The organism is Halomonas sp. MES3-P3E (genome assembly GCF_002836035.1).
In the GTDB taxonomy this organism is placed as follows: domain Bacteria; phylum Pseudomonadota; class Gammaproteobacteria; order Pseudomonadales; family Halomonadaceae; genus Vreelandella; species Vreelandella arctica.
Genome location: NZ_PJBT01000003.1, coordinates 1 through 57,671, shown reverse-complemented (window position 1 = coordinate 57,671; position 57,671 = coordinate 1). Strand labels below are relative to the sequence as shown.

45 protein-coding genes (1 of these 45 running past the window's edge) are annotated in these 57,671 nt (G+C 54.5%); 34 read left to right on the top strand and 11 right to left on the bottom strand.

Annotation, left to right across the window (positions count from 1 at the left end):
* From CXF87_RS01260 to CXF87_RS01230, 7 genes are all read left to right on the top strand, one after another.
* Positions 1–3,726, top strand: partial view of a beta strand repeat-containing protein gene (locus CXF87_RS01260; protein WP_101145163.1) — the 3' portion only. The gene continues 153 nt to the left of window position 1, outside the view; only the last 3,726 of its 3,879 coding nucleotides appear in the window; its start codon lies beyond the left edge, outside the window; its stop codon occupies positions 3,724–3,726.
* Positions 3,727–4,104: 378 nt separating this feature from the next.
* A complete protein-coding gene (locus CXF87_RS01255) occupies positions 4,105–8,703 on the top strand; it encodes a beta strand repeat-containing protein (RefSeq protein ID WP_101145162.1) in 4,599 nt (1,532 codons plus the stop codon).
* Between the two features lie 159 nt (positions 8,704–8,862).
* Positions 8,863–11,172 carry a hypothetical protein gene (locus CXF87_RS01250; protein ID WP_157826450.1) on the top strand — a complete coding sequence of 770 codons (2,310 nt, stop codon included), beginning with the start codon at positions 8,863–8,865 and terminating at the stop codon, positions 11,170–11,172.
* A gap of 164 nt (positions 11,173–11,336) precedes the next feature.
* Entirely contained in the window at positions 11,337–15,335 is a 3,999-nt protein-coding gene (locus CXF87_RS01245) for a beta strand repeat-containing protein (protein ID WP_101145160.1), read from the top strand.
* A 73-nt stretch (positions 15,336–15,408) separates the two neighbouring features.
* Positions 15,409–16,233, top strand: a complete 825-nt coding sequence (locus CXF87_RS01240; protein ID WP_101145159.1) for a SapC family protein — start codon at positions 15,409–15,411, stop codon at positions 16,231–16,233.
* 87 nt (positions 16,234–16,320) lie between these two features.
* Positions 16,321–17,202: a hypothetical protein gene (locus CXF87_RS01235; protein ID WP_157826449.1), complete on the top strand. Its 882-nt coding sequence runs from the start codon at positions 16,321–16,323 to the stop codon at positions 17,200–17,202.
* Positions 17,203–17,268: 66 nt separating this feature from the next.
* Complete coding sequence (locus CXF87_RS01230; protein ID WP_101145157.1) at positions 17,269–17,475, top strand: DUF6447 family protein; 207 nt, start codon at positions 17,269–17,271, stop codon at positions 17,473–17,475.
* Positions 17,476–17,667: 192 nt separating this feature from the next.
* Here CXF87_RS01230 and CXF87_RS21855 read toward each other — a convergent pair whose 3' ends face one another.
* Both CXF87_RS21855 and CXF87_RS21850 read right to left on the bottom strand, forming a co-directional pair.
* Positions 17,668–18,105 carry a hypothetical protein gene (locus CXF87_RS21855; protein WP_232774493.1) on the bottom strand — a complete coding sequence of 146 codons (438 nt, stop codon included), beginning with the start codon at positions 18,103–18,105 and terminating at the stop codon, positions 17,668–17,670.
* 30 nt (positions 18,106–18,135) lie between these two features.
* On the bottom strand, positions 18,136–18,345 hold the full coding sequence (locus CXF87_RS21850; RefSeq protein WP_232774491.1) for a hypothetical protein: 210 nt from the start codon (positions 18,343–18,345) through the stop codon (positions 18,136–18,138).
* A 492-nt stretch (positions 18,346–18,837) separates the two neighbouring features.
* On the opposite strand from CXF87_RS21850, the gene rfbB reads away from it, so the two are divergent.
* From rfbB to CXF87_RS01195, 6 genes are all read left to right on the top strand, one after another.
* On the top strand, positions 18,838–19,896 hold the full coding sequence (gene rfbB, locus CXF87_RS01220) for a dTDP-glucose 4,6-dehydratase (protein WP_101145187.1): 1,059 nt from the start codon (positions 18,838–18,840) through the stop codon (positions 19,894–19,896).
* Positions 19,897–19,917: 21 nt separating this feature from the next.
* On the top strand, positions 19,918–20,820 hold the full coding sequence (gene rfbD / locus CXF87_RS01215) for a dTDP-4-dehydrorhamnose reductase (protein WP_101145156.1): 903 nt from the start codon (positions 19,918–19,920) through the stop codon (positions 20,818–20,820).
* A 28-nt stretch (positions 20,821–20,848) separates the two neighbouring features.
* Positions 20,849–21,733 (top strand): glucose-1-phosphate thymidylyltransferase RfbA, encoded by an 885-nt coding sequence (rfbA, locus tag CXF87_RS01210; RefSeq protein ID WP_101145155.1) that lies wholly within the window; start codon positions 20,849–20,851, stop codon positions 21,731–21,733.
* Positions 21,733–22,284, top strand: coding sequence for a dTDP-4-dehydrorhamnose 3,5-epimerase (gene rfbC / locus CXF87_RS01205; RefSeq protein WP_101145154.1), 552 nt, complete (start codon positions 21,733–21,735; stop codon positions 22,282–22,284). Before rfbA ends, rfbC begins: the two co-directional genes overlap by 1 nt.
* A 207-nt stretch (positions 22,285–22,491) precedes the next feature.
* Positions 22,492–23,742: an O-antigen ligase family protein gene (locus tag CXF87_RS01200; protein WP_232774489.1), complete on the top strand. Its 1,251-nt coding sequence runs from the start codon at positions 22,492–22,494 to the stop codon at positions 23,740–23,742.
* 210 nt (positions 23,743–23,952) lie between these two features.
* Positions 23,953–25,386, top strand: a complete 1,434-nt coding sequence (locus tag CXF87_RS01195; protein ID WP_101145185.1) for an MBL fold metallo-hydrolase — start codon at positions 23,953–23,955, stop codon at positions 25,384–25,386.
* A gap of 516 nt (positions 25,387–25,902) precedes the next feature.
* On the opposite strand, the gene CXF87_RS01190 is transcribed toward CXF87_RS01195, so the two are convergent.
* Positions 25,903–26,484 (bottom strand): FlgO family outer membrane protein, encoded by a 582-nt coding sequence (locus tag CXF87_RS01190; protein ID WP_101145153.1) that lies wholly within the window; start codon positions 26,482–26,484, stop codon positions 25,903–25,905.
* A 4-nt stretch (positions 26,485–26,488) separates the two neighbouring features.
* Positions 26,489–27,154, bottom strand: a complete 666-nt coding sequence (locus tag CXF87_RS01185) for a hypothetical protein (protein WP_442906334.1) — start codon at positions 27,152–27,154, stop codon at positions 26,489–26,491.
* Between the two features lie 553 nt (positions 27,155–27,707).
* Here CXF87_RS01185 and iscB point away from each other — a divergent pair.
* Positions 27,708–29,078 carry an RNA-guided endonuclease IscB gene (iscB, locus tag CXF87_RS01180; RefSeq protein WP_101145152.1) on the top strand — a complete coding sequence of 457 codons (1,371 nt, stop codon included), beginning with the start codon at positions 27,708–27,710 and terminating at the stop codon, positions 29,076–29,078.
* Between the two features lie 88 nt (positions 29,079–29,166).
* Positions 29,167–30,171 (top strand): OmpA family protein, encoded by a 1,005-nt coding sequence (locus CXF87_RS01175; protein WP_101145151.1) that lies wholly within the window; start codon positions 29,167–29,169, stop codon positions 30,169–30,171.
* 18 nt (positions 30,172–30,189) lie between these two features.
* On the opposite strand, the gene CXF87_RS01170 is transcribed toward CXF87_RS01175, so the two are convergent.
* On the bottom strand, positions 30,190–30,579 hold the full coding sequence (locus CXF87_RS01170) for a type II toxin-antitoxin system VapC family toxin (RefSeq protein ID WP_101145150.1): 390 nt from the start codon (positions 30,577–30,579) through the stop codon (positions 30,190–30,192).
* Positions 30,579–30,803 (bottom strand): hypothetical protein, encoded by a 225-nt coding sequence (locus tag CXF87_RS01165; RefSeq protein ID WP_101145149.1) that lies wholly within the window; start codon positions 30,801–30,803, stop codon positions 30,579–30,581. Before CXF87_RS01165 ends, CXF87_RS01170 begins: the two co-directional genes overlap by 1 nt.
* Positions 30,804–31,351: 548 nt before the next feature.
* On the opposite strand from CXF87_RS01165, the gene CXF87_RS01160 reads away from it, so the two are divergent.
* Positions 31,352–32,290 carry an HAD-IIB family hydrolase gene (locus CXF87_RS01160; RefSeq protein WP_101145148.1) on the top strand — a complete coding sequence of 313 codons (939 nt, stop codon included), beginning with the start codon at positions 31,352–31,354 and terminating at the stop codon, positions 32,288–32,290.
* A 67-nt stretch (positions 32,291–32,357) separates the two neighbouring features.
* A complete protein-coding gene (locus tag CXF87_RS01155) occupies positions 32,358–33,578 on the top strand; it encodes a glycosyl transferase (protein WP_101145147.1) in 1,221 nt (406 codons plus the stop codon).
* A gap of 67 nt (positions 33,579–33,645) precedes the next feature.
* On the opposite strand, the gene CXF87_RS01150 is transcribed toward CXF87_RS01155, so the two are convergent.
* Complete coding sequence (locus CXF87_RS01150) at positions 33,646–35,262, bottom strand: methyl-accepting chemotaxis protein (protein ID WP_101145146.1); 1,617 nt, start codon at positions 35,260–35,262, stop codon at positions 33,646–33,648.
* 295 nt (positions 35,263–35,557) lie between these two features.
* Positions 35,558–37,174, bottom strand: a complete 1,617-nt coding sequence (locus CXF87_RS01145) for a methyl-accepting chemotaxis protein (protein WP_101145145.1) — start codon at positions 37,172–37,174, stop codon at positions 35,558–35,560.
* A 224-nt stretch (positions 37,175–37,398) separates the two neighbouring features.
* On the opposite strand from CXF87_RS01145, the gene CXF87_RS01140 reads away from it, so the two are divergent.
* The 8 genes from CXF87_RS01140 to CXF87_RS01105 all read left to right on the top strand — a co-directional run bounded on the left by CXF87_RS01140 (position 37,399) and on the right by CXF87_RS01105 (position 44,084).
* On the top strand, positions 37,399–38,265 hold the full coding sequence (locus CXF87_RS01140; RefSeq protein WP_101145144.1) for an MBL fold metallo-hydrolase: 867 nt from the start codon (positions 37,399–37,401) through the stop codon (positions 38,263–38,265).
* Positions 38,266–38,314: 49 nt separating this feature from the next.
* Positions 38,315–38,782 (top strand): YeeE/YedE family protein, encoded by a 468-nt coding sequence (locus CXF87_RS01135; RefSeq protein WP_101145143.1) that lies wholly within the window; start codon positions 38,315–38,317, stop codon positions 38,780–38,782.
* Positions 38,779–39,198, top strand: a complete 420-nt coding sequence (locus tag CXF87_RS01130; RefSeq protein ID WP_101145142.1) for a DUF6691 family protein — start codon at positions 38,779–38,781, stop codon at positions 39,196–39,198. Before CXF87_RS01135 ends, CXF87_RS01130 begins: the two co-directional genes overlap by 4 nt.
* Before the next feature lie 123 nt (positions 39,199–39,321).
* Positions 39,322–40,038 (top strand): response regulator, encoded by a 717-nt coding sequence (locus CXF87_RS01125; protein WP_101145141.1) that lies wholly within the window; start codon positions 39,322–39,324, stop codon positions 40,036–40,038.
* Entirely contained in the window at positions 40,035–41,354 is a 1,320-nt protein-coding gene (locus CXF87_RS01120; RefSeq protein WP_101145140.1) for an ATP-binding protein, read from the top strand. Before CXF87_RS01125 ends, CXF87_RS01120 begins: the two co-directional genes overlap by 4 nt.
* Positions 41,355–41,382: 28 nt before the next feature.
* Positions 41,383–42,048, top strand: coding sequence for a c-type cytochrome (locus tag CXF87_RS01115; protein WP_101145139.1), 666 nt, complete (start codon positions 41,383–41,385; stop codon positions 42,046–42,048).
* On the top strand, positions 42,045–43,055 hold the full coding sequence (locus CXF87_RS01110; protein WP_101145138.1) for a c-type cytochrome: 1,011 nt from the start codon (positions 42,045–42,047) through the stop codon (positions 43,053–43,055). Before CXF87_RS01115 ends, CXF87_RS01110 begins: the two co-directional genes overlap by 4 nt.
* A gap of 159 nt (positions 43,056–43,214) precedes the next feature.
* Positions 43,215–44,084, top strand: a complete 870-nt coding sequence (locus CXF87_RS01105) for an Rpn family recombination-promoting nuclease/putative transposase (protein WP_101145137.1) — start codon at positions 43,215–43,217, stop codon at positions 44,082–44,084.
* Between the two features lie 123 nt (positions 44,085–44,207).
* Here the strand turns inward: CXF87_RS01105 and dsbG are convergent, their stop codons facing one another.
* The 3 genes from dsbG to CXF87_RS01090 form a co-directional block, all read right to left on the bottom strand.
* Positions 44,208–44,990, bottom strand: coding sequence for a thiol:disulfide interchange protein DsbG (gene dsbG / locus CXF87_RS01100; RefSeq protein WP_101145136.1), 783 nt, complete (start codon positions 44,988–44,990; stop codon positions 44,208–44,210).
* 65 nt (positions 44,991–45,055) lie between these two features.
* Complete coding sequence (locus tag CXF87_RS01095) at positions 45,056–45,871, bottom strand: TlpA family protein disulfide reductase (protein ID WP_101145135.1); 816 nt, start codon at positions 45,869–45,871, stop codon at positions 45,056–45,058.
* A 119-nt stretch (positions 45,872–45,990) separates the two neighbouring features.
* Positions 45,991–47,757: a sugar phosphorylase gene (locus CXF87_RS01090; protein WP_101145134.1), complete on the bottom strand. Its 1,767-nt coding sequence runs from the start codon at positions 47,755–47,757 to the stop codon at positions 45,991–45,993.
* A 211-nt stretch (positions 47,758–47,968) separates the two neighbouring features.
* Here CXF87_RS01090 and nrdR point away from each other — a divergent pair, with 211 nt between their 5' ends.
* The 9 genes from nrdR (at position 47,969) to lon (ending at position 57,413) form a co-directional block, all read left to right on the top strand.
* Positions 47,969–48,430, top strand: coding sequence for a transcriptional regulator NrdR (gene nrdR / locus CXF87_RS01085; RefSeq protein WP_101145133.1), 462 nt, complete (start codon positions 47,969–47,971; stop codon positions 48,428–48,430).
* On the top strand, positions 48,427–49,593 hold the full coding sequence (ribD, locus tag CXF87_RS01080) for a bifunctional diaminohydroxyphosphoribosylaminopyrimidine deaminase/5-amino-6-(5-phosphoribosylamino)uracil reductase RibD (RefSeq protein ID WP_101145132.1): 1,167 nt from the start codon (positions 48,427–48,429) through the stop codon (positions 49,591–49,593). The genes nrdR and ribD overlap by 4 nt, the downstream gene beginning before the upstream one ends.
* A 55-nt stretch (positions 49,594–49,648) precedes the next feature.
* Positions 49,649–50,815 carry a bifunctional 3,4-dihydroxy-2-butanone-4-phosphate synthase/GTP cyclohydrolase II gene (ribBA, locus tag CXF87_RS01075; protein WP_101145131.1) on the top strand — a complete coding sequence of 389 codons (1,167 nt, stop codon included), beginning with the start codon at positions 49,649–49,651 and terminating at the stop codon, positions 50,813–50,815.
* A 73-nt stretch (positions 50,816–50,888) separates the two neighbouring features.
* Positions 50,889–51,377, top strand: coding sequence for a 6,7-dimethyl-8-ribityllumazine synthase (gene ribH, locus CXF87_RS01070; RefSeq protein ID WP_101145130.1), 489 nt, complete (start codon positions 50,889–50,891; stop codon positions 51,375–51,377).
* Positions 51,374–51,868, top strand: coding sequence for a transcription antitermination factor NusB (gene nusB / locus CXF87_RS01065; protein ID WP_101145129.1), 495 nt, complete (start codon positions 51,374–51,376; stop codon positions 51,866–51,868). The genes ribH and nusB overlap by 4 nt, the downstream gene beginning before the upstream one ends.
* Positions 51,869–51,904: 36 nt before the next feature.
* A complete protein-coding gene (gene thiL, locus CXF87_RS01060; protein WP_101145128.1) occupies positions 51,905–52,906 on the top strand; it encodes a thiamine-phosphate kinase in 1,002 nt (333 codons plus the stop codon).
* Positions 52,903–53,376, top strand: coding sequence for a phosphatidylglycerophosphatase A family protein (locus CXF87_RS01055; protein ID WP_008959669.1), 474 nt, complete (start codon positions 52,903–52,905; stop codon positions 53,374–53,376). The genes thiL and CXF87_RS01055 overlap by 4 nt, the downstream gene beginning before the upstream one ends.
* A 99-nt stretch (positions 53,377–53,475) precedes the next feature.
* On the top strand, positions 53,476–54,729 hold the full coding sequence (locus CXF87_RS01050) for a DUF945 family protein (RefSeq protein WP_101145127.1): 1,254 nt from the start codon (positions 53,476–53,478) through the stop codon (positions 54,727–54,729).
* A 176-nt stretch (positions 54,730–54,905) separates the two neighbouring features.
* Positions 54,906–57,413, top strand: a complete 2,508-nt coding sequence (gene lon, locus CXF87_RS01045; protein ID WP_101145126.1) for an endopeptidase La — start codon at positions 54,906–54,908, stop codon at positions 57,411–57,413.
* Positions 57,414–57,671 lie beyond the last annotated feature (258 nt).

The window sequence follows — 57,671 nt, the reverse complement described above, 5'->3', positions numbered from 1 at the left end:
AGCTTTGGCATGGCCGAAGGCATCAACCCCTCGCCTGAATTCGATACCAACGCCTACTTAGAAGCCAAATTGGCCCAGCTGCAAGGCGAGCAGTTCGAAGGCCAATACGCTGACCTGACCATCGAAGGTCTGATCGAAATCTTCCAAGATCGCGGCCTAACGCCTCTGGACCACTACAACCAGTACGGCATTAACGAAAACATCACAGCCGAAGTGCCAGCAGAAGCAGTAGAAGGCGCGGCCTTCGCACTGACCACCGGCACCGATACCCTGGTAGCGGCCGATGCCGAGCTGGAAGAAGGCGAAGAAGCCGTTCGCACCACTGAGCTGAACGACACCATCACCGGCACCGTTTCTGCGCTTTCAAGCGAGCGTACCCTAAGCGCCACCGACAGCATTGACGGCGGTGCAGGTGAAGACACCCTGGCGCTGGCGATGAACACTGGCTTTACCGGCTTCAGCGAAGCAGGCGGCGTACAGAACGTTGAAACCATCGCACTCACCAACACCGGCACCATTGCCCGCACCTTTAGCGCCACCGGCGTAGAAGGCGTAGAAACGTATCAGCTAAACGGTGCTGTCAACCTGACAAGCGTTGTCGCTGCCGATGCACTGATTAGCGTGGCCGACCGTACCACTAACCTCAGCGTAACCTTTACCGATGAAGCGGTAGAGGGCACGGATGACACCCTTTCCCTGGCGGTTGAAAACACCGGCAGCTTTGAAGAGGACGGCAGCGTAGATACCGCCATGGGCGTGACGGCTAACGGCATTGAAAACGCCACCGTAGCGGCCACCGGCGAAAACGCCCTTAACCTAAGCGGCACCAACGCCAAGACCCTGACCTTCACCGGTACCGGCAGCATCGCACTTACCGATGTAGCGAACAGCGGCCTCACCAGCGTAGACGCCTCCGCGCTGGAAGGCAGTGCCGACCTCAACCTGACCAGCATTGGCGGTTTAACGGTGAAAAGCGTACTCACCGGTGCAAGCGACGATGTGATCCGCATCCAAGCCGGTAACGACGTAGCGGCCAACGCCACCATCAACGGCGGTGAAGGTAACGACCGCGTAGTCCTCAGCGGCGGCACCGCTACCACCCAGTACCTGATGAGCGGCATCGAAACCCTAGCGCTAGAAACAGCTAACACTGGCAACCTAACTTTCTCGGCCTTGAATACCACCGGCCTGGAAACCATTGAAGCCACCGCTGACTTCTTAGGCTCCGCGACGTTTGCCCGCCTGGGCAGTGCGGATCTCGCCTTCGCGCTGGTGGGGGACAATACAGATGCCGACTCTAAAATCACCACCGACCACAGCGGTGTGGCTACGGTGAACGTCACCAGTGAAGAAGACGGCGACAGTCACAACACCGACCTGACCTTCACCAACGCCAACACGCTGCTGCTGAACGTGGCCGAAGACAGCATCTATAACGGCACCATCATCGCCAACAAAGCGCAGTCCATTGAAGCCGACATTGCTGGCCAGCTGAACAGTGCCACCCTAACCGCAACAGGCGCGACCTCGGCGGTATTTAGCACGGGTGAAGAAACCACCACGCTGGCGCAGCTAAACGCCGCCAAGCTGGTTGACCTGAACGTGACAGCGGCAGGCAGCTTCACCGTCAACGGTGGCGACCTAAGCGGCCTGGAAGCGTTGACTATTGCGACAGAAGGCACCTTCGATAGCCACGGTGTCAGCATGGCGGCCATCGCCCAGCTAGCCCTTTCCGGCAGCGGCAGCGTTAACCTGGGTAACCTGGGCGACACCCGCGATACCTACGGCATCACCCTGAACGCCGAAGGCCTGAACAATGGCCTGCAAGTTGGCTCCATCACCACTGATGGCACCAATATCAACATCAACGCAGCGGATGTGCTGGGCACGGTCAACCTGGGCGCTATTGATGCGGGTGCGGGCAACGTGACGGTAGATGTCAGCGAAGTCAACGGTGCGGTTACTTTAACCACGATGGCAGGCCGCAACGTAACAGTGGACGCCAGCGATGCGCTGAACGGCGTTACCTACGGTGAAATCACCGTGACCAACACCGCCACCATTAACGGTGCCACCCTAAGCAACAACACCGCCACCGTAAACACCGCTGGCACCAGCTTTACCGGTGTACTGAACGGCGGTATTGGGGAAGACGCCTACACCGTAAACGTGGCAGAAACCACCACCACGCTGAACCTAAGCGGCGACCTGGATATTCAAGGTAATAGCGAAGCCGATAGCCTGGTTGTGGAGCTGGCCAATATTACTGGTGATGCCGTTACGGCCACGTACAACGTGCAAGGCGTGGAAGAACTCACTTTCAACTTTGCTGACGCTAATGATGTGGTGACGTTAACGGCCGGAAGCTCCTTGGCTGGCGTGAATACCCTAACCGTTGATGAAGGCACCGTAGATGTGACCGCGGCTGGGGGCTTTGAAGGCCAAAACCTGATCGTCGGTTCCGGCATCCGCATGACCACCGCTCAGTTTGCCTCCATTACCAGCATTGACGCCCAAGACGCCGACGCCGAAATCAGCATCGAAATTAATAGCGTGGAAGAAGCGCAGCGCGTGGCTGAAGTGTTTGAGTCGCTAGCAACAGGTACCATCAAACCGAGCTTCCGTCTGTTTATTGCAGAAGCAATTATTAATGAAGCCGAGGTGACAACCGCTATTTCGTCTATTGCCACCTCGGGTGATGCTAACGCCGTGTTCCAGGAAGAAGTAGCCACTGATGGATCTTCCACACCTACTGGTAAAACGGGCCCGGTTAATCTTGCAGATGCACGTCTAGGTAACCTTGCTGATGGTCAATACGACATCGTAGATACCCTGGTTGAAATTCTTAAAGAAAACGTAAGCGGCAGCCCCATTCTGGCCAATGCCAGAACGATTACTGCTGAAGACCTTAATGGGAATAATGGCTACGCATTTAGCCTGACCGACGTATCTGCAAATGCGCCGGGCGCGGCCATCGATTTTACGGCTAACACTGTTTCGCTGACACAGTCGGAAGTATTGACCATCGCAGGTATTGATACAGCACAATACAGCTTAAACTTTACCGCTGATGATGTGATTACCGTGACGGGCGTCACTGTTGCTCAAGGTGACTTTGTGACAGGCAGGGTCATGAATGAACTAAGTGATAATGACACCATTTCCTTTAGTGAAAATGCCGCGACACTAGACGCTATTAACTTCACTAGCGTATTCACTACCACTAACGTTAAAGCCACAAGCAGCGACACTATTACAATCAAGTCGCTGAATAGCGCAACGGTTGAAGGCTCTGAGGCTAAAGACATCTTCACGTTTGCAAATGGCGATACCGGCGTAACGATTGCCGAGTTTGGCACTGCAGGTGCAGATCAGCTTAATATGAGTAGCATCGTAAACCTCATTGGCATTGGCATTAATTTTGACGGCACCGCCACGGCTATGAATGGCTCGATTATAAGCCAGAAAAGCGCTACCCAACTGACGGCATCAAACGTTCAATCGTCGAAGTTTGAGGCCACCGGTGGAATGGATTTGGGCAAAATGGTACTGGCAGAGGGTGAGCAGGTGCTGTTTGTAAATCAAGATGACGATGGCGTTGATTTTGGCGCGCAAGTTTTCTTGGTCAAAGGGGTAGCGGGTACAGTCACAGCGGAACTCGTCACCACCCTAGCCGGTATTAACGACTTAGCCTATGAAGACTTCGTTACCACATTCCCGGTATGACGGTTTATAGACAAAACGTTACAATTATTTAAGTAACGCCACAAACCCTTGGCCTTGGCCGAGGGTTTTTTATGGCTAGTCGTAAAAAGTTCACAACATGGGTATACAGTGGCGTATGATCTGGCCTAATCTTATTTCGTTAGGCAGGCATTAGAAAAACATCGCTTGCACTAAGTAGTGAGTAGCAATCTGCGAGTAGCTAAATAGCAGCAAAAAACGGTAATAAAAGCTAGGCGGGCAATTGGCCCATTGCTCGTAGTGTCGCCTTGGGCGCCATCCCCAGGTTGGCACGCATTGCACTACATAAGCATCAAATAAGCTTTAAAAGCGTATCCATTGGGTACAGTTATAATTGGGAATATGAAGGAGATGCCTACCATGGCAATTGAGTTTAATAGCGAATTCTACATCCAAAGCAAATTCAACCAACTGGAAGCAACAGGGCAGTTGGAAGCGTTTGGCTTGACCGACGTGGCAAGCCTTGCGACTTACTTTGACGAAAACGGTGTAGACGCCCAAGCCCATTATCTATCAAACGGCATGGCGGAAGGTATTAACCCATCGCCTGAGTTCGATACCAATGCTTACCTAGAAGCGAAGCTAGAGCAACTCCAAGATGAGCAGTACGAAGGCCAATACGCCGACTGGACCGTCGCACAGCTGGCTGAGTACTTTGAAAGCCTAGGCATTACCGCGCTAGACCACTACAACCAGTACGGCATCAACGAAGGTATTGAGCCGCAAGCGCCCGCCGAAGCCACCGAAGGTGAAACGGTAGATCTCACGACCGGCACGGACGAACTCACCGGCAACGAATTAGACGACACCTTCAATGCCGTTGCCTCTGCGCTCTCTTCCGAGCGTACGCTTAACCCAGACGACAGCATCGACGGTGGCGAAGGTAACGACACCTTAAACGTCACCCTGAACAGCAGCTTCGCAGGCTTTAATGACGATGCTGGTGTGCAGAATGTTGAAACCCTGAACCTGATCAACAATGGCACCATTGCCCGCAATTTCAACGCGGCGAACATTTCAGGTGTCGAAACAATCAACCTGGAAGGCGGCATTAACCTGCAAAACCTGGAAGCGCTGGGCGCGACCATTGGTATTGCTGACACCGCTGACAACGTTAGCATCGGCATTGCCGAAAGCGCCGCCGAAGGCAGCGACGACACACTCAACCTGGCCTTAAGCAACGTTGGCAGCATTGATGAAGACGGCGACATTGAAGCCGCTACTATCACTGCCGACGCAGGCACCGAAGCGGTTGAAAACCTCAACCTTCAAGTATCAGGCCCCAGCGCAGTCAACCTGGACGGCATTGCCGCCAGCAACCTGACCGTGACCGGCGACGGCACCCTGGTCATTACCGACGTAGCTGACGGCCTGGAAGCGCTGGACGCCTCGACCGCCGAAGGCGATATCAATGCCACCATCACCGGCGCCGATGCGGCCTCCGTTACTCTGGGCAGCGGCAACGACACGCTGACTGCGGCAGCGGGCGACCTGACCACCAACGCCGTAATCGACGGTGGCGAAGGCCAAAACCGCCTCAACCTGAGCAGCGATACCACCACCCAGTACCAGATGAGCAACATCCAAACGCTGGGCCTGACTGCGACAACCGGTACTGCCACGTTCTCCGCCCGTGATGTGCAAGGGCTGGAAACGCTGGAGCTGGGCGATGCCTACGGCGCTGACACCACCGTTGCCCGCCTGGGCGCTCAGGATATCAACCTGAACGTATTTGGCACGGCAGGTAATGCACTCACGCTGGATCACAGCGGTGTATCCGTTGTTGATGTAACGCCGGAAGCCGACGCTGAAAATACCCAAATCGCTACCACGGCGCTAACGCTGACCAACTCTACCGCGCTAGATCTCAGCGTCGCAGAAGGTAGCGACTACCAAGGTGATATCACCGCCAATAAAGCTCAGTCGCTGGAAATAGCGGTGGCTGGCGAATTAAACAACACCGTTACCGCCACCAACGCCACCAGCGCGGTGTTCAACCTGCAAAACGCTGACGACGCGTCTGCTGTTGACCTGCTGGCCAACAAACTGGTTAACCTGGAAGTCACCGCCGCAGGCGATGCCGACTTCAACGGTTCTACCCTAAACGGCTTGGAAGCGCTGGTGGTCAACACCGCAGGCAACTTCCAAACTAATGCTGCTTTGGGCGCGATTAACCAAATCGAACTTTCCGGCAGTGGTGCAGCCACTATCAATGGCTCGCTAGGCGCGGCAGGCCAGGACGAGTACGGCATTACCGTTAACTCTACCGGCCTGAACGATGGCCTAACGCTTGGCACCATCGACACCAACGGCACCAACATCACCGTGAACGCGGCGGATGTGCTGGGCACGGTAACGTTGGATGCCATTAACGCCCGCAGCGGCGACGTTAACGTCGACCTCAGCAATGTCGGCGGCACTATTAATGTAGGCACACTAGCAGGTGCTAACGTAACCGTTGATGCTACTGGCGCGCTGGGCACGGTGACTTACGGCGCTATTACCGCCAGCGAAAGCGTTACTCTGAACGGCGCAGAGCTGACCGGCAACACCGCGGTCATTAACGCCACGGGCGATAGCTTCGCTGCTGAGCTAAACGGCGGCATTCAGCAAGACGCGTTTACAGTTAACCTAACGGATAACACCACCAAGCTAAAGCTTACTGGTGATCTGGATATTCAGGGCAGCGCCGAAAACGATTCGTTAACTATTAACGTTGACCAAGACAACAGCGCCACTCAAACCGTAAATGTGGCTTACAACATCGCTGGTGTTGAAACACTCAACTTTGATATGGGTGATGGCGACAACGATACTGTTGTATTAACGGCTGGCAGCTCGTTAGCGGGTGTCGAAACGATTAACGTCAGTGACGGTACCGTTGATATCACCGCTGTGGAGGACTTCACTGGTGAAGAGGTTTCTATAGCTTCCGGTATCAAGATGACCGCTGCTCAGTTTGCTGGCCTTACTTCGCTGGATGCGGCTACCGATTCCAACATCGAAATCTCGGTCAACAGCGACGAAGAAGCCCAGGCAGTTGCTCAAGCGTTTAACGATTTGACTTTGGTTGACGGTACAGAACCTCGCGTTCGCCTCAACGTTTCTGAATCAGTCGGCACCGATGCGCTCGACACGCTGGAAACAGCTGCGGATGGCAAGTCCTCTTCTGTCACCACCACGACTATCGATGACAGTGGTAACGCAGGCGAGACCGTTGCCAGCGGCGTACTTACTGTGAAAGAAGCCACCGATGCGACCAAGCTAGGTGATGTCTACAGTATTGTTGATGAAGCGGCAACTATCCAAGGCCTGATCGATGACGGCGACACGGATGGTATTCTAGCTGGCGCAACTGCAATCACTACGAACGATGATCCGAATCCGCTAGCGCTAAATTTAACTGTTCAGCAACAGTCTGACTTTAATGTCGCCACTGATTACAACATTGTTGATGCGGCAACGGCCATCCAGGCGGTTATTGATGACGGTGATACTGATGGTGTTCTAGCGGGCGCTGTCGAAGTAACTACAAACGATGACCCGACGCCTTTAGCCCTTGACTTAACCGTTCAGCAGCAGAGTGATTTTAACGTCACGACTGGCTACAACATTGTTGACGCGGCAACGGCCATCCAGGCGGTTATTGATGCCGGTGATACTGATGGTGTTCTAGCGGGCGCTGTCGAAGTAACTACAAACGATGATCCGACGCCTTTAGCTCTTGACTTAACCGTTCAGCAGCAGAGTGATTTTAACGTCACGACTGGCTACAACATTGTTGATGCGGCAACGGCCATCCAGGCGGTTATTGATGCCGGTGATACTGATGGTGTTCTAGCGGGCGCTGTCGAAGTAACTACAAACGATGACCCGACGCCTTTAGCCCTTGACTTAACCGTTCAGCAGCAGAGTGATTTTAACGTCACGACTGGCTACAACATTGTTGACGCGGCAACGGCCATCCAGGCGGTTATTGATGCCGGTGATACTGATGGTGTTCTAGCGGGCGCTGTCGAAGTAACTACAAACGATGATCCGACGCCTTTAGCTCTTGACTTAACCGTTCAGCAGCACAGTGATTTTAATGTCACAACGGCTTACAATATTGATGATGTACTCTCAAGTATTTTGAGTGAAAACGTCGGTGGTAGTGAAGTACTGAATGGAGTTGATCAAACCTTAACAGCATCAGACCTGGGAGTTGATGGCCTTCAGTTCATGCTAACTGGTTTAAGTGACACTGAGGCTGGCACCGCTGTAGATTTCACAGATGCCGAAGTGGAGCTAACGGAAGCTCAAGTGATGACTATTACTGGTTCTGGTGCGGATCAATATAGCCTGGGTCTGAACGAGGCCGATGCTATCACCGTTACCGGTGTGACTAGTGCTAGCTTCGAAACTGTCACCGATGTCCTGTCCGACAATGACACTGTGGATCTTGGCGAAGCAGTTACTCTGGCTGCTGCCGACTATAACGATGCATTCAACACGAAGGGCATCAGTGCAACAGCAAGTAACGAAATTACAGTGACTATGGAAAACGTAGCTGTTGCTGGTACTGTTGCTAACGACACCTTCGCGTTCACGGGTGCTGAAACAGGTGCCAATATTACCGGTTTCGGGCAAGAAAGCAGTGATGACCAAATTAGCTTTACAGTGAGCTCTCTGGGTAGAGTTATGACAGGCGATACCTTTGAGATCACTGCTGACTCAGTGTATTTCATTGATAATGCGACTGATGCGGCTGATGCGAGTGGTTCTATTCAAACTGCTGTTGGCGGAGGCACGATTACTGATACAGCTAATGAAGCATTTGTTGTTATTGCTGATGCTGACTCCTCTGCTATATATCGTTGGACCGGTGATGCTCAGGGCGACGGCGTTACGGGTGATACGCTTGAACTTATCGGCACCATTGATGCAGCCTTGGCTTTTAGTGATGTAGGAATGGCTTAATAACCTACTAATCCTTACTCAGCTGATAGGTGCTTAACGAACCCCCGACCAAAAGGTCGGGGGTTTTTTGTATAAAACACATCATGTAGCCAGGAGCGGCTGCCCTGCGCTAGGCTTACGCCATTTTAATGACGCCTAGTAGTGTGCCCCGGGGAAACCATGATGCCGTTTGACCATACCTTTTATTTGCTTAGTAAATATCGCCAGCTACAGCACACCAAACAGCTAGAGCAGTACGCCCTAATCGACACCGCTAGCCTTGTCCGGTATTTTGCTACCCACGCCATAGACCCGCAGGCCCACTACCTGAGTAGCGGGATGGCAGAAGGCATTAACCCCTCGCCAGCGTTCAATACCCACGCCTACCTGGATGCCAAACTGGCCGAGCTGCAAAACCCCGAAAAGTATGGCGACGGCACTGCCAGCCCTTATGCCCATTTCACCCGTGAGGACGTTATTAACGCTTTTCAGCAAAGGGGCTTAACCGCGCTGGCGCACTACCAACAGTACGGAGTTTATGAAGGCATTAAGCCCCAGGCGCCGCTGGAAGCTACTCAGGGGGAGGTGTTTCAGCTCACCCCGGCTACCGATACGTTAACCGGCAGCCCATTAAACGACACCTTCAAGGCTGTGGCGGCTGCGCATGCTTCCGAGCGTACGCTTAACCCAAACGACAGTATCGAGGGTGGCGAAGGGCACGATACCTTGAGTGTCACTCTAAATAGCCACTTTGCAGGGTTTAGCGAGGCAGGGGGGCTAAGTAATATCGAGCATATTGTGCTGAATAACCCCGCTAGCTTGCCCCGTACGGTTAACACCCAAGGGGTAGAAGATGCGCCGCGCTATACCCTTAACGGCGCAGTGCACTTGCAGGTGGCAGCCGAGGCGCTGCATTTGGTACAGCAAGAGAAAAACACCCTGGAACTCTCCCAGGCCGCGGTTCAGCAACTCACCCTCAGTGGGGAAGGGGCAACGGCGATATCCGCAGTGGCGGATACCCTAACCCAGCTGGATGCCAGTGCCCACCGTGGTGGGCTTACCTTAAACCTACAGGGGGCAACCGCAGGTGAAGTAACGGCGGTACGCACCGGCAAGGGGGATGATGTGATAACCACCCACCATGCGTTAGCCATGAATGCGCTGATCGAGGGTGGTAAAGGCAACGACCAGCTGGTGCTGAATACAGGTGGCACCCAACGCTATACCCTGCGCAGTGTCGAAACCCTGCACCTGGAAAACAGCACAGGGCTGACGTTCTCCGCCCAGAAGGTTGAAGGGCTGCAGCGGGTGGTTTCCACCGAACAGCACAGCGCGAATACGCTATTGGCTAACTTGGGGGAGCAACCGCTAGAGATAATGCTGCGCGGGGAAAGCGCTGCGGGGGCTGCCTTAACGGCCCTGCACCACGGGGCCAGTTTGCTGGAGGTAAATGGCCAGCGCGCAGGAGAGAGCAACACAACACCGCTGACGTTAACCGCCAGCCCTACCGTGCAAATGGCGGTAGTGAATAACAGTATTTATGCCGGTGTGCTGACCGCCCCCCGTGCCACCATGCTGGAAGTGCTCGCCAACGGTGAGGTGGACCTAAGCACCGCTAACCTAAACGCCGTGGAACAGGTGGCGCTGAACGGCAGTGGGGCCGTGACCTTGGGGGCGCTGGGTAGCGCGACGCGCGCGCTGTGGGTGCAGGCCGCTGAGCTTAGCCAGGGGCTAACGCTAGGAGCGTTAACCGGCACGGTGATTGAGGTAGATGCCAAGAGCGCATTGGGTAGCGTTACCTACGGTACGCTGTCAGCCAGTGAACGGGTAGTGCTGAACGGTACGGAGTTTGCCGAAAACACGGCCACGGTTAATGGCTTGGGCCAGCAGTTCACCACCACGCTGAACGGTGGGTTGGCGGCAGATACTTATACGGTGAACCTTGCGGAAAACACCACGGAAGTCACCGTCAGTGGTGACTTGGACCTGGGGGAGGATACCTTGACCCTTTCTCTGGCAGATAGTGCGCAGGATGAGATCTCAGCCGTGTATCGCATTGCGCATGCTGAACACCTGGTATTCACCTTTGCGGATACTAACGATACGGTGGTGCTCTCGGCTAACAGCACGCTGGGAGACGCTGAAACGCTGACCGTAACCAACGGCACGCTGGATGTTTCAGCTATGGCCAATGCCGATGAGTGGGCGGGTATTGCTCATGTGAGCGTTAACTCTGGGCTGTGGCTTAGCGTTGCTCAATACGAAGCACTGGTGGCCTCTGGGGCAATGGTGCGCACTTCCAGCGGTAAAGGGCGGTTAACCGTTAGCGCAACTACCGAGGAGCAGCAAGCCCGAGTAGTAGAAGCGGTCGAGAACCTAAACGTTCAGGGGGTAATAAGCGTGACGCTGCAAACTACGTTGGAAAATGCCACCGACCAATGGAACATGAATGTGACTGGTATTACCGTCCATGTAGGCGATTTTTTATAGCCTGGTGCCGTTGGATGCAAGGGGGCGTGATAATAAAAATATCGTGCTCCTATACACATGACTTTAATCTTATCTTAGGCTATTTGGCTGAGGCTTAACTAGATGGTATTGCCTCATTACGGCTACTTTGGTACTACAACTCATATTAAAAAAGGGGGCCAGTAATGGCAGTCGAGTTTAATAGCGAATTCTATATCAAAAGCAAGTTCAACCAGTTAGAAGCAACGGGGCAGTTGGATGAATTTGGTTTAACTAATGTAACTAGCCTGGCGGCCTACTTCGATAAAAACGGTGGAGAGGCACAACAACACTACATCAAATACGGCATGGCGGAAGGCATTAACCCCTCGCCGGAATTCGACACCTACGCCTACTTGGTTGCCAAGCTGGCCGAGCTGAAAAACGTCGATAAGTATGGCGACAGCTACGCTGACTTCACCCGTGATGATGTTATTAACGCCTTTCATAGTAATGGTTTAAACGCACTAGAACACTACAATCAGTACGGTGTTAACGAAGGGATCGAGCCACAAGCACCCGCCGAGGCCACCGAAGGCGACAGGATGGCTTTGACCACCGGCATGGATGCACTCACCGGTACCGAATTAGACGACACCATCAATGCTGTTGCCTCTGCGCTCTCTTCCGAGCGTACGCTTAACCCAGACGACAGCATCGACGGTGGCGAAGGTAACGACACCTTAAACGTTACCCTGAACAGCAGCTTTGCAGGCTTTAACGACGATGCGGGTATACAAAACGTTGAAACCCTGAACCTTTCTAACAGCGGCACCATTGCCCGCCACTTCAACGCGGCCAATATGACCGGCGTAGAAGCGATCAACCTGGAAGGCGGCGTTAACCTGCAAAACCTGGAAGCGCTGGGCGCGGCCATTAGCCTTGCAGACACCGCTGACAACGTCAGCATCGGTATTGCCGAAAGCGCCGCCGAAGGCAGTGATGACACGCTAACCCTGGCCTTAAGCAACGTTGGCAGCATTGATGAAGACGGCACCATCGACGCCGCTGCTATCTCTGCTGAGGCAGGCGCCGAAGTAGTTGAAAACCTCAACCTTCAAGCGGCAGGCGCCAGCGTAGTCGACCTGGACGGCATTGCCGCCAGCAACCTGACCGTGACCGGCGACGGTGCCCTGGTCATTACCGACGTGGGCGATGGCCTGGAAGCGCTGGATGCCTCTACCGCCGAAGGCGATATCAATGCCACTATCGCTGGCGCTGAGGCCGCTTCCATTGCAATGGGCAGCGGCAACGATACGCTGACCGCTACTGCAGATGATCTGACGGTCAATGCGGTGATCAATGGTGGTGAAGGCCAGAACCGCTTGGTGCTCGATAGTAACAGTACCACTCAGTACCAAATGAGTAATGTTCAAACGCTGCTGCTTAACGGTGAGGGTGGGCATGCTGCTACCTTCTCTGCTCGCGATGTGCAGGGGCTGGAAACCATCGTATTGGCTAATGGTTATAACGTAGACACCACTGCGGCACTGCTGGGGGCTCAGAATCTTAACCTAAACGTATTAGGGGCGGCAGGTGGCGCACTCACGGCAGACCACCGCGGTGTAGCCGTCGTCGATGTAATGCCGGAAGCCGACGCCGAAAACACCCAAAACGCAACTACAACACTGACGCTGACCAATGCTGCCGCACTTGACCTCAGCGTTGCGGAAGGCAGTAATTACACTGGCAACATCTCTGCTCACGCGGCGTACAGCGCGGTATTTAATCTGCACAATTCCGATGATGCGCCTGCCATTAACCTGCAGGCTAACAAGCTGGTTAACCTAGAGGTCATCGCTGCAGGCGATGCCGACCTTGGTGGCTCTAGCCTTAATGGTTTGGAAGCGCTTACGGTTAATGCAGACGGCAACTTCCAGACGGATGCCGCACTCGGCGCGATTAATCAAATCGAATTTTCTGGTTTGGGCGCGGCAACACTGAATGGCAGCTTAGGTGCGGCAGACCAGGACGAGTACGGCATTACCGTTAACGCCACCGGCCTGAACGATGGCTTAACGCTCGGCACCATCAACACCAACGGCACCAACATCACCGTAAACGCAGCGGATGTGCTGGGCAGAGTAACGCTAGACGATATAGATGCCGGTAGCGGCGATGTCAACATTGACCTAAGCAGTGTTGGCGGAGATATAAGCCTGGGCAATATTAGCGGTCAGAATGTAACGCTAGACGCGTCGGATGCGTTGGGTGAGTTACTCGTGCCTATGATAAGAGCTGTAGCCCCGACAGGGGAGATCACCGCCGCCGATAGTGTGTCGTTTTCAGGTACTGAACTTGCGACGAACCGTATGACGGTTAATGCCACCGGCGACCACTTTGCGGGTAACTTAAACGGTGGTCTGAAAGCAGATGTTTACAGTGTAAAGCTGGAAAGTAATACGACTGAGAGCATTACTCTAAACGGCGATATGGGCTTGGAGGATGATGAGTTAACTATCGAGCTTATTGAGCAAGCCGGTGAGGGTGAAGTATCCGCGACCTACAATGTGGCCGATGTCGAAACGCTGAATGTTGAAATGGGGGCTACCGATAACGATACCCTCACCCTAACTGCCGCCAGCTCGTTAGCGGATGTGCAGAAGCTCACGGTGACTAATGGCACGCTGGATATTTCAGCGTTGAGCGGTGCATCCGATTTTGCTGGCCCAAACATTGAAGTGGGGTCAGGCATTAAAATGACTGCTGCGCAGTTTGCGAATGTCACGAATCTGGACACGACGTCGTCAGATGCGTCTATTGAAATAACCATCAATAATGATGAAGAAGCGGCAGCAGTACAAAGCACCTTTGATAGTTTGGCAACCTCTGGAAGTGCCCCACAGGTTCACTTGAATATCGCTGGGTCGGTTAATGATGACGCAATCACTGGCCTGCAAAATGCAGCAGAAAGTAAAGCGGCTTCGGTTACAGTCACCACGGTGTCAAGCAGTGAGCCAGCCCCTACGGTGTTCGTGGTGACCGATAATGATCTGGAGGGGGCAGGCGCTACCGCGAGGTTGATTGATGACTACCGCTTTGCCAATGGCGATATCATTGATCTGTCGGCAGTGAGCAATATTCAAATCAACCCGTTGACTCTCTTGGGTTACGATGACGGTTTCAATTTCCGCGAGGGTGGGGAGGCGTTCACTGGTAGCGTTTCACCTAACGGCGAAGAAGATTTGGTGTTCCAACTCAGTGGCGATAGTGACCGCTACGTGACGGTATTGAACGGTAATGACAGCCCAGTACGCCTGCGTTTGAATGAATCAGTGCTGGGTATCGAAGACGGTGACGTTCCATTTGAGTGGGAAACGTTTGAAATGCTGGTGGCTAACTCGCCAGCGACCTTGGAAAGCAAGAGTAGCGAAGATGAGCCACGCTTTTTACTGGGCGGCGAAGGCGAGCAGCAGTTGGTGGCTGGTGAAGGAATAGACATCATGGCAGGGGGTGCAGGGGCGGATACGTTTGTTATACCGGAGCAATTTAACCTAATAAGCGTTATGGACTTCAGAACGGATAGCAGTGTGCTAACCGAAATTACTGATGTTGCCTCTTTCTTTGATGAGCAAGTGGATGATATTACATCCCTCAATGGGGCCATGGTGACGCTGGAGATAACGTATTTACCTAGCTCAGGTTCTCAGCTTATACAGACTATTTCCGACAATCTTGCAAGCAGTGTTTTCGATGCAAACTCTGATGGCGATGATGTTAATTCAGCCATTGCCGCATCGCTGAAAGATATGCTTGCTGGTACCGATGCTTTTTCTGTACGCACCGCCGGTGATCACCTCCAGGTGGAGCATGACACGTTGGATATGTCCATTGAACTGACGATAAACAATGGGGCTGGAGGCGTTTTCCGTGGTGAAGGCGTTACCGTTTACCCTGATACGCTGGATTTTAGCGCGATTGAAGGAGTTGAATCTTTTGGCACCGTCAATCCGGGAACTGCAGATGCTTTTCAAGCACTGTTGGATGCCAATGGTGAGCCCGTGGCGTCTTTCTATACAGAAGCATACAGTGAAGATGAAGTGACGGACGTCACGCACGTTTACTTCAATGACAGCGCAATTCCTGATATCCAATTATTGGGGGTCACTGCGGAAGAATTAAGCGAACATCATTTCGTCCTCTGATCATCAACCCCCACAGACGTGGGGGTTTTTTGTACACTGTGGGTCAGCACGTTATTTCCTTAAAGGATGTTGTATGTCTGAACACGTTGTTATTTCCCGCGAGCAGCACGCTCATTCTGCATGGTTACCGGTTTCCGGCTATCAGCATGCTGCGGCGCAAATGGCGGTGCCCGTGGCCTTTGCCGAGCTTTCTCACCTGCTGGGCAATTTTGTACTCGGCTTTATTAAACAGGGTGATACCTTTCAACTGGTCGCGCTGCTAGGCATTGAGCAGGGCAAGAACCTTTACGTGCACCCGGAAAACGGCCGCTGGATTGGCGATTATGTACCTGCCGCACTGCGTGGCCGCCCGTTTACCCTGGGTAAGCCCCAGGCGAGCGGTGATGGCGCCACCACCCAAGACCCAGTGCTGTGTATTGAAAAGCAAGCACTTACTGACCTGGAAACCCCTGCCGCTGAACCGCTTTTTGACACGCAAGGCGAGCGTCCTGAACTTACCGGTAAAGCCGCTGAAAGCCTTAGCTTTTTGCATCAGCGCCACCAGGGGCTGATAGCGACCCAGCAAGTGACTAATGCACTGGCTAACGTTGGGTTAATTACTCAGTGGCCTGCTGTAGTGAATACCACTGAAGGGCCACGGCGTTTGGCGGGGTTTTATGCAATTAGCGAGAGTGCGCTTAAAAACCTCGACGCGGATGCGTTAAGCCATTTGCACCATCAGCAGGCGCTGCCGGTGGCTTATGCACAGCTGCTTTCTACCGCGCGATTAAAAGGCCTGGGCCAGCGAGTGGATATGTTCGCCCGGTTAACCGCCCATCAAGAAGTGCCGGAAGACTTGGATAGCGTGCTGGGTAGCTATGGTGATGACGAAGAGCTCAGCTTTGATTTTGACCGCTAGCGATGTTTTACGCGTGGGAACTCTCTGGCTTCGAACTCTCTGCCGTTGGACTCTTTGTCTTTGAATAGGTTATCCACGGTGGGCCTATTGCCCAACGAGCCCCGTCTGCTGCACCCAGAACAGGAGGCGGCGCTTACCGAGCACTTTTTGTTGCCCTACCGTAGGGAAATTGAGCAGCTGTTTCTAACCTCGCGGCGGCAGTGTGACCCGTCGTTAAGCGCCCACAAACCGTTGAAGCTGGGTAAGCTTTATCCGTTAGGGCAGTGCCTGGAAATTTCCCAGGCCGTGGTGACGTACCTGGCCCGGCTTGATCCCTCTACGCTTAATGGAGGGGCGGCGAAGGCCTACAAGGCATTGCAGGCGTTTCTTGCCCAGGGCGGTAGTTTTCGCCAAGTGTGGGGGGATCTGCGCGGTGAATATTTCCAAAACGCGCTGTTGCTGGGCACTCTGTATGTGGATGTCGCCAATGACACGGTCAATCCGGCCAAACCGCCGATTGAAATACTGCCGTTCACGGAGGCCCAGTTTTATCCGATTGCCGATTACGCCCATTTTACCCGGGTAGCCAGCCGCTATTGGCAGGCCGCGCTATACCCGAATCACCTCTTCCCTGGGCTGGCACCGTTTTTTCCGCTGTTAGGTTACACGGCGACAGGGGGCCTTCAATTGCATTCGCTGTCAGACTACATGATGGCGCTGACGTGCCGTCAGGGGTTTGCGCCCAGTCAAGCCGTGCTGGAAGCATCACCTATTGAACCTGCGTTGTTTGATACCTTTAATGCGCACTGCCAGGTTATTACGGCTGGGGCGGCGATGAATACCGCGGAACAAGGGCGGCAGCAAGCCATCGCTGCCTGTGAGGCAAGGCGTGGGGCGGCAGACCATACTAACCCCGCAATGCGAGAAAGGGCCATTCGCGTGGCGCTTATCATTAACCAGCAACTCGCCGTTCTTGGTCCTGTTGAATAAATGCGAGTGTCAGCCTTTTGCGTTACCATGCGTGGTTCAATTTATGCGATATAAGGAATCTTTTCGATGGCCGATAATGAACAGACCATTACCATTGATGGACAAAGCTACAACACGACTGAGCTTTCTGAAAATGCCCAGAATCAAGTGCTCAACCTGCGTGTCACCGACCAGGAAATTGCTCGTCTTAAGCAGCAGTTAGCTATTTACCAGACTGCTCGCGTGGCTTACGCCCGCGCTTTATCGGAAGAATTACCGAAAGAGAAGCACTGAACATGGGCAAGTGTCTAACGCTACTTATACTGATGGCCTCGTTAACAGGATGCGGCGGCGTACCGCTGGTACCTTTTATTTAGAAGAGGGTATCGTCCACCGCTTTGGGGCGTTGGTGCGTAACTTAGGGCGTTTAAGCAAACAAGGCAGCCAAACGGCTGCCTTTAATCTTTCAGACGCTAGTAAGCGCGTTTAGAATGTATAGCTAATACCAATCAGCGCGACTGGGAATACCGGTAATTTGTCGATATCATCCTTCAAACTCGCCTCTTCGGCGCGAATATCTTCCTGCAATTCTGAGTTACCGTTTACAAAGTCGTTCGTGGTGCTAAGCGAAACATCAACGTTCGTGGCCACAACGCCAAACTCAGAGAAGAAGCCAAAGCCACTTTCGTGGGAACTACGCCAACCCATGCCTACGTATGGCTGGATGCTATCTGCCACCGTTGCGGTGCCCACTACTGAGCCGATTTGCGCTGCTGAATAGTTGTTGCCGTTCAATTCATAGCTTGTGCCGTCTTGCGGGGTTCCCGTTACGTTTGCTTCGATTTCCGGCATCATCGCGCCCGCCGAGATGAAGAAACGGCCGCCAAAAGGAAAGTAATCCACCTTGAGGCTAGCGGCTTTCATACCAAACTCAGCATCGTAATCAACGCCGTCTTATTCAAAGTCGGTATCTAAATCCAACCCATCTGTATATCGACCAGTTAGCGCTAGGTTTTTGTGAAAGCGCCAGGAAACGTCACCACCAAAGCCTGTTGTACCCGCAATCGCGCCGACAGAAACACGTTTTTCAAAGGTGTCAGCATTCACGCCAGTTGCTGATGCCAGTACCAGCGCCCCTGCTAATAGGCCCACTATTGTTTTCATACTCCTAGCTAATCCCTTGGTTCGCCCGATGCTGGGCTTATTTATGTTTTCTCACCATTGAGGCGTTGGCTTTCTACGCCAGCGCGAATTATACAGAGGCAAATTTTTTTTAATGTAGGAGATTGTCTACACTATGTAAGTAATAGCTTACGTTAGCGTCTGGGGATCGACCTCTTGTGGTTTGTTCGGCAACAGACGCTGAGCCGTACTGGGCGTATAGCGCTATCTCGCGCTGTTCTCAGCATTAGAGTAGAGTTGCAGCCCATTATTCACCAAACCGTGCGCCACGTGTGCACGGTTGGTTGAGTCTCTGCTTTTGTCAGCTTCGAGTGGTAACGATAGGCTGTTGCAGAGGTTTTCAGGTTAACCAAACATGGCTGCCTTTTAATATATCACTGCATTAAACTCTTGGTGCTTGGACGTGATCAGCGCCGCATGGGCAATGCTTGTGTTTTGGCTAATAAACTTTTGATGGTAAGCGGTGGTGTTGAAATGAACATTTTGGTGACTGGTGGTGCTGGGTTTATCGGTTCGGCGGTAATACGTTACTTAATTGAGCATACCGAGCACTCAGTAGTGAATGTGGATGCGCTCACCTATGCCGGTAATTTAGAGTCGCTTGCAACGGTAGAAGGCAGCGAGCGCTATGCGTTTGAGCAGGCGGACATTGGCGATACTTCCCGCATGGCGGCTATTTTTCATCGCTACCAGCCGGATGCGGTGATGCACCTGGCGGCGGAATCTCACGTGGATCGCTCGATTGATGGCCCAGCGGCGTTTATTCACACCAATATTGTGGGAACTTATTCACTGCTGGAAGTTGCTCGCCACCATTGGAAGGATTTACAAACGAATGCGCCAGAAAAAGCCGCTGCTTTCCGCTTTCACCATATCTCAACGGATGAGGTCTATGGCGATTTGGATGGGCCAGAAGACCTGTTTACCGAAGAAACCCCCTATGCCCCTAGCTCGCCTTACTCGGCCAGTAAGGCGAGTTCTGATCACTTGGTGCGGGCGTGGCTGCGAACCTTTGGCCTGCCGGTGTTGGTCACTAACTGCTCCAATAACTATGGGCCTTACCACTTCCCTGAAAAACTGATCCCGCTGATGATATTAAACGCCCTGGCGGGTAAGCCGTTGCCGGTGTATGGCAATGGCCAGCAGGTGCGCGATTGGTTGTATGTGGAAGACCATGCCCGTGCATTGGTGAAAGTGGTTACCGAAGGTGTGGTAGGGGAGACCTATAACATTGGCGGCCATAACGAAAAAGCTAACCTTGAAGTGGTCGAAACGCTGTGTGACCTGCTTCAAGAGCTGGTGCCCGCCGAGCGCTCTTACCGTGATTTGATTACCTTCGTGCAAGACCGCCCAGGCCATGACCTGCGCTACGCCATTGACGCCAGCAAGATCGAGCGGGAGCTGGGTTGGGCGCCGGAAGAGACCTTTGAAACCGGGTTGCGGAAAACCGTGCAGTGGTATCTTGATAACCGGCAGTGGTGGCAGCGTGTGCAGGATGGCAGCTACCAGGGTGAACGTTTGGGCAGTTTGTAGAAACAGCAAAAGGATTTGATTATGAAAGTATTAATTACCGGTGGCAGTGGTCAGGTAGGGTTTGAGCTTCGCCGACAGCTTGCCACGGTTGGTAACATTCTGGCGCCCAATAGAGAAGCGCTGGATCTCTCTGATGCGAGCGCGGTAAGTGCTTACTTAGCCCAACACCAGCCGGACATGGTAGTGAACGCGGCGGCATATACAGCGGTGGACAATGCTGAAACCGATCTAGCATTAGCCACGCGGTTAAATGCGGAACTCCCTGCGCTGTTGGCGGAATACTGCCAACAGCGCTCCTGCTGGCTGGTGCATTACTCTTCGGATTATGTTTACAACGGCGAAGGCAGCGCTCCTTGGCAGGAAGATGACGCTACGGGGCCATGTAATGCCTATGGCGCCACGAAGCTGGCTGGCGATGAAGCGGTGGCTAACAGTGGCTGCCAGTATCTGATTTTTCGTACCAGTTGGGTGTATAGCGCTTTTGGTAAGAGCTTTTTATCCACCATGCTGCGGTTAGGCGCTGAGCGCAACGCATTAAGCATTGTCAGTGACCAAATTGGTGCGCCAACCCCTGCGCGCCTGATTGCGCTAATTACCCAGCAGGCGTTAACTACCTTAAACAATGCGCAAGCTGTCCACCGTATTGAAAGTGGCGTGTATCATTTGGCCCCCAGGGGGGAAGTTAGTTGGCAAGGGTTTGCCTGTGAGATTTTTCAGCTGGCCAGTAATAGTGGGTTGCCGTTATCGATTACCCCAGAAAATGTAGCCGCCATCCCTACCCGTGATTACCCAACGCCCGCTGCCCGCCCACTGAATTCCCGGTTGGCAGTTGCTAAAATTGAGCGTGCGTTGGGAATCGATATGCCCAGTTGGCAGAGCCAGTTGGCGCTAACCGTGGAAGAAATAGCAAGCTCGCGTAAGTAATACGGGCAATGAGCAAGGAGCAACAACGATGCAACGTAAAGGCATTATTTTAGCGGGAGGAAGTGGCACACGCCTGCACCCGATTACGCGCGGTGTTTCAAAACAGCTGCTGCCTATTTACGACAAGCCGATGATCTATTATCCGATTTCGGTGTTAATGCTGGCGGGTATTCGGGAAATTTTGATTATCTCCACCCCGGAAGACTTACCTCAATATGAAAATTTATTGGGCAATGGCGATTCGTTCGGCGTGCGTTTTGAATATGCTGTTCAGCCCAGCCCTGATGGCTTAGCCCAGGCGTTTATCATTGGTGAAGAGTTCATTGGTGATGCACCGGTGTGCTTGGTGCTTGGTGATAATATTTTCCATGGCCAGCACTTTTCCGAGCAGTTAAAGCGTGCTTCCGCTCAGGAAGATGGTGCTTCGGTGTTTGGCTATTTGGTCAAAGACCCTGAGCGTTTTGGTGTGGTGGAGTTTGATGCGAACGGCAAGGCCGTTTCCATTGAAGAAAAACCTGCTAAGCCGAAATCACCTTATGCGGTCACCGGTCTCTATTTTTACGATAACGATGTAGTTGAAATTGCCCGCCAGGTGAAGCCTTCTGAGCGTGGTGAGCTTGAAATTACCAGCATCAATAACGCTTATCTAGAACGCGGTGACTTGCATGTTGAGCGCCTGGGCCGTGGCTTTGCCTGGTTGGATACGGGTACGCATGACAGCTTGCTGGAAGCCAGCCAGTACGTGCAAACCATAGAGCACCGCCAAGGGTTGAAGGTAGCTTGTCTGGAAGAGATCGCTTGGCAGCAAGGGTGGCTAAGCGATGAAGAACTGCGCGAGAGCGCCACGGCCCTCGCTAAAACCGGCTACGGCCAATACCTGTTACACCGTTTGGATGCCAAAGGAGGCCACTAATGCTGGTTGAAAAAACCTCCCTGCCTGAGGTGGTGATTTTAACGCCTAAGGTGTTTGGTGATGAACGGGGCTTCTTCATGGAAAGCTTTAACCAACAGGCGTTTGAAGAGGCTACCGGCTGCAAGTGTGATTTCGTGCAGGATAACCACTCCCGTTCGCGCCAGGGTGTTTTGCGTGGCATTCACTACCAGCTAGAACAGCCTCAGGGCAAACTGGTTCGGGTTGTACAGGGTAGCGTGTGGGATGTGGCGGTAGATTTACGCCGCGAATCACCACACTTCGGCCAGTGGGTGGGAGTAGAGCTCTCAGCCGAAAACAGCCGTCAACTTTGGGTGCCGGAAGGGTTTGGTCATGCCTTTGTGGTGCTCTCTGAAACGGCTGACTTTTTGTACAAAACCACCGATTATTACCACCCTGCCTCAGAGCGTTGCATTCGTTTTGATGACCCTGATCTAGCTATTGAATGGCCTGAATTGCCGGTAGAGTTTGCGCTTTCCGAGAAAGACCAAGCAGGCAGTACTTTGTCTTCTGCGGATGTATTTAAACGCTAATATTGCTGTGATTCTCATGTTCCTACTTAAGCGAGCCGTGGTGAGGACGCGGCTCCATGCCTTAGCGAACAGTGAGCAGAGTAATTTCGAGGAACTAAGCCGCTCTAACCGCCACCTAAACCACCGAAGTCACATCTGCATGCTAGTACGCTCGGCCGTTTCGCTGAGCTTTTTTCTGGTGCCTGAGTTGCTGTTGAAGAATCAACGATGACCACTATGTTTTATCACCTTCGCACTACCCTGGGAATGTCTATGCGTTTGTATACCAGTTTAGCGGTGTTCCTACTGAGTGCTATTGCCTTGATTGTGCCTAGCGGTTACTCGCTGGGGGCAGTCATGCTGTTGCTTGGCAGTATTGTGCTGCTGATTAAGCAACCAACACTTGGGTTGAAACGTCAGGACTGGCTGGTGATTGCTGCTTTAGTTGCCTATGCCAGTATAGGTATGCTGGAAGCGTGGTGGGATGGTCAAGGCTCGCGGGGCATCGACAAACCGATACGCTTCCTTTTAGCCGTGCCAACTCTGCTGCTGATAATGGCTTACCCGCCACGATTAGGTTGGATATGGAGTGGTCTAGTCGTTGGGGCTATCGGCGCTGGAGGTTGGGCTGGGTGGCAGAAATTAGCAGAGGGGGAGTGGCGTGCAACCGGCTATACCCATGTCATCCAGTTCGGCAACCTGAGCATGCTGATGGGTATTCTCTGCTTGGCGGGACTGGGCTGGGCATGGGTTCAGCCCCGCCGGATACTTTGGTTGACTTTGCTGTTGGTCGGAGCGCTGATGGGTGTTCTAGGGTCGCTTTTCTCAGGCAGCCGTGGTGGCTGGGTCGGTATCCCCTTCGTGCTGCTAGTGCTCTACCGTGGCTATGCATGTCATCTCCCAGGTTTGATCAAAGGGGGGTTGCTGGTTAGCTTAGTAGCAGGGTTTTCGCTAGTGTATGCGCTGCCGCAAACCGGTGTAGAGTCGCGATTTCATGAGGCGCTGAATGATGTATCGCTTTATCTCTCTGGTGAAAATCAGGCTACTTCGTTAGGGGCGAGATTTGAAATGTGGAAGGGCGCCTTTTATCTTATCCAAGAAAAGCCATTCATTGGCTGGGGGGATAATGGCTACCAGGAAGGCATGCAGATATTGGCCGATAAGGGTGCCGTTCATCCTGTAGTAACTGAATATGGCCATCCTCATAATGAATTTCTTAATGCTTTTGCTAAGCGCGGCTTGGTCGGGTTGGGTGTTCTATTAACACTTTACTTGATCCCCATGAAATTCTTTGCCCGCCAACTTGGCAGCCCTAACCTGGAATTGCGATCGCTATCGGTGGCAGGTGTATTATTAACTGTGGCCTACATTGATTTCGGGTTGTCGCAGGCCTTTCTGATCCATAACAGCGGTGTAATGATGTACGCCTTTTTGCTTGCCGTGCTGTGGGGAAGCTTCGCAGTGCGTAATAGGGGATGACTGCCAATCGGCGTCAAAGCAACCAATATTGAATTGATGGGGCACTGCGCAGCAGCGCCCATAAGCCCGCCATCATCTCACCGGTAGTGGCGGTTTTTTTTTGCTAATTAAACATTGTCTTTCGTGCTTTTTTATTGCATCGTCGATATATCATTAGTTTTTCTTTAATGAAGCTAGTGTTTTCTAATGACGCTGCTTGGAGAGCTGACGATGGCGATATCCCCTAAGACGACTCCTCTATCAACTATCATTCATCATGGCGGCGCTAGCGGTGTTACGGGTAGTTGTCATCAACTTATCGCTAATAGTGAGTCTTCACTATTAATCGATTGTGGCTTGTTTCAAGGCGAAGATGCGCAGCAGGATAGCTTCGATCAGCTCTCTATTGATTTTGATATTTCGACGGTAAAAGCGCTCATCGTTACTCATGTTCATATCGACCATATTGGGCGGTTGCCTTACTTGCTGGCCGCTGGTTTTTCAGGCCCTATTTTGTGCTCAAAGCCTTCGGCGAAGTTATTGCCGTTGGTGATTGAAGATGCTCTGAAAATTGGTTTTACCCGTGATACGCGTTTAATTTCCCAGTTTTTAGAGCGGGTAGAGCAACAGTTGGTGCCGTTGGATTATGCTAAATGGCACACCGTGGAGGCATCGCCTTCTATTAACATGAAGGTAAAGCTGCAGCGTGCGGGGCATATTCTGGGTTCTAGCTATGTAGAGGTCGCGTTACGGGAACCGCATTCAAAACGCCGCGAGCGTGTAGTGTTTTCCGGCGACCTGGGGGCGGCAAACGCGCCTTTACTGCCAGCGCCTAAATCGCCGCCTAGAGCCGATGTATTGGTACTGGAATCTACCTATGGTGACCGGCTGCATGAGGGGCGCAGTGAACGGGCGGCATTACTAAAGCGGGCGATAGAAAAGGCGCTGGATAATAAAGGCACGGTGATTATTCCTGCCTTTAGCATTGGACGAACCCAAGAACTGCTTTACGAGCTGGAGGGTATTATCCACCGGGCGGGCAATGATGCGCTTTGGCAGTCGCTGGAGATTATCGTCGATTCGCCGCTAGCTTCGCGTTTTACTCGAGTGTATCGGGAGCTTAAGCCGTTTTGGGATGACGAAGCGCAGAAACGTGTGAAAGCGGGACGGCATCCGTTAAATTTTGATGCGCTGTATACCGTGGACAGCCATGAAACCCATGAGCAAACGGTACGCTATTTAGCCGAAAGCGGCAGGCCTGCCGTGGTGATTGCTGCCAGCGGTATGTGCACCGGTGGCCGGGTCGTTAATTATTTAAAAGCCATGCTGGGTGATCCGCGCCACCAGGTGCTGTTTGTGGGTTACCAAGGGGCGGGAACGCCGGGGCGCGATATACAACGCTTCGGGGCCCAGGGTGGCTGGGCAATGTTGGATGGTGAGCGTTACGGTATCCGCGCGGGGGTGACCACCATTAGCGGTTACTCCGCCCACGCCGATCAACGGGATTTACTTAACTTTATCAAGCGAATGCGCCATTGGCCCCGGGAAGTGAAGCTGGTGCATGGGGATGCAGGTGCCAAGCGAGTACTGAAAGCGGAGATAGAAGCTTTGGCCCACAAAGCCGGACGCTTCATCAGCGTTGTTTTGCCTTCAGGGCATGAGTGATTTTCGGCGCCTTGATCCTTGCTGATCGCCCAATGAATTGGGCTCCTACAGCACCTGGTGCCTGCACCCAGCTCTTGTAGGAGCCCGACTTGTCGGGCGATCAGGCTGTCTATCAGCATTTACCTTCGTTGCGTTGATCCTTGCTGATCGCCCAATGAATTGGGCTCCTACAGCACCCGGTGGCGGCATCAGCCCTTGTAGGAGCCCGACTTGTCGGGCGATCAGGCTGTCTAGAAGCATTTACCCTCGGCGCCTCGATCATCGCTTATCGCCCAATGAATTGGGCTCCTACAACACCTGATGCCTGCACCTAGCCTTTGTAGGAGCCCGACTTGTCGGGCGATCAGGTTATCTAGAAGCATTTACTCTTGGCGTCTCGATCATTGCTGATCGCGCAATGAATTGCGCTCCTACAATACCTGGTGCCTGCACCCAGCCTTATAGGAGCCCGACTTGTTGGGCGATGTGTATTTAAGGTAGTCCTCAAAATGGAAGCATGGTTAGGCGTCTAAGTCCTCACCAGCCCCCTTGGCCTTCTAACAAACTGCGGGTGTTGTTGTTTAACGGTAGGCGAAAATCGGCGCTGCCGAGCACCATAGCGTCGCCTGCTCTCACTACACGCGCACTTACGTAGACATAGTCTTGGCCTTGCGCATAGGTGCCCATCAGGATAGAGCGGGCGTTGTGCTGGGCACTTAGGCGCTGTACTTGCCGGGAAAGAATCAATTCTCCCACGCTCTCTTCAATAAACATGCTGTCGCGCATTTTGACTTCGCGGACTTCCATGCCCTGGCGCGAGAGTGCTGATGCCATGATTTCGGAGCTAATCCGCCCAAGCGTGGATGATTGGCTCAAATTGTCGATGCTGACAAAGGTGGCGGCAATCATGGGGCTGTAGCGCGTCAGTTCTGGGTTGCTGGCGATCATTTGTTCGGCAGCGGCGTGCACTAATTCAGAAAGGTCGGGTTCCGGTTCCGCAGGGGGGTTGTTAGCATTACCCAGCGTGCCGCAGCCTGCCAGCAATAGTAGCGCAATGCTCATGAGCGCAATACGGGTGATAGAGGGCGCGCGCCGTTTAGAAAAGAGTGTGTTCAGCATGAAATTACCACGTATCAGTAAGAGGAACGAAGGGAGTGGTAGGCGCCTGGGGCACACGATGTGGGGCATATTGACGACGATCGCCCGCATTAATGTAGTAAATGTTGGATGACGAGTAGACAATTCGTTCGCCATCGACAATCTGGGTCGTCACAATGATCTCTTCGTTACCGGTATGGGTCCAACTGCCGCTGGTGGTATCGGCAAGCATACCTGCAGGGATTAACGCCAGCGCTGGCTCGCTCCACTGATTAAAGGGAATGGTGGCCACGGCGATGCCAGCGGTTAGCGCGGTGAAAGCGCCTACCGGCGGGCGTACAAAATCGCGATCCCGATGTTCGACCACTTCGACATCGATCGTGACGTTGGCACTGTTAGTGGTAGGCACTGTGGTGAGGTTGGCGCCGCGTGAAACCAGTTCACTGGTGAGCAGGGTGCGGAAGCCACGCCCAAATTCACCGCCGCTGTAGGCGTGTAAGTCACCCGTGTCGGCTTCTGTGATATATAAGTCGCGATTGCGAACGCGCTCACGTTGCAAAATGCTGGTAGCTTCGTGACGGGCGAGCACATCCCAGTGATGGGCGGCCTGCATGCGTTGCTGCTCGGTATAGGGGTAAGTCGTAGCAATGGGCGCTTGTGATGTATTGGCATAGAAGCAGCCGCTGAGCATTAGGCTTGCCAGCCCCACGCTAACAGGACGTATGAATGAGGGTAAACGAAATAATAGGGGACGGGTGCGCACCTGCGGGTTCCTTTTTGCTACAAAACGGCTTTTGATAGACTGTTCGCTATGCTCAGTTTGCCATGCCTAATTCGACGTACCTAGCGCTAAGTGCCTAGTTCTAAGTGCTAGGTTCACAGTACTGGGTTCAAAATACATGATTAGATCTAAATAGCTAAATCGGCCAAGAGGTTCAAAACTTGAGTCAACTACCCCCGCCTGAAGGCGGGAGCTTGTGACAACACGCTGGGTTGACCAGGGAGAGCGGTAGCCAACCCGCTACGTTGATAACAGGTCGCCAAAACTCACCGGCAAGTGCTTTCTCAGCTTGCCGCTCTGAAAGGTCAGGATCATGCGGGCGCAAGGTAAAACGCCGAAGGTCTTGATCGCTGTTGGCAGCGCTATCGTCAGCAGGAGCCGGTTATCGACATTCCCGAGGGGAGACGGGGCGCACGCCTCGCGACACAAGACCCGTAAGGGTATTTACACAGGAGAAAATCGCATGGCGGTTTTCGTAATAGACAAACAGAAGCAACCGTTGATGCCGTGCAGCGAAAAGCGCGCCCGCTTGCTGCTAGGGCGCGGTCGTGCCGTGGTGCATAAGCGTTACCCGTTTACCATTCGACTGAAAGATCGGGTGGGCGGAGACATGCAGCCGCTACGCCTGGGCATTGACCCTGGCAGCAAGACCACTGGGTTGGCGCTGATGCGCGAAACCGACACTGAACAGCGTCATGTGCTGTGCCTGTTTGGGCTGGTGCATCGTGGGTACCAGATAAAGAAATCGCTGGAGCAGCGCGCTGCCTTTCGGCGTCGTCGCCGGTCGAAGAATCTGCGCTACCGCGCCCCGCGCTTTAACAATCGCACCAAGCCCAAAGGTTGGCTGGCACCGTCGCTGCAGCATCGCGTTGACACCGTGATGGCCTGGGTAAATCGGCTCAGTCGCTTGGCACCGATCACCGGCATCTGCCAAGAGTTAGTGCGCTTTGACACGCAACAGTTGGAAAACCCAGAGATTAGCGGCGTCGAGTATCAGCAAGGCACGCTGTTGGGCTACGAGGTGCGCGAATATTTACTGGAAAAGTGGGGGCGCGAATGTGCGTATTGTGGCGACACAGACACACCACTTGAAGTCGAGCATGTGGTGCCGCGTTCACGCAGCGGTTCGAATCGTGTCAGCAACTTAACGCTGAGCTGCCACCCCTGTAATCAGGCCAAGAACAGCCAGGCATTGGCTGACTTCTTTGCCCACGACAAGGGACTGCATCGCCGCTTGAAAGCCAATGGCCACACCGCTGCCATTCGACTAGAGCGGGTACAGCGCCAGCTCAAGCAGTCATTAAGAGATGCCAGCGCCGTCAACGCGACCCGTTGGGCGCTGTTCTCCGCGCTCAAGACCACTGATTTGCCGGTCGCCGTCAGCAGCGGCGGCCGCACCAAATACAACCGCCAGCGACTGGGCATCCCTAAAACCCACGGCCTGGATGCTGCCTGTGTCGGTGCATTTGACACGCTTCACGCTTGGCAGGTGCCTACCTTAACCATCAAGGCGATGGGGCGTGGCAGCTATCAACGCACGCGCCTGAACAAGTACGGCTTCCCACGCGGCTTTTTGATGCGACAGAAGCAAGTAAGAGGCTTTCAGACCGGCGACATGGTGCGTGCGCTGGTGCCCACCGGCAAGAAAGCCGGAATGCATACGGGGCGTGTCGCGGTGCGTAAAACCGGCAGCTTCAATATCCAAACAGAACACGGTGCGGTGCAAGGGGTTTCGCACAACTACTGCACCGTGATCCAGCGCGGTGATGGCTACGGCTATCACCACACCCCCTCTATCAACCTAACAGGAGGAGCGGGACAGGCGGTGGCGTGATCCAAGTCGCCCTGCGGGCGACGCGCTCTCCCTCCTCGCACTAAAAGTACGAGGTATCCCGCGTAAAATCTGATGAGCGATAATACCAATGCTTGAAGATCACCGCGGCGGACCGCGCCATGATTCGCTGATGTCGGCTTATCATGAAAGTGATAGCAATAGCGGTTGGATGATTAGCTATCTGGATATCATGACGTTGTTGGTGGCTCTCTTCGTCGTCATTATCGCCGCGACAGGGGCGAACCATTCAGAGTGGTTGGCAGGCGATACAGCAATTGACGCTAGTCAATCGTCATCGCCTTCGCTGGAAATCCCTTTGCCTGAGTCGTTAGCAAACGCCATGCCTGAGCGCGTTGGTAGTGCCGCCTGGAGTGGCGCAGGGCTGAGCCCGATGGCGGTGAGTGCGTCGCTGGGGGTGGCTGGCTTGCCTAAGCTGTCTCGGTTACCCCGGCGGCGCGTTAGCGTTGGTGTACCGCCGCTGTTGGCCGCGCCGAAACCTGTTGAACCGGCCATTACCCTCCCTAAACTGCTAATGCCTGCGGGCAGTGATGATTTTTCATCGCCTCTGGCGGATTACATGGTGGTGTTAACTGACCGGCCCCCGGTAAATGTGCAGGTTGTCAGCGACGAGTCAGTGGCGGGTGCGCTTGCCCTGAACCAAGCGCTTTCCCAACGCGTTGAGGAGTCTACCTATCTGCCCGACCTGGAAGGTGTTGAAGTATCACGAGTGGCGGAAGGCATTAGCCTGCGTGTACAGGATCAATTGCTGTTTCCTTCGGCGACGGCTGAGTTAACCAACGACGGGTCATCATTAGTCGGCAGTTTGCTGGAAACGATTCAGCGCTATGATGGCGAAGTATGGGTGGAAGGCCATTCGGATAGTCAGACGATTAGCACCGATGAGTTCTCTTCCAACTGGGCGCTTTCAAGTGCGCGCGCCATCGCCATTGTTGAGGCGCTGGAAGCGGCGGGGGTCGACGCTGAGCGTCTACGCGCCGTCGGCTTGGCAGCCACAAGGCCGCTGGAAAGCAACGCTAGCGCAGAAGGGCGGGCTCGCAACCGGCGGGTTGAGGTGGTTATTCATGTGGAGTAAGGGTCGGTTTGGGTGTGTTCAGCGAACGAGAAAATCGCCTAACTCTTCGTAAAATTTGAATTTAGAATCTGCCGACAGTAGCTGTGCCTGATGATCTAAAGCTGTCGCGATGATAATACGATCCTGTGGATCACTGTGATGCCTTGGCAGCGAGACAGCACGTTCAGCGATGGCGGGTGTAATGGGTAAAAGAGCGATGCTTGATGCGTCAAGCGCCTGCTCGAACCACCATTCCAGAGCGCAACCTAGCTCAATGCGCTTGTGCTCAACTAGCCAGGCCACCTCAAACAAACTGATTGCACTTACCCCGACACTGACATCGGTTTCAATCGCATCACGCCAGTGGTGCTTTAGCCGCTCGTCGCCAGACATCCACCATAGCCAAACATGGGTATCTAGCACTTGCATTAGGTTAAATCCCAGCTTGAGTCTGGCACTGTGTCTAAAATATCTGCTTTAAAAGCAATGGGCGGCACTTTGGCTGGATAACGCTGAATGGTTGTCTCATGATCAGGTTCAGCACTATCTTCAGCTAAAACAATAATTTTCACATGACGATTTTTCAATTTTTCAAACTGTGGAAGACGGATGTATTCGTTTTTGATATCTGCTTCAAACTCGATGGCGTACATGACAAACCCTCAGAAAAACCTTTGAAATTCAGAATAGCACATTTGAAATTCAGGCCCTAGATTGCTTCACTGCATTCGTAAAGCCATGGGAAGGTGTAAAGAATAAAGAGAGAAATTGATAAAAAAACCCGCCGGGGGAGGCGGGCATGAAAGGGCTTGGCTCACTGCAGCCCACTGGCATCAGGTGAGGGGTGTACAGGATTACCAGTGGGTACAGGTTTGGTGTAGCTATTTATAAGGCCTTGCCAAGTGCTGTCTCAGTTTTTTTATGTTCTGCCTCATTCTTTTAATAGGTAGCGCCGCGACAAGTGCACTAATGTGTTTCATGCGTTTTTTTGGTGCATTCATGCTGCTTCTTTTTGGTGCTTGGGATTGTGGCGTGACATTAAATTTTAAAAAATCCCGGTAACCCTCTGCTAAAGCTACACTTCTCTGATTTGGCTTATAACTTGCTATCCTTTTCAAAGCCAATTACTCGTTGGTCATCGCCATAGGGCATCGCAAGCTACTATCTTGACGATGTGCTAAGACCGAATAGAGGTAGTGCCATGCCGGAATCCAATCAGTTTTCAGCGCCGCTTTCTCCGTCGCCTTCTCCGTCACCATCGCCGGTAGACCCTGCGTTTCAGCCGCGTCTAGTCGTGACCGATTTAGATGGTTCGCTGCTGGATCACCATAGTTATGATTTCAGCCCCGCCGCGCCTTGGCTTGCTCGTTTAAAACAAATGGGCGTGCCGGTCATTCCGGTTACCAGTAAAACCCGTGCGGAGTTGATTCCGCTGCGCGAAGCGTTGGGCCTGACGGGTACGCCTTTTATCGCTGAAAATGGAGCGGTGATTGGCTTGCCGCCAGGTTGGTGCCATGCGCGGTTAGACCGCCCTGGTGGCGGTCGCGATGGGGTTGTGATTAAACACCCTGGGGTGGATATTGGCTTTATTCGTGCGCGCTTAAAGGTGTGGCGCGAGCGTTTGGATATTCAATTTACCCGGATGGGTGAGCTGAGTGTGCAGGAGGTCATGGAGCTGACTGGATTAGACGAGCCCCGCGCCCGTGATGCGCGGCAGCGGGAAGGCAGCGAGCCGCTGTTGTGGAAAGACAGTGACTCAGCATTAGAAGCGTTTCGCGCTGCACTGGAAGGGGATGGCCTGCAGCTAACACAAGGCGGACGTTTCTTTCATGTCATGGGGCGCTCGGCGGATAAAGGCAGCGCAGTCGAGTGGTTGGTGAAACGCTTTACGGCGTTAAGAGGTCGCACGCCTCTTTCATTAGGGCTGGGGGATGGGCCGAACGATATCTCTATGCTTGAAGCGGTTGATCAAGCCGTCGTCATCCGCGGTTGCCACGACTTAGTCGTAGAGCTGCGTAACACTTCGCTATATCGCACGGAAGCAACAGGGCCGGCCGGCTGGGCAGAGGGGGTTGCCCACTGGTGGGGGCGAGATGACCGCCGTTTAGCGACGGCGGAGAAAGGTGATGCTGTGGTTTGAGAACAGACGTTATTTGAGAACGGTTCAGTAGTTGAGAACCGTTCCATGAATCCAGGGAGGCAAGCGCATGAGTGACTTTCATCAAAATGGGATTATTACCGACTTCCATAACCTGACTAAGCGTTCAGTAGAAGCACTTGAAGAGGAGCTATGCCAATTTTCCCGACGGCGGCCGATGGGGTTGATTCTACCGTCGCTTTTTTCCGAATTGGAAGGACCTGCGCTTTCAGCGATTGTTGATGAACTGGTTAAGGTGCCTTACCTCAGTGAGATAGTCATTGGCTTGGATCGCGCCGACCGAGAACAGTTTTTATTCGCCCGTGAATTTTTCTCCCGGCTGCCGCAACATACGCGCATTTTATGGAACGATGGCCCGCGCCTGAAAGCGCTCGATGCAGAATTGGAAGAGCATGGGCTAGGGGCGTTGGAGCCAGGTAAAGGGCGCAATGTGTGGTACTGCGCAGGTTATATGTTGTCGTCTGGGCGCTCGACGGTGGTCGGGCTGCATGATTGCGATATCCTCACCTACGACCGCGGGCTGCTGGCGCGCTTGATGTATCCCGTCGCTCATCCTAATTTTAATTATAGTTTCTGCAAAGGCTATTACCCGCGTATTGCGGAAGGCAAGCTCAATGGCCGTGTCTCTCGACTATTAGTCACACCGCTGCTGCGGGCGCTTAAAACCGTTTGCGGGCCGCTACCGTACCTCGACTACTTGGATAGTTTCCGTTACCCGCTTTCGGGCGAGTTTGCGATGCGTAGCGAAGTGCTGGAAGGCATCCGTATCCCCGCTGATTGGGGGCTGGAAATCGGTGTGCTATCGGAACTGCAGCGCAATTACTCACTGCGCCAGCTCTGCCAAGTCGATATTGCCGATGCCTACGACCACAAGCACCAGCCGGTTAGCGAAGATGATCCCAATGGCGGCTTAAACCGCATGAGCTTGGATATCTCAAAAGCGCTCTATCGCAAATTAGCCACTCAGGGCATTACCTTTAGCAGCGAAGATTTCCGCACGCTCAAAGCGACTTATTACCGCTTTGCATTGGATTTGATTGAGGCCTACGACCACGACGCCACCATGAACGGCCTGAGCCTTGACCGTCATAGTGAGGAGCAAGCGGTCGAGCTATTCGCCAGTAATCTACTCGAAGCGGGCAACCTATTTTTGGATAACCCTAGAGAACGGCCCTTTATTCCCAGCTGGAACCGCGTACAGGCAGCCGTGCCCGACCTCCTCACGCGTATGCACGAGGCGGTCGAACTGGATAATCAAGGTAAGGTTTAACGCCACAAACGGCGGAATGAAAACAGGCCAGCTGCCCATCGGTAGCTGGCCTTGTTTTTAGCGTGTATTAAAAATCACTGTCCTGATAGGCAGCCCGTGGCGCCGTTGATGACGCTGGTAAGCTTGCCTTCAAATGCTCCGTGTTCTGATTAATACGGAAGTTGGATACCAGCTCACGCAGTTGAGTGCTGAGTTGCGCAAGCGTTTGGGTCGCATGATTGCTCTCTTGCACTAGGCTGGCATTTTGCTGGGTCATTTGATCCATTTGCGTGACGGCTTGGTTGACCTGTTCGATACCACTGCTCTGCTCAATAGTGGCTGCTGAAATTTCCTGCACCAGTGTGCTGAGCTGTTTGATGTCATCGACCATGCCATTGATAACGTCGCCGGTCGCCTGAACCTGGCGGCTGCCTTCGACCACTTTGCTGTCCGACGCTTCGATCAGGGTTTTAATCTCTTGTGCGGCAGAGGCGGAGCGGCTGGCAAGTTGACGAACTTCATTGGCCACCACGGCAAAACCGCGCCCTTGCTCTCCAGCGCGTGCGGCTTCAACGGACGCGTTCAGCGCCAAAATATTGGTTTGGAAGGCTATGCCATCAATCGTGTTGACGATGCTGCTCATTTGCGTGGCGCTTTCATTAATCGTCGCCATGGTGGTGATCACCGTGGACATCGAGTCACTGCCACGCTGAGCACTGTCGGCGGTGCGGGTAGCAAGCGTACGCGCATGGTCTGCGTGTTCTGCATTCTGCTTAACGGTAGCCGTGAGCTGTTCCATGCTGGAAGCGGTTTCGGCTAGTGAGGCTGCCTGCTCTTCGGTGCGTGTCGAAAGCTCTTCGTTGACGCCCACAATTTGCTCGACACCACTATTGACCTGATTGGCTCCGTGATGAATATCACCGATGGTGACAGCGAGGTTTTCCCGCATACGGTTAATATCAAACAGTAAACTCTGCTGATCTTTCGCTGAAAGCTGGGTTACCTGTGTGAGATCACCGTCGGCGATATGACGCACAACGCTGGCGGCGTAGCGTGGGTCGCCGCCTAAACGACGGGAAACATCACGGATCACCCAGCCCATCAGCAGCGTTACCGGTAAGCCGATGATTAAAAGAATGACCACTGAGCGAATCAGGCCAGCAATAAAGGCTTCATTGATATCATCGACATAAACGCCTGCCGCCATTGACCACTGCCATTCAGGGAGATAAGCCACGTAGCTGATTTTGGGCACCTGCTTATCGCCGGTAATACGGCGGGAGTGGTAGTCAACATGACCGCCGCCGGATTGAGCGGCCTCACGAAACGCGGCATAAAGATCCATGCCGCTAGCATCTTGATAAGCGCTCATGTCTTCACCGCGGGGGCGATTGGGGTGAGAAATAATACGTAGGTCGTCGTCGAAGGAAAATAGGTATTCACCGCCGCCAAAGCTGACGCTGGACATATTGTCGATGGCGCGCTGCTGCGCCTCTTCTTCACTTAGCTCGCCAGTGGTCACCCGTTCTTGCAGGGCTTCAATTTGGCTATGCACGCTCTCGATCACATATTGAATGCTGTCGCGTCGTTCACTCTCAATCGTTTGTCTGTTTTCCAACGCTAGCCAGCCAACTAACAGCAGCATGGCAATCCAAATGATACCCAGCGTTCCCCAGAGTTTTTGCGTCGTCGTTAAGCGAGTCATGTTTTTCCTAGCCGATGTATGTAAGCAACGTTTTTGTCTATCGGCTTAAAGCGTCAATACCTTAGCTAAATTTAATATAAATTCCGCCTCGGCATTTTTATTGGCCGCAGCAGCATAAAACCCAGATTGCTTCACTGCGTTCGCAATGACATGGGGGAGGGAATCACAATGACATGGGGGAGGGAATCACAATGACATGGGGGAAGGAATCACAATGACATGAGGGAAGGGAGTCACAATGACAGGGGGGATATCGCTCGCGATGGCAAACATAAAATCGCGAGCGATATTAATGCTAAAAATCGCTGTGCTGATAAGCAGCCTGTGGAGTAGGTGAGGAGGCGGGTAAGCTTGCCTGCGTATGCTCTGTGGACTGATTAATGCGGAAGTTGGCGACCAACTGACGAAGCTGGTTGCTTAGCTGGGCCAGGGTTTGGGTGGCCTGAGTGCTCTGTTGTACTAGGCTGGCATTCTGCTGGGTCATTTGATCCATTTGCGTGACGGCTTGGTTGACCTGTTCGATACCGCTGCTCTGTTCAATGGTGGCGGCTGAAATTTCCTGCACCAGTGTGCTGAGCTCCTTGATGTCATCGACCATGCTGTTAATCACATCACCGGTGTCGCGTACCTGGCGGCTACCTTCCACCACTTTGCTGTCCGACGCTTCGATCAGCGCCTTGATCTCTTGTGCAGCAGCTGCCGAGCGGCTGGCAAGTTGGCGAACCTCATTGGCCACCACCGCAAAACCGCGCCCTTGTTCGCCAGCGCGTGCGGCTTCAACGGACGCGTTCAGGGCCAAGATATTGGTTTGGAAGGCAATGCCGTCAATGGTGTTGACGATGCTGCTCATTTGCGTGGCGCTTTCGTTAATGGTGGCCATCGTGGTCGTAACGGATGACATCGAATCGCTGCCGCGCTGAGCACTGTCGGCTGCCCTGGTGGCAAGTTTGCGCGCATGGTCTGCGTGTTCCGCGTTTTGCTTAACGGTGGCCGTGAGCTGTTCCATGCTGGTGGCTGTTTCGGCCAGCGACGCTGCCTGTTCTTCGGTGCGTGTCGAAAGCTCTTCGTTCACCCCTACAATTTGCTCGACACCGCTGTTGACCTGATTGGCTCCTTGATGAATATCACCGATGGTAGCGGCTAGGGTTTCCCGCATACGGTTAATATCAAACAGTAAACTCTGCTGATCTTTCGCTGAAAGCTGCGTTACCTGTGTGAGATCACCGTCGGCGATATGGCGCACCACGCTGGCGGCGTAGCGGGGGTCGCCGCCTAATCGACGGGAAACATCGCGGATCACCCAGCCCATCAGCAGCGTTACCGGCAGGCCAATGATCAGCAGTATCCCGATTGAGTGAATCAAGCCGGCGATAAACGCTTCATTGATATCATCAACATAAACGCCCGTTGCCAGCGACCACTCCCATTCGGGTAGGTGTGCTACGTAACTGGTTTTTGGCAACTGTTCTTCGCCACCGGCGCGAGTAGAGTAGTAATTGACGTGGCCACCGCCTGCCTGGGCAACACGCAGTAACTCTGGGTATAGCGCCATACCGCTGGCGTCCAGATAGTCGGTCATATCAGTGCCGGATTCGCGGCTGGGGTGGGAAATAACCAGTAAGTCGTCATTGAAGGAGAAAATGTATTCGCCTGCCCCAAAGCTCACACTAGACATATTGTCGATGGCGCGCTGCTGCGCTTCTTCAAGACTGAGCTCCCCAGCGTTTACCCGTTCCTGCAGAGCTTCAATTTGGTTTTGTACACTTTCGACCACGTACTGAATACTGTCGCGGCGTTCGCTGACAATTGTTTGACGGTTCTCAAGGGCTAACCAACCTACCAAGAGCAGCATAGCTATCCAGATGATGCCCAACGTTCCCCAGAGTTTTTGTGTTGTTGTTAAACGAGTCATGTTTTTCCTTTTTTGTAATTGAGTAGTTCTGCCCCTATTTATTCCTATCGGCCTAAACAAGGCAAAGATTAATGAAATGTTTCATATCTGCTGCTGGGTGTATCACTTCTCTTTTGTGAATAGTAGCTGCTGCAATATTCAAAAATAGTCTAACGATAGAACCTGGAATGCACTATGCTGTCTTTAAAGCATGAGAATGCGATTACCACTAATGGGAGGCAGCAATGCAACGCCCAATCGTTAAGCACTTTTTTGATGAACCCACGAACACCTTTAGCTATGTCGTTCAAGACCCCGATAGCAGTGCCTGCGCGATCATAGATTCGGTGCTCGATTTTGATTATGCCGCAGGGCGAACGGATGTGCGTTCAGCTGACAACATCATCGCCTTTGTTCGCGAACACCAGCTCGACGTCGCCTGGATTTTGGAGACCCATGTGCACGCCGACCACCTTTCGGCAGCCCCCTATCTGCATGAGCAGTTAGGAGGCAAAACCGGCATCGGTGCCAAAATAGTCAAGGTGCAAGAGATCTTCGGCAAGGCGTTCAATGCGGGTACCGAATTTGCTCGGGATGGCAGCCAATTTGATGCGCTGTTTGAAGAAGGGGATACGTTCAACATTGGGCAATTACAGGGCCGTGTACTGCATACCCCTGGTCATACGCCCGCCTGCTTAACCTACGTAGTGGGGGATGCTGCCTTTGTAGGGGATACGCTTTTTATGCCGGATTATGGCACCGCGCGGTGCGACTTTCCCGGCGGCGATGCACGTACCCTGTATCACTCTATTCAAAAAGTGTTGGCGCTGCCCGAGCAGACGCGGCTGTTTTTATGCCACGACTATAAAGCCCCCGGCCGCGATACCTTTCAGCATGAAACCAGCGTAGCAGAACAGCGCAGTGAGAATGTGCATGTTCACGAAGGTGTCAGCGAAGAGGCGTTTGTGAAGATGCGCACCGAGCGTGATGCCACCTTAGGCATGCCACGGCTCATTATTCCTTCGGTTCAAGTCAATATGCGTGCTGGAGCGCTGCCTCCGGCGGAAGAGAATGGCACGGTCTATTTAAAAGTGCCGATTAATTTTTTCTAACCGTTTCTATTTTTTTAACCTGTGAAAGCGGAATGCTTGGGAGACACCAGTGGATTGGACAGCAGGTTTACAAGGCTTAGCTGGGGGCTTGCTGATTGGGCTTTCCGCCACCTGGCTAATGGCAACGTTAGGGCGTATCGCGGGGATTAGTGGGATCGTTGGTAACTTAATAACCCAGCGTCCCAAAGGCGATAGCGCTTGGCGGGTGGCATTTGTTTTAGGGCTGATTAGCGGGCCGCTGTTGATCATGGCATTAGGTGGCGGCTTGGGAAACGTGGTGGGGAGCCCAGGTGAGGTGATTGGCGCGCCAGCCGGTGGCGTCGGATTGATGTTGGTGGCCGGCTTGTTGGTGGGTGTGGGCACAGGGCTTGGCAGCGGTTGCACCAGTGGGCATGGCGTATGTGGCTTGGCACGCTTGGCGCCACGCTCCATGGCTGCCACCGGTATGTTTTTGCTGACGGCGCTAGTGACCGTTTATATCTCGCGCCATCTGTTAGGCCTAGGCGGTGTGCAATGAACGGGAACGCGATGAAAACAGCGGCTGGTTATGCGGCGGGGCTGATTTTTGGTTTGGGTTTGGCAATTTCCGGTATGACCGACCCCGCACGAGTGCTGGGGTTTTTAGATGTAGCGGGCGCCTGGGACCCGACGCTGATGTTTGTGCTTGGCGGGGCCGTGGTAACCACCTTTATCGGCTATCGGCTGGTATTCAAGCGTTCGGCACCCCTGTTGGGCGGCGTCTTTCAGTTACCCACCAAGAAGGAGCTGGATGGCAAGTTACTGGGCGGCGCAGCGCTGTTTGGCATTGGCTGGGGGCTTTCCGGCTACTGCCCTGGGCCTGCGATCGCCTCTATTGGCGGCGTATCACTACCGCTAGCGGCCATGCTGGTGACGATGGTGCTGGGGTGGTTTGCCGCCAAAAGGCTCGGCTAATAAGTCAGACTTATATGGTCGCTGCTGCTAACGCCCTTGCCTTTACTGCAAGGGCGTTTTGTTTTCTTAACGCTGGGTTAATGCGTGGCAGTCATGCTGTCAGGTAATAAAAAGGAAACCGTTATGCACGTCTTGCTGATTGAAGATGACCCGCTGGTGGCATCGGGTATCCGCTCTGGATTAATGACCTTCGATTTTGTCGTCGATCACGTCTCCACGCTCAACGCCGCTCGCCAATCGATGCGAACAGTCACTAGTGATGTGGTCATTCTTGACCGTGGCTTGCCGGATGGCGATGGCCTGCAGTTGTTGGCCGAGTGGCGTGAGCAGGGCGTCGATGTGCCGGTGCTGGTGTTAACCGCAAGAGATACCGTGCGAGACCGGGTGGATGGCCTGCAGGGCGGTGCCGATGACTATCTGGTCAAGCCCTTCGATCTGGATGAATTAGTCGCGCGCCTGCACGCTCTGCTGCGCCGTGTGGCAGGGCGTAGCAGCGGCATGATTTCCCATGGGGCCCTCGCGTTAGATCCCACCGCCCGCGAAGTGTATGTCGAAGGGCAACTGATCGCACTGTCTCGCCGTGAGCTGGTGCTGCTGGAAACCTTCCTGCAATCGCCGCGCAGCGTACTGTCGGCCGATCAGCTCAAAGACAGCCTTTATGGCATGAATGATGATGTCGAGAGCAATGCCCTGAATGTGCATATTCACCACCTGCGCCGCAAGCTCGGGAGCGGGGTGATCGAAACGGTGCGCGGGCTTGGCTATCGGCTGGGCAAGCCTGAGGCGGTGCACTTGGCGGGCACGCCCTATGAGTGTGAGATAGATAAAGGCCAGCTATGAGTTTACGTGCCCGCTTACTAATCACCCTGGGGCTAACCCTGGCGTTGCTATGGGGTATCGCCGCCGCGTGGCTGATGCGCGACCTGGAAGACAAATTTGTAGAAACCCTGGACCAACGTCTGGCGCAGTCGGCGCGAATGGTGGCTGGGCTGGTTTTGCAGCTTCCCCTTGACGTATGGGAGGACACCGAGCATCCGGTGCTCTCCATTCCCTCTATTGAAGGGCTGGCCTGCCAGGTGCATTCCCCCCAAGGCGAGGTCATGGCGCGCACCCATGCTGATATGGACGATGTGCTGGCGCCGGGAGAGGGCGGGCACACTTATCGTCAGGCTGGCGATGTGACCTGGCGGGTCTTCACCTACGAGCGCAATGGCATCGTGATTACCACCGCCGACCGGATGGATGAAAGGAACATACTGCTTAGCGGCGTTATTCGGGTGGCGGTGGTGCCGTTTGTGGTGGCACTGGTGGGCAGCATGGTGGCGCTGTGGCTAGGTATCTGGCGTGGGCTGGCACCGCTGACACGGCTGCGAGAGTCGCTTGCCAACCGCCATCCGGATGCGCTGGCGCCGGTGGCTACCTACGGCTTGCCAAAAGAGATCCGACCTCTCATTACAACGCTTAACGCGCTGTTGGCGCGGGTGCAGCAAACCATTATCCGCGAACAGCGCTTTACCAATGACGCCGCGCACGAGCTGCGCACGCCGCTGACGGCCATCAAGACCCACCTGCAAGTTGCCCGCCGCGTTGAAGGGGAGGCGGCGAAGGCATCGCTCAATCAGGCGGAAGAGGGCGTGGTGCGGCTGAGTTCGACCCTTGATCAACTGCTGACTCTGGCACGGGTAGAAGGGCGTGCGCGGTTTGATGATGGCGAGGTAAGCCGTGTTGCCGATGTTGCCGAGTGCGCCCTGGCGGATTGCCACCACAGTCACTCCGGCCGCTTTGTGGTGCCCGCTGACTGGCCAGAGACCACCCTGGCCATGCCCCGTGAGCTAGCGATTACCGCGCTACGCAATTTGCTCGATAACGCGCTGCACCATGGACCGCCGGAAACACCCGTAACGCTGGAGGCGGAGTGGGAGCACGGGCAGCGCTTTCTTACCTTCAGCGTCAGCGACCAGGGCCCAGGCGTCGATGACGCGACGCTCAAGCAACTGACGCAACGCTTCTGGCGCGCCAGCAAACAGCAGGGAAGCGGGCTGGGGCTGGCGATTGTCGCGGCAATCGCTGAACGATTCGATGGCGAAGTGGCATTCGCCAGCCCGGCGGGGGGCGGGTTTACCGCTCGCCTGATGGTGCCAGTGGCGGACAGTTAAAAAAAGATAACGCAAGGGAGAAACCGATATGAATAACAAATACGTTAGCAGGGTTGGTCTCTGTGTAGGTATCACCCTGTTCGCCGCAGGGGCGTTGGCCCAGGAGGGGAACGCGGAGCGCGGCAAAGCCGCCGCGGCCAGCTGTAGCGCCTGCCACCAGGCCGATGGCAGTGGCATGAATGTGCCTGATGGGGAGTCCTGGCCGCGCTTAGCTGGCCTGGATGCCGACTATATCGCCAAGCAGTTGCATGATTTTAAAGCAGGGCGGCGTGAAAATGCGACGATGGCAACATTTGCCAATATGCTCAACGACCAACAAATCGCCGATGTGGCCGCCTACTACAGCCAACTGCCCCCTACCCAGGGGCAAGGCGGCGATGAAGCCGACGAGACGCTATTGGCCCGCGGGCAGCAGCTCGCCGAACGTGGCGATTGGAACGCCTACATTGTTTCCTGCCAAAGTTGCCATGGGCCTGGGGGCAGGGGCGTAGGTGATGCCTTCCCAGGCATTGCAGGCCAGCATGCCGGCTACATCCGCACCCAATTGTCGGCGTGGAAAAACGAAACTCGCAGCAACGATCCGCAAAACCTGATGGGCGCCATTGCCAAGCGCATGAGTGATGACGACATCCAGGCTGTATCCGCCTGGTACGCCAAGCAACCCGCCTCCGCCGACCAGGAGTCAGCACAATGATAACCTGTCCACGCCCTCTCGTTTTAGCGCTTACTGGCTGTTCATTGACGGTCGGCATCGGTATTAGCGTATACGCCACCAGTGTCTTTGCTCAGGAAGAGCGGGCGGATGCAGCGCTGAACCAATTGGTGCACGAACCGCCCACCATGGAAGATATGGAAAGTGCCGATATTCATCCGGAACTGAAAAAAGTCATCCGCTACGGTCACGATCTATTCACTAATACGCAGCAATTGCGTGGTGAGAATGTCTTCAATGACATGAACTGCTCCAGTTGCCACCTGGGGGAAGGGCGGGTGCCGTTCAGCGCGCCGGTGTGGACAGCGGCCATTACACTGCCGGACTTCCGTGGCAAGAACCAGCATGTGAATAACCTGGAAGAGCGTATCGCCGGCTGCTTTGCCTACTCCATGAACGGCGTGCCACCGGAGTATGGTAGTGATGAAATGTTGGCACTCAGTGCCTATCACCAGTGGCTGGCCACCGGCGCACCGATGTATCCCGACAAGCCGATTTATGGTCGTGGCTTCCCGGCGCCAGAAGAGCCGACCGAAGAGCCCAGCTACGCTAGAGGGGAAACTGCCTACCAGGAAAACTGCTCGATATGCCACCAGGAAAATGGTGCCGGGCACTATGAAAATGATGAGTACGTGTTTCCCCCGCCATGGGGCGACGGCTCCAATAACTGGGGAGCAGGCATCGCGCGGCTGGAAACCATGGCGGGCTTCATTTATCAGAACATGCCGCTTGGCCAGCCCCGCTCGCTCAGTGATCAACAGGCCTGGGATATTGCCTACTACATCACCAGTCAGGAGCGTCCTCAGGATCCTCGCTATACCGGGGATGTCGCCGAGACCGCGGAACGGTTCCATGGCCGTTCACTCTATGGTCAAACCCGCGAGCATGATGGTCATGTGCTGGGAGACCATGACAACTTCGGAGAGAAAGGCGATATCAAACCCTGGAATGTAGGCATGCCGAGGTTTGAGAATCTGTCGGAGGAGTAGAAAATTCACTGTAGGTCAGTGTTAGGAGAGCAGCGACATGGCAATCTCAATTGGCGGGGGAGGCTAACTAAGATCAAGGTTCTTAGATTTCCGTGTCATGGGTAAACCGCGCTGTGGTCCCGCTATGGTAAAGTGCCTGTATTACATAAGGAGGGGCTCATGAGCGAATTACTCGACCCCACCAACGACTACGTTTTCAAGCGGCTGTTTGCCGAAGCCCCGGATCTGCTGGTGGATCTGATCAATGATCTGCGCCCGGATTTGCCCAACATTGCCTCGGTGGAGATACTGAATCCGAATATCGAGGCGACAGAGCTTACCGGCAAGTACATCATTCTCGATGTGCTGGCACGCGATGGGGATGGCAACTGCTACAATATCGAGGTGCAGGTGCGCCGTTACGGGGCCTGGCACAAGCGGGGGGTGTTTTATCTGGCCCGCACGCTGGGAAGCCAGCTGAGCGCCGGGGAAGATTACCAAGAGCTGCGGGCCTCGGTGGGCCTGCACCTGCTTGACTTCGACCTGTTTACGGAAACAGCCGCCGAGCGCGAGCAAGCGATCTGGCGATTCGAGATGCGCGATGGACGCCAGCCCAAGGTTTCGCTGGGGAACGTTTTGCAAATGAACCTAATCGAATTGAACAAGGCGGATCGCCTGGGCTTGCCAGAGGGCCCGCTACGCGCCTGGATCACCTTCTTCAAGCACTGGCAGGAGGAACTCACGATGGCGAATGTTGCCCACGAACCGGTTAAACGTGCGATGAGCCGCATCCGCGAGCTCAGTGCCGACGAGGAAACTCGCCGCTTGGCTTTTGTGCGTGAACGGGCGCTGCGTGATGAAGTATCGCTGCTAAACGATGCGCGGCGGGAAGAAGCGCAACGTATACTTCAACGCCTACTTACTAAGCGGTTTGGAGATCTGCCTGAGTGGGTTATTCAGAAACTGGAGACTGCTAATGCCCAGCAGCTAGAAGGCTGGACAGATGAAATCTTGGTAGCGAACAATCTTGATGAGCTGTTCAAACATTAAATAGTGACCGATTTTGCGTCCTGAAAAAGTCGAGTTTGCTTCGCTACGCTCGTGGTGAACTTTCATATGTCATTTTGATGAGCGTAGCGACGCGGCATTCTCAATTGGCGGTGGCAGCTAAGCCTATGGCGCTTCACTGCCCATCATGTCGATCAGCCGCTCGTCACTGGGCATACCCTGAATGCGGTCAAGACGCACGCTACCATTTTCTGTTTCACGCTGATAAACCGAGGTGGGCGTGGCATACAGCCCTAGCTCTTCGAAAAGCTGGTTATTGGCATAAACCTGTTCTTCGATCTCTCGTGGTTGGGCACTGGCGTCGATTTCTTCCTGGCCACTTTCATGAGCATGCAGTGTAGCCGCCGGGTCGTCGGCTCCGAGTATGGCGGCGGCCTTGCCAGGGCTGTCGGGCGCTAAAATACCCACCATGATATGGCGCAACTGCACTTCACCGGCCTCTACCCAGGGGCGAACGTCTTGCCATAGCTGACGGCAATAGGGGCAGTTGGCGTCCGTGAAGGTGTAAATCACACGAGGGGCATCCACGTCACCATCCTGAATCCAATGGCTTTCGCTCAGAAGCTGCCAGGTCTGTGCTTCTAAAGGCGCACGTACGTGCTCGTCCAGTTGCGCCTCAGTGAGGTCGTTACCCTCGCTATCCATCAGTGTCCCCACCACCGCGTGCTCGCCATCTGGGGTCAGGTAGATGGCCATGTCTTGGCCCTGAACGCTGGCGCCGTAACCACGCAAACCGGCAGGGGCGTCAAACTGGCCATGAATTTCCAGGCCCTGGTCGGCCAGTGCCTGCACTGGGGCAGGGAGTTCATCGGCGTAACCTGTGGATACTCCTCCCAGCCCTGCCAGGAGAAGAAAACTGCTGAGAGTGGTGTAGTGGTTCAAGCGCATTGCAACATCCTGTTTGTGTGAGATGACGTTAGCCAGGCGAAAAAGGTGGTCGGTTCATGCAGCAATCAGCGTAAACGCTCCAATCCTTGCTGCAGGGTGGCGCTGGAAAGCTCGCCAAAATGGGAGCTAACGAGTTGGCCGTCGGCATCATAGTAAAGTGTGGTAGGCATCGCGTTGGCGCCGGTAGCCTGGCCAACGGCATTGCGTGGATCTTGCCACACGTTATCGAGAGAAAAACCGTACTCATCCATGAAAGCGTCAATCTGGCCGAGCGACTCCCCTTGGTTAACGAACACAAAGGTGATGCCGGGTTCATTATTCTGTGCTTGCTCAAACACCGGCATTTCACGGATACAGGGCGGACACCAGCTGGCCCACAAATTGACCACCATGGGTTGCTGGGTCGAGCGTGACAGTTGGGGAAGGTCGATTGGCTCGCCTGAACGGGTAGTCAGCGCCACCTCCGGCAACGGCCGGGATTGATGCTCTATCATGGTGGCGCTAGCGGCGGTCAACCCCCAGACAAGGCCGCCCGCCAGTAGGGCGCCGGAAAGTGGCACTCGCTGGCGGGGGGAGCGCCACAGTGTCCAGCCGGCGTACGCCAGTGCCGCGACAAGGCCACCGACGATATCAAACCCGCCATCTCGAATATCCAGACGGCCAAGTAGCCCCTCGTATTCTCCCCAGTAACGCAGGACGAAAACCAGGCGCGCGCCGACAAGGGCAACCAGCAGCAGGGTAAACAGCGTATCGCTGACGGCTACCCGATGGCGCCTTCCCAACAGTGCGCCAGCCAGCAGTGCCAATAAAAAGGCCAGGCCGATCAATAGCTGGTGAATACTAAAGCCCATCGGGCCAAGGGCGATGCTTTGCTGCAACATAACCAATAACGATCCTTCATGTAATCTTGGACTGGCATCATCGCAGCACTAGATTATTTAAGGATTATGTTAGTTGCCCCTGGGGCGTTATGTCGCAACAGGCGAGCGAGGCGCCGCGGCTAACGGGTGGCCACCAACCAGCGCACCGCATAAGGCGGAAGGGCACCTTCAGCCACCCAGGGATTAGCAGGGTCAAGCGCTTGCCATGCGTGTTGATCCAGCGCTTGGTTTACCGCCTCACCCACGTTCTCTAAAGGAAGCGGCAGATCAGTGACGTTATACAGCGCTAGCAAGCGACGCCCGTCATGCAGTGGGCCGCGTTCCACCGCCAGCAATTCGGGTGGCGATTCCAACACCCGCTGGGCAGCCGTCGGGTGGAAGCAGGGCTCTTGACGGCGCTGATCCAGTAGCCGGTTTAAGGCGTTAAAAACATCGTGGGTAGGCGTTGAAGGGCTATCCAGTAGCAGGTCCAGCTCGCTACGCTGCCAGCGCCGCCGATTGATCGAGCGCAAGCGACCACTGCGCTCAACGCCTTCTACATCGTTGAGTGTGCCGGTCAGCGTATGAATATAGAGCGCTGGAATTCCCTGAAGGCTAAGCATGATTGCTTGGCTGCACAGGAAGCGGGCTATTTGCCATGGATCCGGGCCACGGCGGGTGCCACGCATGGCTTCAAACCAGGTGATGTTGATCTCGTAGGGCGTGTCGCTGCCGTCTGGGTTGCTGCGCATGCTGACAAAGCCGCCAAATTTGTGCATTAGTTCCAGCAGTGCATCGCGCTCGTGATCAGGCAGTAATCCTTCCAGCGGGCGCACCCCAATGCCGTCGTGGCTGGCAGTAAAGTTCAGGTAAGTGCAGTGGTCGGGTAGCACAGGCAAACTAGCCAGCCAGGTTTGCATAGTGCTGGCTTCGCCACGGGTTAGGGTATGTAACAGCAGGGGCGGTAGGGCAAATTGATACACCATATGCGCTTCATCAGGCGGGCCTTGGGGGATTCGCTCAAGCCCGAAATAGCTGATGTTCTCTTGGTGCGGCACATTGGTTTCGGTAATCAGCAGAGTGCCGGGGGCGACATGATCAACAATCGCGCGAAGCAAACGCACCACGGTGTGGGTTTCCGGCAGGTGAATAGAGGAGGTGCCCAACCGCTTCCATAAGAAAGCCACTGCATCTAAGCGCACAATTCGCGTACCCTGCTCCAGGTAGAAAAGCAGAATGCCTACAAATTCTAGCAGTACATCCGGGTTTTCAAAGTTTAGGTCGAGCTGGTCTTCGGAGAACGTTGCCCATAGGTAACGAGTGCCGCGCCGGGTTGAAATAGGAACCAGCAACGGGTTGCTGCGGGGGCGAACTACCTGGGAGACATCGGTGTCAGGATCTACTTCGATAAAGTAGTCGCGGCCTGGCAGGCTGCCGCTCAGGTAATCCACAAACCAGAGCGACTCTCTGGAAACATGATTGAGCACCAAATCGGCCATAAGATCGTAATGACCGGCGAGCTCGCGGATATGCGACCAGTCGCCAAGCTCACTATTCACTTCCCGGTAATGGATCACCGAGAAGCCGTCGTCGCTACTCCACGGGAAGAAGGGCAGCACGTGTACACCACTTATGCGATCACCCAGCCGTGCTTGAAGAAATTCGCTAAGCACAGCCAGTGGTGGCACCCCCTCTTCTATAATGGAGTCACCATAGCTAATCACCCACTGATCTTTTTCGCTCCATGAAGGTGCGTTTTTGGAAGGAGCATCACCGGGGGCGGACGAAAAAGGGGCAAGCGACAAAAAATGCTCAATGTGTTGATTTAAGCGGCGCTGCACTTCGCCAGCACGCGGCCCGTATAGGTGGCTGAGGTAGCCGTGCACAGTCTGCTCAAAGGGGGACATGGTTGGCTCCTGATAAACAATCTGCCACAAACGCTGCAGCTTGTGTGCCAAATCGTTACAATGCGTGGTTGATAGCGCGTTTAAACGCTCACATCCATTAGTTTAAGACGTTGATGCTGGTTTAAACGCCATTAATAGCATATTCATTGCCAGGTTATAACACGCTAACTCGTGCGGCATGCCAACACGAGCTGACAACAGGTTGACCGCTATGCATTGCCCTTTTTGTGGTGCAAACGATACTCGAGTGACCGATTCGCGATTGGTAGCCGATGGCGATCAAGTGCGCCGTCGTCGCCAGTGTGCGAGCTGTCAGGAGCGCTTTACCACTTACGAAACCGCTGAACTAGTGATGCCTCGCGTGGTGAAGTCAGACGGTTCACGGGAAAGTTTTAATGAAGCTAAGCTCCGGGCGGGCATGCTGCGTGCGCTTGAAAAACGCCCGGTCAGCGCGGAAGCCATTGAAGCGGCGGTAGAGCGCATACGCCAAACCCTTCGTGCGCGAGGGGATCGTGAGATCAATGCCCGAGATATTGGTGAGTCGGTGATGCAGGCGCTTAAAACCCTCGATCATGTGGCTTACATCCGCTTTGCCTCGGTGTACCGCAAGTTTCAGGATTTGGACGAATTTCGCGCTGAGATTGATCGGCTTTCTCAAGAGCCTTCAAAATGAGTGCTGCATTTAGCCAAGCGGATCACCGGTATATGGCTCGCGCCCTGCAGCTGGCTCGCAAAGGCCTTTACACTACCGACCCTAACCCGCGGGTAGGCTGCGTCATTGTCCGCGATGAGCAGATCGTCGGAGAGGGCTTTCACTTGCGTGCTGGCGAACCCCATGCGGAAGTTCACGCTTTGAACGCCGCGGGTGAGCTGGCCCAGGGGGCGACCGCTTATGTCACTCTGGAGCCATGCTCCCACACCGGGCGCACCGGGCCCTGCGCGGTAGCATTGAAGGCAGCTAGCGTGGCGCGAGTCGTGATCGCGATGGTGGACCCTAACCCCCAGGTCAGCGGTCGCGGTATTCAATTGCTGGAAGAGGCGGGTATTGAGGTGGCGGTCGGGTTGCTTGAGAGCGACGCTCGTGCACTGAATCCTGGTTTTATCGCCCGGATGTCGACTCATAAGCCCTTTGTACGGTTGAAAATGGCGATGAGTCTGGACGGCCGTACCGCCATGGGGTCAGGCGAGTCCCAGTGGATTACCGGGCCCGAGGCGCGTACTCAGGTACAGCGGTTGAGGGCGCGCTCCAGTGCCATCTTAAGCGGCGTAGAATCGATTATCATGGACGATTCGCGGCTTACCCTTCGTGCTGAGCAGCTTCAGCTTGCCAATGCCGATGAGGTGGTACAGCGCCAACCGCTACGAGTGATAGTAGATACCCATTTACGCTTGCCCTTGGCGGCCGCCTGTTTAAGCGAACCGGGGCGCACCTTGGTAATTACCACGCCTGATCACATGGCTGAAAAGCGCGAACGAGTAACCAAAGCAGGTGCCGAGGTGCATGTATTACCTGCCGGTAGTGATGGACGCATTGATTTAGCCTTGATGCTGAATTGGTTAGCCGAGAGCGAACAGGTTAATGAGCTGCTGGTAGAAACTGGTGCGACCTTAGCGGGCGCCATGCTGGATGCAGAACTGGTCGATGAGCTGCAGCTGTTTGTCGCCCCCACGCTGTTAGGTGGCGAGGCACGACCGCTGTTTGCGCTGCCAGGGCTCTCGCGCATGGCGGATCAGCGGCGTTTAACGATTCATGATATGCGGGCGGTGGGGCGCGATTGGCGCATTATCGCCTCCCCTCAGGCGACTAGCGCAACTGGTGATACCAAGGTACCCTGACGCGCAAAATCGCAGCTTACGCGACAACCTTTCGCGACAACTTTTTGGAGATTCCATGGTGCACTCCTCCTCTAGAGGCTTAGCCCCTATCGCCGAGCTGGTGGACGATATCCGCCAGGGCAAAATGGTGATTCTCATGGACGATGAGGATCGCGAAAACGAAGGTGATATCATCATGGCCGCCGAAAAAGTGCAGGCCGAGCATATCAACTTCATGGCCCGTTTCGCCCGTGGTCTTATCTGTATGCCGATGACCCGTGCCCGTTGTGAGCAGCTTAATTTGCCGCTCATGGTGCGTGACAATGGCTCCGGCTTTGGCACCAAATTTACGCTCTCGATTGAAGCGACTGAAGGCGTTACCACCGGTATTTCAGCCGCGGATCGCGCGCGCACGGTTCAAGCGGCAGTGGCGCCCCATGCCAAGCCCTCTGATATCGTTCAGCCGGGGCATATTTTCCCGTTGATGGCAGAGCCCGGCGGCGTGCTTCGCCGTGCGGGGCATACCGAAGCAGCGTGTGATCTGGCCGCACTGGCGGGCTGTGATCCCAGTGGTGTGATCTGCGAGATCATGAACGACGATGGTAGTATGGCGCGCCGCCCAGAACTTGAAGCGTTTGCCCAAGAACACGGCATTAAAATGGGCACCATTGCGGATTTGATTCACTACCGCATCGTCAACGAGCAGACTATTGATCACCTGGAAGCCTCAACGGTGATGACGGCGCATGGCGAGCTGACGCTGCACGTTTTCCGTGATCGCATTCAGGGCGCTCACCATTTGGCGTTGGTGAACGGTCAGCCCACCCCAGAGGAGTCCACCACGGTTCGCGTGCATCTTACCGATACGCTGCGCGATGTGATGGGCCTGATGAAAGGCGACCAGTGCCGCTGGGATGCCCACCGGGCGCTGGAGGAGATTGCCAGTTCAAACGCGGGGGTATTTGTGTTGATTGATGACGGTCGCCCCCATCAGGATTTAAAAGATCAACTGGATATCTTTTTAGATCGCATTCGCCAGCCGCGTACCAGTGATTCTGACGGCGCTGGCAACTATTTAACCATTGGCACCGGCTCGCAGATTCTGCGCTATTTAGGCGTGGGTAAAATGCGATTATTGAGTTCACCGTGGAAGTTCTCCGCGCTATCCGGCTTTGATCTCGAAGTCGTTGAGCGTCTGGGGCCTAATGACACGGCGGATGAGCCAACCTTTCAGCAGGACTGACCCAGCAGGATCACTCCAGCAGGACTAATCTCGCAGTACTAATCTAGCAGTACTAAGCAGCAGGAATAAATTGATGAACTCCCTTTCTCAAGTTGAAGGTACTTTTGTTGACGTCGATGGACATTATGTCATCGTGGTCGGACGTTTTAACCATCACGTGGTGGATAGCCTGGTGGAAGGGGCGGTCGACAGTTTGACGCGTCATGGCGTCGATGCTGAGCATATCCATATTGTTCACGTGCCGGGTGCCTGGGAACTGCCGTTAGCGGTCAAGCGCGTGCTGAAGGTGATGAAGCCTGACGCCGTCATCGCGCTGGGCGCGGTGATTCGCGGTGGTACGCCGCACTTTGAATACGTAGCGGGCGGCTGCAACACGGCGATTAATCACTTGCAGCTTGAGTTTGATACCCCGGTCGCTAACGGCGTATTAACCGTTGAAAACATTGAACAAGCGATTGAGCGTGCGGGCACCAAAGCCGGTAATAAAGGCACCGAAGCGGCCATGGCGGCCATGGAAATGGTCTCACTGCTACGCGCGCTGCCGTTAGGAGATAACCAATGAGCGAGCGTAAACCCTCTGCCGCTCAGCAGGGCCGCCATGCGGCGCGTGAGTTAACCGTGCAGGGGCTTTATCAGTGGCAAATGACGGGTAAATCCATCACTACCATTGAAGCCGAGTTTCGTAGCCAGGTAGCCGATGACGACCTGGAAGACCACGAAAACTGGGTCAAGGTGATGGAGATCGCCGACAAAGCGCTGTTTCACGAATTGCTACATAACACCGTTCGTTTTAAAGCGGAACTGGATCGTGAAATCTCCCCGTTGTTAGATCGCCGCCTGGAAGATCTCGATGCCGTCGAACTGGCGATTCTTCGCTTAGGCGCTTATGAGCTATCCCGGCGAATGGAAGTACCCTATCGTGTAGTGATTAACGAAGGCGTTGAGCTGGCTAAGTCATTTGGCGCCACCGACGGCCATAAATACGTGAACGGCATTCTAGACAAGCTGGCGATTCGCCTGCGTAGTGCCGAGGTCAGCGCTCGTCGTCTCTGAACGCGAGCGTCATGACAATGCGTTTAAGGGGCCTTTGTGCTTGCCGAATTTGATTTGATCCGACGCTATTTTATGTCGTCGCAGGAGGCGTCGACTGCGTCAAATGGCGTCACACTGGGATGTGGAGACGACGCCACGCTATTAGTGCCGCAAGCGGGTCAACAGCTAGCCGTGAGTGTTGATACCTCGGTGGTGGATGTTCACTTTCCCCGCGAAGCACCAGCGTTCGCGGTGGGGCACCGTGCCTTGGCGGTCGCGCTGAGCGATTTGGCCGCCATGGGGGCCAACGCCCGCTGGTGCCTCATGGCATTAACCTTTGATCAGCGTCAATTTGCCGATGACGACGCAGCGCATCTTTGGCTGGCTGACTACGCGCGTGGCTTTCATACACTCTGCCAGCAACACGCCACCACGCTGGTGGGCGGGGACGTCACTTCCGGCGCGCTTTCGATTGGTGTGACCGTGATGGGCGATGTGCCAGTGGGCGAAGCGCTGACCCGCAGCGGCGCTCAGTCTGGCGACCTGATTGCCGTTACCGGTGCTTTAGGCGGCGGGGGTGGTGGGCTAGCGCTCTGGCAGCAGGGCGAGCGTGATTTAACGCACCCGTTACTGCGCCGCTATTTGTTGCCAGAACCGCGTTTGGCGGCGGGCGTGGCACTGCGTGGATTAGCTACCGCGGCGATGGATATTTCTGATGGCTTAATGGCCGACCTGGCGCACCTTCGCGAGGCTTCGCAGATCGGAGCAGTCATCGACGTAGCCGCTTTACCGCTGGCAGAAGAGCTGGAAAGCACGCTGGGTCGGGAGGCCGCACTAAAGGCGGCGCTTTCCGGTGGTGATGATTATGAACTGCTCGTCACGTTACACGCTGACGATATAACCAAGGCTCAGCAACGGCTTGCGTCATTAGGCTTGACGCTAACGGTGATTGGTCATTGTTGTGAGACGCTAGGCATTAGTGCTTCTGACCAGAGTAATCTGAGTAGTTATGTCAATGGCTATGCCGGTTGGCAGCATTTTAGTGGGGACGCGCCATGAATCGTGCACCGAAAAGTGTCTGGCGCCGCCCAACACATTTTTTTGCCTTCGGCCTAGGTAGCGGCACGGTGCCGTGGGCTCCTGGCACCTTTGGTACACTGGCTGCCATTCCGTTCTACTGGATGATGGCGGATTTACCCTTAGGGTGGTACCTAAGCATTTGTTTTGTCGCTTTTGTGGTCGGCGTTTGGTTATGCGATAAGACGTCACACGACTTAGGTGTTCACGACCACTCAGGGATTGTGTGGGATGAATTTGTCGGCTACTGGCTCACCATGGCCGCGGTGCCCTTTTCATGGGAGGCTGCGCTGTGGGGGTTTGTGGTCTTTCGTATCTTCGATGTTTTTAAACCCTGGCCAATACGCTGGGCTGACCGTCGTGTCGCAGGCGGATTCGGCATTATGATTGATGATGTGATGGCAGGAGTCTACGCCTGGAGTACTATGCACTTGTGGTTCTGGCTGCATTAGAAAATTCATTAGGAAAACGGTACGGATACTAGGTATTACAGATACCAGGCATTGTCGGTAGCTTTCGCCATTTAAGTGCGTTGGCACCAAGGAGGCAGCATGCGCAAGGAACGTCTGATTGTCCCTACCCTGGCGATAATCGCCGTGGTATGGATGGCAGCGCAACTTCTCTCAAGCGTGCTCTTTGAGCGCAGCCTGCGTCAGGCGTTAGTAGATCTTGAAGCGCGGGGCGAATGGCGTGTCAACAGAACTGAGAGCCACCCGGGTTGGCTAAGTTCCCAAGGGCGGCTGATACTTTCACCGCTATTGGGTCGGCCGTGGCGGCTTGAACTGACCTATAGCGCTCGCCACGGCATTTTAAGCACGGATGTAGAAGGCACGGTATTACCTCGATTGGATACCGTGTTGCAGCAAGCAGTGGGGGAGGTTACCGCCCCTTCGGTGCCTCGTTGGCAGGGGCGTTATCACACCCTTAGCGGCCGCAGTGAACTACGCCTTGCCCTGGCGCCTTTTGTCATTCAACAAAATGGTCGCGAGTTAGCCGTGCGTGGTGGCCGGCTGCGCCTCGAAGGCGTCTTTGGTGATTGGCGCCTGCGTGGGTTATTGGATCAGCTAACGCTGACCGATGGCTTGGCCCAGCTTGCATTAGGGCCCACTGTACTTGAAAGCCGCTACACCTATACCGATGGTGCCTACCACTTTGCCCAGCGCGATCATCTGCATATTGAGACACTGACGCTTAGCTATCCCTCCTATGACATCCAACTGGCGCCACTCGATTTAAATAGCCATATGGTGCTGGATGAAAGCGAACTGCGCATTAAAGGCGATTTAGAAGTGGGGGAGGTGATGGTTCCCTCAGAAGCACCCGAAACGCCGTTGCTTATTGGACGAATAGAGATGGAGCTTTCGCGCATCAACGCCGATGCGGTTCGCCACGCCATTCGTCGTTTACGCCAGGAAGCCGCTTGGGGCGATGCCAGCCTGCCCATGGCTGAAGGGTTGCTGGCCCGTCTTGAGCCTGATTTTCGGAATATGCTCAGTGACTCGCCGCGCCTAGACGTGCCCACGGTGGCGATAGACAGCCCACTGCTCGGCATTCGTCTCGATGCGGATGGCGCGCTGTTTTTTGACGCCCGCGCGTTGGATGAGCTTAGCGTGGTGAATCTCGACGAAGAGGACGAGCAGGCGAAATGGCTGGAGCGTATTGATGGCGACTTCACCTGGCATGATGCACCCACCGTTGCTGCACTATGGTTAGGTTTACCGCTCGGCACCCGTGAACTGCAGTTTGATGTAGTGCGCGGCGTCTGGCGTGTTAATGGGCGGCCGATGCCAGAGCTATGGCCTTAAGTTTTGTACCAAAAGTCTTGGCTTTATCCACTCAGCTGCATGACGCTGCACCGGTCGCTAGCTACCGTTACCTCCCACAAAACAGGCCATAAGGGTTGAAGTTTTGGCTCACTGCCCGCATTCCATGGACAACGCTAGGCGGTTCTCACCGCCGGTATCGGTTCATTGGAGGAAGCATGAGCGACCAGGATTACGAACACGACGCTGAACACTTTGAGTGGGAACTTGATGAACAGCCGTCATTATCCACTGATGACGATTCCCGCAATGATAATGAAGAGCGTGCTGAAAAGAATGCTGAAGAGCAGGGCAGCAAAGAGTACCGCTCCGACGGCGAACGGGTAAATTCCCTAGTGCCCGCCAGCGACATGCTGCCCGAGCGCATTTATCTTCTTCCTATTCATAATCGTCCTTTCTTCCCCGCCCAAGTTCAGCCTTTGGTGGTTAACCGTGAGCGCTGGGAAGAGACCATGCGCCGCGTGGGTAACACGCCGCACCACACCCTGGGCGTCGCCTATGTCGGCGAGCAGGGCGTTACCTCTCTTGATCACGAAGGTTTCCCTGAGATTGGTACCGCAGTCAAAGTGCATAAACTCAAGGGCGAAGACGACCAGATTCAATTTATCGCCCAGGGCCTGCAGCGCTTCAAAATTACCCGTTGGCTCTCCAAAGAGCCGCCTTATTTGGTGGAAGTTACCTACCCAAAAGAGCCGGTTGACGCGGAGAACGAAGAGACCCGCGCCTATGCCATGGCGATCATCAACGGCATCAAAGAGCTGTTGCCGATCAACCCGTTGTACGGTGAAGAACTCAAGCACTACCTCAACCGCTTTAGCCCTCACCAACCGGGGCCGCTGACCGATTTTGCCGCCGCTATCACCTCCGCCAAAGGGCCAGAACTCCAAGACGTGCTGGCCACGCTGTCGGTGGAAGAGCGGATGCAGAAAGTGCTGCCGCTGTTGCGTAAAGAGATCGATGTGGCGCTGTTGCAGGGCGAGATCAGCGAGCAGGTCAACGCGCAAATGCAGGATCGCCAGCGCGAGTTCTTCCTGCGCGAACAGCTCAAGGTGATCCAGCGTGAGCTAGGCATTTCCAAAGACGATCGCGAAAACGACGTCGATACCTTTCGAGCGCGGCTGGAAGCACTGGTCGTGCCTGAGCGCGTGCAAGTACGTATTGATGATGAGCTGAATAAGCTTAGCGTGCTGGAAACCGGCTCGCCGGAGTATGGCACCACACGTAATTATCTCGACTGGCTAACGTCGTTGCCCTGGGGTGTGACCAGCCAGGATCAGCTCGATCTACCTCATGCGCGGCAAGTACTCGATCGTGACCACGACGGCCTGAAAGACGTTAAAGAACGCATTATTGAGTTTCTGGCCGAAGGTACTTTTAAGGGCGATGTCGGTGGTTCGATCGTTCTGCTAGTAGGCCCGCCAGGGGTGGGTAAAACCTCTATTGGCCGCTCGATTGCCGAAGCCTTAGGCCGTCAGTTTTACCGCTTTTCGGTAGGCGGTATGCGCGACGAGGCGGAAATTAAAGGCCATCGGCGCACCTATGTCGGCGCGATGCCCGGCAAGCTGGTGCAGGCGTTTAAAGAGGTTGAAGTCGAGAACCCGGTCATCATGCTCGACGAGATCGACAAGTTGGGGCAGTCCTTCCAGGGCGACCCCGCCTCGGCACTACTAGAAGTGCTTGATCCCGAACAGAACGTTGATTTTCTCGATCACTATCTTGATGTGCGCATGGATCTCTCCAAGGTGCTGTTTATATGCACCGCCAACACGCTGGATTCGATTCCAGGGCCGTTGCTAGACCGCATGGAGCAAATCCGTCTTTCTGGCTATATCGCTGAAGAGAAACTGGCGATTGCCAAGAATCACCTGTGGCCGAAGCTGCTCAAACGCGACAACCTAACGAAAAAGCGTATCAGTTTATCCGATGCGGCCTTAAAGCAAGTGATCGAAGGCTATGCCCGTGAAGCCGGGGTGCGCCAGTTAGAGAAACAGCTGCATCGTATTGTGCGTAAATCGGCCGTCAAGCTGCTCGAAGAGGAGCCCGAAACGGTCAAAATATCGGTGAAGAATCTGGAAGAGTTCTTAGGCGCGCCGATCTTCCGCAAGGAAAAAGTGCTGACTGGCGAAGGGGTGGTGACCGGCTTGGCGTGGACCTCCATGGGCGGGGCAACGCTACCCATTGAAGCGGGCAAGGTACACTCGCTGGATCGCGGCTTTAAGCTGACCGGCAAGCTGGGAGAGGTGATGCAGGAGTCTGCCAATATCGCTTACAGCTATACCCTTGGGCACCTGCAGGAGTATGGCGCCGATGCCGATTTCTTTGACTCGGCATTTGTGCACTTACACGTGCCCGAAGGGGCCACGCCGAAAGATGGGCCTTCGGCCGGTGTCACCATGACCACCGCGCTGCTGTCGTTGGCTAAGCACCATGCGATCGACCGGCCCCTGGCGATGACTGGCGAGCTAACCTTGACTGGCCAAGTGCTGCCTGTTGGCGGTATTCGCGAAAAAGTGATTGCCGCACGGCGCAGTGATATTTTCGAATTGATCCTGCCCGAGGCCAATAAACGTGATTACGAAGAGTTGCCGGACTATCTGAAAGAGGGCATGACGGTGCACTTTGCCAAACGCTATCGCGATGTAGCCGATGTGGTGTTTGGCCGTTAATTAACGCCTCGACACGCTGTCTGTGGTTCATGAAGGCGAGTGAAAATAACCGTTAAAAGCGCCCTACTTAAGTACGGCGCTTTTTTTACCACTCAGCGCGTAAAGCATCTTCGATTGGGCGGTGATATAAGCGCGCACCGCGTAGCGGTGCTGTATTGATACCACCCCAGATAGCTGATAATTTATGGCTATGCTGGCATCTGCTGTTGGTCAGCGCCTATCGCCGCACGAAGCCACGCTTCCTCGGCTGGCCTTGTA

What these genes read in the sequence shown, in the direction of transcription:
- CXF87_RS01255 (WP_101145162.1), top strand. Translation starts at nt 4,105, where the DNA reads ATGGCAATTGAGTTTAATAGCGAATTCTACATCCAAAGCAAATTCAAC.
- CXF87_RS01250 (WP_157826450.1), top strand. Translation starts at nt 8,863, where the DNA reads ATGATGCCGTTTGACCATACCTTTTATTTGCTTAGTAAATATCGCCAG.
- CXF87_RS01245 (WP_101145160.1), top strand. Translation starts at nt 11,337, where the DNA reads ATGGCAGTCGAGTTTAATAGCGAATTCTATATCAAAAGCAAGTTCAAC.
- CXF87_RS01240 (WP_101145159.1), top strand. Translation starts at nt 15,409, where the DNA reads ATGTCTGAACACGTTGTTATTTCCCGCGAGCAGCACGCTCATTCTGCA.
- CXF87_RS01230 (WP_101145157.1), top strand. Translation starts at nt 17,269, where the DNA reads ATGGCCGATAATGAACAGACCATTACCATTGATGGACAAAGCTACAAC.
- CXF87_RS21855 (WP_232774493.1), bottom strand. Translation starts at nt 18,105, where the DNA reads ATGAAAGCCGCTAGCCTCAAGGTGGATTACTTTCCTTTTGGCGGCCGT.
- CXF87_RS21850 (WP_232774491.1), bottom strand. Translation starts at nt 18,345, where the DNA reads ATGAAAACAATAGTGGGCCTATTAGCAGGGGCGCTGGTACTGGCATCA.
- rfbB (WP_101145187.1), top strand. Translation starts at nt 18,838, where the DNA reads ATGAACATTTTGGTGACTGGTGGTGCTGGGTTTATCGGTTCGGCGGTA.
- rfbD (WP_101145156.1), top strand. Translation starts at nt 19,918, where the DNA reads ATGAAAGTATTAATTACCGGTGGCAGTGGTCAGGTAGGGTTTGAGCTT.
- rfbA (WP_101145155.1), top strand. Translation starts at nt 20,849, where the DNA reads ATGCAACGTAAAGGCATTATTTTAGCGGGAGGAAGTGGCACACGCCTG.
- rfbC (WP_101145154.1), top strand. Translation starts at nt 21,733, where the DNA reads ATGCTGGTTGAAAAAACCTCCCTGCCTGAGGTGGTGATTTTAACGCCT.
- CXF87_RS01200 (WP_232774489.1), top strand. Translation starts at nt 22,492, where the DNA reads ATGACCACTATGTTTTATCACCTTCGCACTACCCTGGGAATGTCTATG.
- CXF87_RS01195 (WP_101145185.1), top strand. Translation starts at nt 23,953, where the DNA reads ATGGCGATATCCCCTAAGACGACTCCTCTATCAACTATCATTCATCAT.
- CXF87_RS01190 (WP_101145153.1), bottom strand. Translation starts at nt 26,484, where the DNA reads ATGCTGAACACACTCTTTTCTAAACGGCGCGCGCCCTCTATCACCCGT.
- CXF87_RS01185 (WP_442906334.1), bottom strand. Translation starts at nt 27,154, where the DNA reads ATGCTCAGCGGCTGCTTCTATGCCAATACATCACAAGCGCCCATTGCT.
- iscB (WP_101145152.1), top strand. Translation starts at nt 27,708, where the DNA reads ATGGCGGTTTTCGTAATAGACAAACAGAAGCAACCGTTGATGCCGTGC.
- CXF87_RS01175 (WP_101145151.1), top strand. Translation starts at nt 29,167, where the DNA reads ATGCTTGAAGATCACCGCGGCGGACCGCGCCATGATTCGCTGATGTCG.
- CXF87_RS01170 (WP_101145150.1), bottom strand. Translation starts at nt 30,579, where the DNA reads ATGCAAGTGCTAGATACCCATGTTTGGCTATGGTGGATGTCTGGCGAC.
- CXF87_RS01165 (WP_101145149.1), bottom strand. Translation starts at nt 30,803, where the DNA reads ATGTACGCCATCGAGTTTGAAGCAGATATCAAAAACGAATACATCCGT.
- CXF87_RS01160 (WP_101145148.1), top strand. Translation starts at nt 31,352, where the DNA reads ATGCCGGAATCCAATCAGTTTTCAGCGCCGCTTTCTCCGTCGCCTTCT.
- CXF87_RS01155 (WP_101145147.1), top strand. Translation starts at nt 32,358, where the DNA reads ATGAGTGACTTTCATCAAAATGGGATTATTACCGACTTCCATAACCTG.
- CXF87_RS01150 (WP_101145146.1), bottom strand. Translation starts at nt 35,262, where the DNA reads ATGACTCGCTTAACGACGACGCAAAAACTCTGGGGAACGCTGGGTATC.
- CXF87_RS01145 (WP_101145145.1), bottom strand. Translation starts at nt 37,174, where the DNA reads ATGACTCGTTTAACAACAACACAAAAACTCTGGGGAACGTTGGGCATC.
- CXF87_RS01140 (WP_101145144.1), top strand. Translation starts at nt 37,399, where the DNA reads ATGCAACGCCCAATCGTTAAGCACTTTTTTGATGAACCCACGAACACC.
- CXF87_RS01130 (WP_101145142.1), top strand. Translation starts at nt 38,779, where the DNA reads ATGAACGGGAACGCGATGAAAACAGCGGCTGGTTATGCGGCGGGGCTG.
- CXF87_RS01125 (WP_101145141.1), top strand. Translation starts at nt 39,322, where the DNA reads ATGCACGTCTTGCTGATTGAAGATGACCCGCTGGTGGCATCGGGTATC.
- CXF87_RS01120 (WP_101145140.1), top strand. Translation starts at nt 40,035, where the DNA reads ATGAGTTTACGTGCCCGCTTACTAATCACCCTGGGGCTAACCCTGGCG.
- CXF87_RS01115 (WP_101145139.1), top strand. Translation starts at nt 41,383, where the DNA reads ATGAATAACAAATACGTTAGCAGGGTTGGTCTCTGTGTAGGTATCACC.
- CXF87_RS01110 (WP_101145138.1), top strand. Translation starts at nt 42,045, where the DNA reads ATGATAACCTGTCCACGCCCTCTCGTTTTAGCGCTTACTGGCTGTTCA.
- CXF87_RS01105 (WP_101145137.1), top strand. Translation starts at nt 43,215, where the DNA reads ATGAGCGAATTACTCGACCCCACCAACGACTACGTTTTCAAGCGGCTG.
- dsbG (WP_101145136.1), bottom strand. Translation starts at nt 44,990, where the DNA reads ATGCGCTTGAACCACTACACCACTCTCAGCAGTTTTCTTCTCCTGGCA.
- CXF87_RS01095 (WP_101145135.1), bottom strand. Translation starts at nt 45,871, where the DNA reads ATGTTGCAGCAAAGCATCGCCCTTGGCCCGATGGGCTTTAGTATTCAC.
- CXF87_RS01090 (WP_101145134.1), bottom strand. Translation starts at nt 47,757, where the DNA reads ATGTCCCCCTTTGAGCAGACTGTGCACGGCTACCTCAGCCACCTATAC.
- nrdR (WP_101145133.1), top strand. Translation starts at nt 47,969, where the DNA reads ATGCATTGCCCTTTTTGTGGTGCAAACGATACTCGAGTGACCGATTCG.
- ribD (WP_101145132.1), top strand. Translation starts at nt 48,427, where the DNA reads ATGAGTGCTGCATTTAGCCAAGCGGATCACCGGTATATGGCTCGCGCC.
- ribBA (WP_101145131.1), top strand. Translation starts at nt 49,649, where the DNA reads ATGGTGCACTCCTCCTCTAGAGGCTTAGCCCCTATCGCCGAGCTGGTG.
- ribH (WP_101145130.1), top strand. Translation starts at nt 50,889, where the DNA reads ATGAACTCCCTTTCTCAAGTTGAAGGTACTTTTGTTGACGTCGATGGA.
- nusB (WP_101145129.1), top strand. Translation starts at nt 51,374, where the DNA reads ATGAGCGAGCGTAAACCCTCTGCCGCTCAGCAGGGCCGCCATGCGGCG.
- CXF87_RS01055 (WP_008959669.1), top strand. Translation starts at nt 52,903, where the DNA reads ATGAATCGTGCACCGAAAAGTGTCTGGCGCCGCCCAACACATTTTTTT.
- CXF87_RS01050 (WP_101145127.1), top strand. Translation starts at nt 53,476, where the DNA reads ATGCGCAAGGAACGTCTGATTGTCCCTACCCTGGCGATAATCGCCGTG.
- lon (WP_101145126.1), top strand. Translation starts at nt 54,906, where the DNA reads ATGAGCGACCAGGATTACGAACACGACGCTGAACACTTTGAGTGGGAA.